Annotated in this window: 61 protein-coding genes, 4 pseudogenes and 1 riboswitch; of the genes and pseudogenes, 40 read left to right on the top strand and 25 right to left on the bottom strand. The window is 72.1% G+C overall.

Annotated elements, in window-relative coordinates; translation table 11 throughout:
- Window positions 1-278: 278 nt before the first annotated feature.
- The gene (locus ACFSL4_RS17965) at window positions 279-554 is read right to left on the bottom strand and encodes a type II toxin-antitoxin system Phd/YefM family antitoxin (protein ID WP_381083736.1); all 276 of its coding nucleotides are present in this window, start codon (window positions 552-554) and stop codon (window positions 279-281) included.
- A 161-nt stretch (window positions 555-715) separates the two neighbouring features.
- On the opposite strand from ACFSL4_RS17965, the gene ACFSL4_RS17960 reads away from it, so the two are divergent.
- The 4 genes from ACFSL4_RS17960 (at window position 716) to ACFSL4_RS17945 (ending at window position 3,357) form a co-directional block, all read left to right on the top strand.
- On the top strand, window positions 716-1,351 hold the full coding sequence (locus ACFSL4_RS17960) for an ATP-dependent Clp protease proteolytic subunit (protein ID WP_381083734.1): 636 nt from the start codon (window positions 716-718) through the stop codon (window positions 1,349-1,351).
- Window positions 1,352-1,358: 7 nt separating this feature from the next.
- Complete coding sequence (locus tag ACFSL4_RS17955) at window positions 1,359-1,664, top strand: hypothetical protein (RefSeq protein ID WP_381083732.1); 306 nt, start codon at window positions 1,359-1,361, stop codon at window positions 1,662-1,664.
- Between the two features lie 404 nt (window positions 1,665-2,068).
- Window positions 2,069-2,264, top strand: a riboswitch (cyclic di-AMP (ydaO/yuaA leader).
- Between the two features lie 3 nt (window positions 2,265-2,267).
- Window positions 2,268-2,741 carry a C40 family peptidase gene (locus ACFSL4_RS17950; RefSeq protein ID WP_381083730.1) on the top strand — a complete coding sequence of 158 codons (474 nt, stop codon included), beginning with the start codon at window positions 2,268-2,270 and terminating at the stop codon, window positions 2,739-2,741.
- Between the two features lie 79 nt (window positions 2,742-2,820).
- Window positions 2,821-3,357: a DUF6328 family protein gene (locus tag ACFSL4_RS17945; RefSeq protein WP_381083728.1), complete on the top strand. Its 537-nt coding sequence runs from the start codon at window positions 2,821-2,823 to the stop codon at window positions 3,355-3,357.
- Between the two features lie 191 nt (window positions 3,358-3,548).
- Here ACFSL4_RS17945 and ACFSL4_RS17940 read toward each other — a convergent pair whose 3' ends face one another.
- On the bottom strand, window positions 3,549-4,007 hold the full coding sequence (locus ACFSL4_RS17940; protein WP_381083726.1) for an ATP-binding protein: 459 nt from the start codon (window positions 4,005-4,007) through the stop codon (window positions 3,549-3,551).
- A gap of 249 nt (window positions 4,008-4,256) precedes the next feature.
- Here ACFSL4_RS17940 and ACFSL4_RS17935 point away from each other — a divergent pair, with 249 nt between their 5' ends.
- Both ACFSL4_RS17935 and ACFSL4_RS17930 read left to right on the top strand, forming a co-directional pair.
- Complete coding sequence (locus ACFSL4_RS17935) at window positions 4,257-5,117, top strand: helix-turn-helix domain-containing protein (protein ID WP_381083724.1); 861 nt, start codon at window positions 4,257-4,259, stop codon at window positions 5,115-5,117.
- A 9-nt stretch (window positions 5,118-5,126) separates the two neighbouring features.
- Window positions 5,127-5,351, top strand: coding sequence for a DUF397 domain-containing protein (locus ACFSL4_RS17930; RefSeq protein ID WP_381083722.1), 225 nt, complete (start codon window positions 5,127-5,129; stop codon window positions 5,349-5,351).
- 144 nt (window positions 5,352-5,495) lie between these two features.
- Here ACFSL4_RS17930 and ACFSL4_RS17925 read toward each other — a convergent pair whose 3' ends face one another.
- Entirely contained in the window at window positions 5,496-6,623 is a 1,128-nt protein-coding gene (locus ACFSL4_RS17925; protein WP_381083720.1) for an 8-amino-7-oxononanoate synthase, read from the bottom strand.
- Window positions 6,624-6,769: 146 nt separating this feature from the next.
- Here ACFSL4_RS17925 and bioB point away from each other — a divergent pair, with 146 nt between their 5' ends.
- From bioB to ACFSL4_RS17905, 4 genes are all read left to right on the top strand, one after another.
- Window positions 6,770-8,014: a biotin synthase BioB gene (bioB, locus tag ACFSL4_RS17920; protein WP_381083718.1), complete on the top strand. Its 1,245-nt coding sequence runs from the start codon at window positions 6,770-6,772 to the stop codon at window positions 8,012-8,014.
- Window positions 8,007-9,287, top strand: coding sequence for an adenosylmethionine--8-amino-7-oxononanoate transaminase (locus ACFSL4_RS17915; protein WP_381083717.1), 1,281 nt, complete (start codon window positions 8,007-8,009; stop codon window positions 9,285-9,287). The genes bioB and ACFSL4_RS17915 overlap by 8 nt, the downstream gene beginning before the upstream one ends.
- A 1-nt stretch (window position 9,288) precedes the next feature.
- Window positions 9,289-10,005: a dethiobiotin synthase gene (gene bioD, locus ACFSL4_RS17910; RefSeq protein ID WP_381083715.1), complete on the top strand. Its 717-nt coding sequence runs from the start codon at window positions 9,289-9,291 to the stop codon at window positions 10,003-10,005.
- 138 nt (window positions 10,006-10,143) lie between these two features.
- Window positions 10,144-10,830: a class I SAM-dependent methyltransferase gene (locus ACFSL4_RS17905; RefSeq protein ID WP_381083713.1), complete on the top strand. Its 687-nt coding sequence runs from the start codon at window positions 10,144-10,146 to the stop codon at window positions 10,828-10,830.
- A gap of 56 nt (window positions 10,831-10,886) precedes the next feature.
- On the opposite strand, the gene ACFSL4_RS17900 is transcribed toward ACFSL4_RS17905, so the two are convergent.
- Both ACFSL4_RS17900 and ACFSL4_RS17895 read right to left on the bottom strand, forming a co-directional pair.
- A complete protein-coding gene (locus ACFSL4_RS17900; RefSeq protein ID WP_381083711.1) occupies window positions 10,887-11,261 on the bottom strand; it encodes a fic family toxin-antitoxin system, toxin component in 375 nt (124 codons plus the stop codon).
- A 4-nt stretch (window positions 11,262-11,265) separates the two neighbouring features.
- Entirely contained in the window at window positions 11,266-11,514 is a 249-nt protein-coding gene (locus tag ACFSL4_RS17895) for a toxin-antitoxin system HicB family antitoxin (RefSeq protein WP_381083709.1), read from the bottom strand.
- A 241-nt stretch (window positions 11,515-11,755) separates the two neighbouring features.
- Here ACFSL4_RS17895 and ACFSL4_RS17890 point away from each other — a divergent pair, with 241 nt between their 5' ends.
- The 3 genes and pseudogenes from ACFSL4_RS17890 to ACFSL4_RS17880 all read left to right on the top strand — a co-directional run.
- A complete protein-coding gene (locus ACFSL4_RS17890) occupies window positions 11,756-12,565 on the top strand; it encodes an ABC transporter ATP-binding protein (RefSeq protein ID WP_381083707.1) in 810 nt (269 codons plus the stop codon).
- A gap of 7 nt (window positions 12,566-12,572) precedes the next feature.
- Window positions 12,573-15,140 carry an ABC transporter permease gene (locus ACFSL4_RS17885; RefSeq protein ID WP_381083705.1) on the top strand — a complete coding sequence of 856 codons (2,568 nt, stop codon included), beginning with the start codon at window positions 12,573-12,575 and terminating at the stop codon, window positions 15,138-15,140.
- 182 nt (window positions 15,141-15,322) lie between these two features.
- Window positions 15,323-16,203: pseudogene (locus ACFSL4_RS17880) on the top strand (ABC transporter ATP-binding protein); the annotation flags it as partial.
- 142 nt (window positions 16,204-16,345) lie between these two features.
- On the opposite strand, the gene ACFSL4_RS17875 reads toward ACFSL4_RS17880, so the two are convergent.
- Complete coding sequence (locus ACFSL4_RS17875) at window positions 16,346-18,481, bottom strand: SpoIIE family protein phosphatase (protein WP_381083704.1); 2,136 nt, start codon at window positions 18,479-18,481, stop codon at window positions 16,346-16,348.
- A 396-nt stretch (window positions 18,482-18,877) separates the two neighbouring features.
- Here ACFSL4_RS17875 and ACFSL4_RS17870 point away from each other — a divergent pair.
- From ACFSL4_RS17870 to ACFSL4_RS17855, 4 genes and pseudogenes are all read left to right on the top strand, one after another.
- A pseudogene (locus ACFSL4_RS17870) lies at window positions 18,878-19,134 on the top strand (GNAT family N-acetyltransferase); the annotation flags it as partial.
- Window positions 19,135-19,227: 93 nt separating this feature from the next.
- Window positions 19,228-20,562 carry a hemolysin family protein gene (locus tag ACFSL4_RS17865; protein ID WP_381083702.1) on the top strand — a complete coding sequence of 445 codons (1,335 nt, stop codon included), beginning with the start codon at window positions 19,228-19,230 and terminating at the stop codon, window positions 20,560-20,562.
- Entirely contained in the window at window positions 20,559-21,572 is a 1,014-nt protein-coding gene (locus tag ACFSL4_RS17860) for a hemolysin family protein (protein WP_381083700.1), read from the top strand. Before ACFSL4_RS17865 ends, ACFSL4_RS17860 begins: the two co-directional genes overlap by 4 nt.
- Window positions 21,573-21,782: 210 nt before the next feature.
- Window positions 21,783-22,598: an SGNH/GDSL hydrolase family protein gene (locus tag ACFSL4_RS17855; protein ID WP_381083698.1), complete on the top strand. Its 816-nt coding sequence runs from the start codon at window positions 21,783-21,785 to the stop codon at window positions 22,596-22,598.
- Window positions 22,599-22,867: 269 nt separating this feature from the next.
- Here ACFSL4_RS17855 and ACFSL4_RS17850 read toward each other — a convergent pair whose 3' ends face one another.
- Window positions 22,868-24,055 carry a site-specific integrase gene (locus ACFSL4_RS17850; RefSeq protein WP_381083696.1) on the bottom strand — a complete coding sequence of 396 codons (1,188 nt, stop codon included), beginning with the start codon at window positions 24,053-24,055 and terminating at the stop codon, window positions 22,868-22,870.
- A 17-nt stretch (window positions 24,056-24,072) separates the two neighbouring features.
- Window positions 24,073-24,564 carry a helix-turn-helix transcriptional regulator gene (locus tag ACFSL4_RS17845; protein WP_381083695.1) on the bottom strand — a complete coding sequence of 164 codons (492 nt, stop codon included), beginning with the start codon at window positions 24,562-24,564 and terminating at the stop codon, window positions 24,073-24,075.
- Between the two features lie 118 nt (window positions 24,565-24,682).
- Here ACFSL4_RS17845 and ACFSL4_RS17840 point away from each other — a divergent pair, with 118 nt between their 5' ends.
- The 12 genes from ACFSL4_RS17840 (at window position 24,683) to ACFSL4_RS17785 (ending at window position 32,919) form a co-directional block, all read left to right on the top strand.
- On the top strand, window positions 24,683-24,901 hold the full coding sequence (locus ACFSL4_RS17840; RefSeq protein ID WP_381083693.1) for a DNA-binding protein: 219 nt from the start codon (window positions 24,683-24,685) through the stop codon (window positions 24,899-24,901).
- A 113-nt stretch (window positions 24,902-25,014) separates the two neighbouring features.
- Window positions 25,015-25,806, top strand: a complete 792-nt coding sequence (locus tag ACFSL4_RS17835) for a DUF6907 domain-containing protein (RefSeq protein WP_381083691.1) — start codon at window positions 25,015-25,017, stop codon at window positions 25,804-25,806.
- The gene (locus ACFSL4_RS17830; protein ID WP_381083689.1) at window positions 25,806-26,231 is read left to right on the top strand and encodes a hypothetical protein; all 426 of its coding nucleotides are present in this window, start codon (window positions 25,806-25,808) and stop codon (window positions 26,229-26,231) included. The genes ACFSL4_RS17835 and ACFSL4_RS17830 overlap by 1 nt, the downstream gene beginning before the upstream one ends.
- Window positions 26,231-27,523: an AAA family ATPase gene (locus ACFSL4_RS17825; RefSeq protein WP_381083687.1), complete on the top strand. Its 1,293-nt coding sequence runs from the start codon at window positions 26,231-26,233 to the stop codon at window positions 27,521-27,523. The genes ACFSL4_RS17830 and ACFSL4_RS17825 overlap by 1 nt, the downstream gene beginning before the upstream one ends.
- A 221-nt stretch (window positions 27,524-27,744) precedes the next feature.
- The gene (locus tag ACFSL4_RS17820; protein WP_381083686.1) at window positions 27,745-27,984 is read left to right on the top strand and encodes a hypothetical protein; all 240 of its coding nucleotides are present in this window, start codon (window positions 27,745-27,747) and stop codon (window positions 27,982-27,984) included.
- On the top strand, window positions 27,981-28,178 hold the full coding sequence (locus ACFSL4_RS17815; protein ID WP_381083684.1) for a hypothetical protein: 198 nt from the start codon (window positions 27,981-27,983) through the stop codon (window positions 28,176-28,178). The genes ACFSL4_RS17820 and ACFSL4_RS17815 overlap by 4 nt, the downstream gene beginning before the upstream one ends.
- A 70-nt stretch (window positions 28,179-28,248) precedes the next feature.
- A complete protein-coding gene (locus tag ACFSL4_RS17810; RefSeq protein WP_381083682.1) occupies window positions 28,249-28,620 on the top strand; it encodes a hypothetical protein in 372 nt (123 codons plus the stop codon).
- Window positions 28,621-28,633: 13 nt separating this feature from the next.
- Window positions 28,634-28,861 (top strand): hypothetical protein, encoded by a 228-nt coding sequence (locus tag ACFSL4_RS17805; RefSeq protein WP_381083680.1) that lies wholly within the window; start codon window positions 28,634-28,636, stop codon window positions 28,859-28,861.
- Between the two features lie 52 nt (window positions 28,862-28,913).
- Window positions 28,914-29,261: a hypothetical protein gene (locus ACFSL4_RS17800; RefSeq protein ID WP_381083678.1), complete on the top strand. Its 348-nt coding sequence runs from the start codon at window positions 28,914-28,916 to the stop codon at window positions 29,259-29,261.
- Window positions 29,261-29,947: a hypothetical protein gene (locus tag ACFSL4_RS17795; protein ID WP_381083676.1), complete on the top strand. Its 687-nt coding sequence runs from the start codon at window positions 29,261-29,263 to the stop codon at window positions 29,945-29,947. The genes ACFSL4_RS17800 and ACFSL4_RS17795 overlap by 1 nt, the downstream gene beginning before the upstream one ends.
- Window positions 29,948-29,950: 3 nt before the next feature.
- Complete coding sequence (locus ACFSL4_RS17790) at window positions 29,951-32,524, top strand: phage tail protein (protein ID WP_381083674.1); 2,574 nt, start codon at window positions 29,951-29,953, stop codon at window positions 32,522-32,524.
- Window positions 32,521-32,919, top strand: coding sequence for a hypothetical protein (locus ACFSL4_RS17785; protein WP_381083672.1), 399 nt, complete (start codon window positions 32,521-32,523; stop codon window positions 32,917-32,919). Before ACFSL4_RS17790 ends, ACFSL4_RS17785 begins: the two co-directional genes overlap by 4 nt.
- A gap of 31 nt (window positions 32,920-32,950) precedes the next feature.
- Here the strand turns inward: ACFSL4_RS17785 and ACFSL4_RS17780 are convergent, their stop codons facing one another.
- The gene (locus ACFSL4_RS17780; protein ID WP_381083670.1) at window positions 32,951-33,181 is read right to left on the bottom strand and encodes a GntR family transcriptional regulator; all 231 of its coding nucleotides are present in this window, start codon (window positions 33,179-33,181) and stop codon (window positions 32,951-32,953) included.
- A gap of 151 nt (window positions 33,182-33,332) precedes the next feature.
- Between ACFSL4_RS17780 and ACFSL4_RS17775 the strand changes: the two genes are divergently transcribed.
- Window positions 33,333-33,530: a hypothetical protein gene (locus tag ACFSL4_RS17775; RefSeq protein ID WP_381083668.1), complete on the top strand. Its 198-nt coding sequence runs from the start codon at window positions 33,333-33,335 to the stop codon at window positions 33,528-33,530.
- An 8-nt stretch (window positions 33,531-33,538) separates the two neighbouring features.
- Window positions 33,539-33,727 carry a hypothetical protein gene (locus ACFSL4_RS17770; protein ID WP_381083666.1) on the top strand — a complete coding sequence of 63 codons (189 nt, stop codon included), beginning with the start codon at window positions 33,539-33,541 and terminating at the stop codon, window positions 33,725-33,727.
- An 85-nt stretch (window positions 33,728-33,812) separates the two neighbouring features.
- Here the strand turns inward: ACFSL4_RS17770 and ACFSL4_RS17765 are convergent, their stop codons facing one another.
- The 8 genes from ACFSL4_RS17765 to ACFSL4_RS17730 are packed head-to-tail and all read right to left on the bottom strand — an operon-like array spanning window position 33,813 to window position 36,566.
- A complete protein-coding gene (locus ACFSL4_RS17765; protein ID WP_381083664.1) occupies window positions 33,813-34,379 on the bottom strand; it encodes a hypothetical protein in 567 nt (188 codons plus the stop codon).
- Window positions 34,376-34,873, bottom strand: coding sequence for a hypothetical protein (locus tag ACFSL4_RS17760; protein ID WP_381083662.1), 498 nt, complete (start codon window positions 34,871-34,873; stop codon window positions 34,376-34,378). The genes ACFSL4_RS17765 and ACFSL4_RS17760 overlap by 4 nt, the downstream gene beginning before the upstream one ends.
- 18 nt (window positions 34,874-34,891) lie before the next feature.
- Window positions 34,892-35,035: a hypothetical protein gene (locus ACFSL4_RS17755; RefSeq protein ID WP_381083660.1), complete on the bottom strand. Its 144-nt coding sequence runs from the start codon at window positions 35,033-35,035 to the stop codon at window positions 34,892-34,894.
- 2 nt (window positions 35,036-35,037) lie between these two features.
- The gene (locus tag ACFSL4_RS17750; RefSeq protein WP_381083658.1) at window positions 35,038-35,379 is read right to left on the bottom strand and encodes a helix-turn-helix domain-containing protein; all 342 of its coding nucleotides are present in this window, start codon (window positions 35,377-35,379) and stop codon (window positions 35,038-35,040) included.
- Window positions 35,379-35,564 (bottom strand): hypothetical protein, encoded by a 186-nt coding sequence (locus ACFSL4_RS17745; RefSeq protein WP_381083656.1) that lies wholly within the window; start codon window positions 35,562-35,564, stop codon window positions 35,379-35,381. The genes ACFSL4_RS17750 and ACFSL4_RS17745 overlap by 1 nt, the downstream gene beginning before the upstream one ends.
- Entirely contained in the window at window positions 35,561-35,749 is a 189-nt protein-coding gene (locus ACFSL4_RS17740; RefSeq protein ID WP_381083654.1) for a hypothetical protein, read from the bottom strand. The genes ACFSL4_RS17745 and ACFSL4_RS17740 overlap by 4 nt, the downstream gene beginning before the upstream one ends.
- Complete coding sequence (locus ACFSL4_RS17735; RefSeq protein ID WP_381083652.1) at window positions 35,749-36,129, bottom strand: DUF6907 domain-containing protein; 381 nt, start codon at window positions 36,127-36,129, stop codon at window positions 35,749-35,751. The genes ACFSL4_RS17740 and ACFSL4_RS17735 overlap by 1 nt, the downstream gene beginning before the upstream one ends.
- Window positions 36,126-36,566: a hypothetical protein gene (locus ACFSL4_RS17730; protein WP_381083650.1), complete on the bottom strand. Its 441-nt coding sequence runs from the start codon at window positions 36,564-36,566 to the stop codon at window positions 36,126-36,128. The genes ACFSL4_RS17735 and ACFSL4_RS17730 overlap by 4 nt, the downstream gene beginning before the upstream one ends.
- Before the next feature lie 197 nt (window positions 36,567-36,763).
- On the opposite strand from ACFSL4_RS17730, the gene purB reads away from it, so the two are divergent.
- Entirely contained in the window at window positions 36,764-38,206 is a 1,443-nt protein-coding gene (gene purB / locus ACFSL4_RS17725; protein WP_381083648.1) for an adenylosuccinate lyase, read from the top strand.
- Window positions 38,203-38,748: a G/U mismatch-specific DNA glycosylase gene (gene mug, locus ACFSL4_RS17720; RefSeq protein ID WP_381083831.1), complete on the top strand. Its 546-nt coding sequence runs from the start codon at window positions 38,203-38,205 to the stop codon at window positions 38,746-38,748. Before purB ends, mug begins: the two co-directional genes overlap by 4 nt.
- Before the next feature lie 3 nt (window positions 38,749-38,751).
- On the opposite strand, the gene ACFSL4_RS17715 is transcribed toward mug, so the two are convergent.
- On the bottom strand, window positions 38,752-39,195 hold the full coding sequence (locus ACFSL4_RS17715) for a hypothetical protein (RefSeq protein ID WP_381083646.1): 444 nt from the start codon (window positions 39,193-39,195) through the stop codon (window positions 38,752-38,754).
- A gap of 396 nt (window positions 39,196-39,591) precedes the next feature.
- On the opposite strand from ACFSL4_RS17715, the gene ACFSL4_RS17710 reads away from it, so the two are divergent.
- Window positions 39,592-40,749, top strand: coding sequence for an ROK family protein (locus ACFSL4_RS17710; RefSeq protein WP_381083644.1), 1,158 nt, complete (start codon window positions 39,592-39,594; stop codon window positions 40,747-40,749).
- Window positions 40,750-40,868: 119 nt separating this feature from the next.
- On the opposite strand, the gene ACFSL4_RS17705 is transcribed toward ACFSL4_RS17710, so the two are convergent.
- Complete coding sequence (locus ACFSL4_RS17705) at window positions 40,869-41,630, bottom strand: GntR family transcriptional regulator (RefSeq protein ID WP_381083642.1); 762 nt, start codon at window positions 41,628-41,630, stop codon at window positions 40,869-40,871.
- Between the two features lie 183 nt (window positions 41,631-41,813).
- Window positions 41,814-41,906, bottom strand: a pseudogene (locus tag ACFSL4_RS17700) (RNA polymerase subunit sigma-24); the annotation flags it as partial.
- Between the two features lie 136 nt (window positions 41,907-42,042).
- Between ACFSL4_RS17700 and ACFSL4_RS17695 the strand changes: the two are divergent.
- Window positions 42,043-42,873 carry an alpha/beta fold hydrolase gene (locus ACFSL4_RS17695; protein ID WP_381083640.1) on the top strand — a complete coding sequence of 277 codons (831 nt, stop codon included), beginning with the start codon at window positions 42,043-42,045 and terminating at the stop codon, window positions 42,871-42,873.
- Window positions 42,874-42,882: 9 nt separating this feature from the next.
- Here ACFSL4_RS17695 and ACFSL4_RS17690 read toward each other — a convergent pair.
- A pseudogene (locus ACFSL4_RS17690) lies at window positions 42,883-43,451 on the bottom strand (EamA family transporter); the annotation flags it as partial.
- 329 nt (window positions 43,452-43,780) lie between these two features.
- Between ACFSL4_RS17690 and ACFSL4_RS17685 the strand changes: the two are divergent.
- Both ACFSL4_RS17685 and ACFSL4_RS17680 read left to right on the top strand, forming a co-directional pair.
- On the top strand, window positions 43,781-45,367 hold the full coding sequence (locus ACFSL4_RS17685; protein WP_381083638.1) for an alkaline phosphatase D family protein: 1,587 nt from the start codon (window positions 43,781-43,783) through the stop codon (window positions 45,365-45,367).
- Between the two features lie 280 nt (window positions 45,368-45,647).
- Window positions 45,648-47,081, top strand: a complete 1,434-nt coding sequence (locus ACFSL4_RS17680; protein ID WP_381083636.1) for a GNAT family N-acetyltransferase — start codon at window positions 45,648-45,650, stop codon at window positions 47,079-47,081.
- Between the two features lie 160 nt (window positions 47,082-47,241).
- On the opposite strand, the gene ACFSL4_RS17675 is transcribed toward ACFSL4_RS17680, so the two are convergent.
- Complete coding sequence (locus tag ACFSL4_RS17675; RefSeq protein ID WP_381083635.1) at window positions 47,242-48,468, bottom strand: trans-sulfuration enzyme family protein; 1,227 nt, start codon at window positions 48,466-48,468, stop codon at window positions 47,242-47,244.
- 60 nt (window positions 48,469-48,528) lie between these two features.
- Between ACFSL4_RS17675 and ACFSL4_RS17670 the strand changes: the two genes are divergently transcribed.
- Window positions 48,529-49,008, top strand: coding sequence for an Lrp/AsnC family transcriptional regulator (locus ACFSL4_RS17670; protein ID WP_381083633.1), 480 nt, complete (start codon window positions 48,529-48,531; stop codon window positions 49,006-49,008).
- A 76-nt stretch (window positions 49,009-49,084) separates the two neighbouring features.
- On the top strand, window positions 49,085-50,779 hold the full coding sequence (locus tag ACFSL4_RS17665; RefSeq protein ID WP_381083631.1) for a DUF885 domain-containing protein: 1,695 nt from the start codon (window positions 49,085-49,087) through the stop codon (window positions 50,777-50,779).
- A gap of 127 nt (window positions 50,780-50,906) precedes the next feature.
- Here the strand turns inward: ACFSL4_RS17665 and ACFSL4_RS17660 are convergent, their stop codons facing one another.
- Window positions 50,907-51,422, bottom strand: coding sequence for an immunity 21 family protein (locus ACFSL4_RS17660; RefSeq protein ID WP_381083629.1), 516 nt, complete (start codon window positions 51,420-51,422; stop codon window positions 50,907-50,909).
- Between the two features lie 50 nt (window positions 51,423-51,472).
- Window positions 51,473-51,970: a rhodanese-like domain-containing protein gene (locus tag ACFSL4_RS17655; RefSeq protein WP_381083627.1), complete on the bottom strand. Its 498-nt coding sequence runs from the start codon at window positions 51,968-51,970 to the stop codon at window positions 51,473-51,475.
- A gap of 161 nt (window positions 51,971-52,131) precedes the next feature.
- Between ACFSL4_RS17655 and ACFSL4_RS17650 the strand changes: the two genes are divergently transcribed.
- Window positions 52,132-52,578, top strand: a complete 447-nt coding sequence (locus tag ACFSL4_RS17650; protein ID WP_381083625.1) for an Lrp/AsnC family transcriptional regulator — start codon at window positions 52,132-52,134, stop codon at window positions 52,576-52,578.
- Between the two features lie 7 nt (window positions 52,579-52,585).
- On the opposite strand, the gene ACFSL4_RS17645 is transcribed toward ACFSL4_RS17650, so the two are convergent.
- Window positions 52,586-53,218, bottom strand: a 633-nt coding sequence (locus ACFSL4_RS17645) for an SbcC/MukB-like Walker B domain-containing protein (RefSeq protein ID WP_381083623.1), incomplete at its 5' end; no start/stop codon positions are given.

The raw sequence follows: 53,218 nt of genomic DNA, 5'->3' as shown, positions 1-53,218 counted from the left end.
AGGCGGCCGGCCCCAGACGGACGCAGCGGTGACCTGGACCGGGCGCCGGGCACGCCCGGAGCCCGCCGTCGCCGAGCCCATCGAGAACGCCGCGCGTTGTACCAGGCTTCATCGTCCTGCGCACCGGGGTCGCCGTGGCGCCGACCCTGTTCGGGCTGGACAAGTTCGCCACAGGGCTGAGGGCCACGCCGGGCACGAACAGCGAGGGGGCGGGTGAGCAGCGGGGCCCACCCGCCCCCTCGTCCGCGCGCGACGACGTACCCGGCAGGCGACGGCCGTCAGGACCTGCCGGACCCCCGGTGCTCGGCGGCGATACCGAAGCGCTGCCGCTCACGCGGGGCGGAGGCGACCTCACGCACGGTGGAGACGGAGCTGACCACCTGCTCCTCCGCCGCGTCGAGTTCGGCGAGCCGCTCGAGGTCGGCGGCGGAGACCAGGGCGACGAGAGGCTTTCCGTGCCGCGTCACGACGACGCGTTCGCCGCCGTACACCACGCGGTTGATCAGATCGGCGAGCTCAGCCCTGGCTTGCGTCACCGGAATCTCGTAGGCCATGTGGTCCAGCTTAGACCGCGGCCTTGACACGTCTCTTCGAGCGGAAGATCCCGCTCTGGCCCCTGACACGGCACCCCCGTTCGCTCTCAGCATTCCCGCACTCCGACAGAACGTACGTCCTGTACATTTTTTACAGAATCGATTCCGAGGAGGCGCAAGCCATGACCCGACCGTCCGCCCGCCATGTCCTGCCCGAGTTCACCGAAGGCACCGGCTACGGACGGCGGACCCTTGACCCGTACGCGAAGCTCCTGGACGAGCGGATCGTGTTCCTGGGAACGCCGATCGACGACACGTCGGCGAACGACGTGATGGCGCAGTTCATGCATCTGGAGTACCTGGACCCGGACCGCGACATCTCGCTGTACATCAACTCCCCCGGCGGCTCGTTCACTGCCATGACCGCGGTCTACGACACGATGCAGTACGCCAGTTGCGACGTGGAGACGGTCTGCCTCGGCCAGGCGGCGTCGGCCGCGGCGGTGCTGCTCGCCGGAGGCGCGCCGGGCAAGCGGCTCGCGCTCCCCGGTGCGCGCGTGCTGATCCACCAGCCGTCCCTGCCGGAGCCCGTGCGGGGACAGGCCGCCGATCTGGCCGTCCAGGCGGAGGAGTTGACGCGCACCCGCAGGTGCCTGGAGGAGATGCTGGCACGGCACACGGGGCACACCCCGCAACGCATCGCCGCCGACATCGAGCGGGACACCGTCCTCGACTCCCGCGCCGCGGTGGCGTACGGGCTGGTCGACCGCGTCGTTCCCAGCCGCAAGACCTCGCGCACCACGCCCGGCGCGAGGTGAGCCACCGATGCTGCCGCCCGAACTCCCCCCGCTGCCGGCGCTGACCCACGCGGAGGCCGAGTTGATCGACCGTTACCTCGATGTCGTCGACCTGCTCGGCCGTGTCAACCCCGCGCACTCCGGTGACACCTACCGGGGACTGCGCGCAGCCCAGGCCCTGGTGGGCAAGGCGACGGCCCTGCGCGACGCGCTGACGCTGATGCACCTGCGCGGGGAGCACGAACTGCACGGCCCCACCCTCGCCCGCGCCCTGCGCGTCCTCGACGGCGAACGCCGCACGGGCCGCGTCGCTCTGCCGCCCGGAGCGGACTGAGCCGATTCCCCCGGCGCCTCCGGGGGAATCGGCGGACAACGGCCTCGCGCCCCGGGCCGGAAGGGTGAGCCGGACGGACCGCTCCGCAGGCATGCCGGACGGACGGCCGTCCGTCCGGCGCGGCTCAAACGGGCCAAATGGCTTACCCCAGACCGGAGTAGACACGGCTCCGGCCTCAGGCCCGCAGGAGTCGCGCAACACGGCTGCCCGCAGGGCGCGAGGCAGGACTCCGATGCAGGTCGGGGCCTGGTTCACGTCCTCAACTTCCGCCGAAAAGAGACCTGTCCACCCGAACGAGTGAGTGGTGAGTAACGCCACAAATCACCGATTCCATTGTGATTTTCGGACCCCGGTAGGTGAAGATCCCTTCCTGACGACAAGCCCCCGCCACCGCGGCGGGGCGGTTTGGGCGGACGCCGAGTCCTGCCGCCGCCCGGACGACCGGTCGACAGGAGTGGATCGGCAGGAGTGGAGGACCCGGTAAGGCGGGCCACCGGAGAGATCCGGACGGTCCTTGGGGTGAAGCCGCGCGAGCGGCCGGGCTACTTCGCCAGTCCGAATCCGACAGGTCATCCTTCACAGGCGGCTGACGAAGGGTTGCGCATGACTGCGTTCAATCGTGTCCCGTCGCTGCTGACCCGGGCCGGCACCGCCTCGGCCCTCACCCTCGCCGCCGTCGGCGGCGGCATCGCCGTCCCCGGCGTCGCCACCGACGCGGCCGCCGTGACACCGGCCACGAAGGCCCTCCGGGCCGCGGCGTCGAAGAAGGGGGCCCCGTACAAGTGGGGTGCCACCGGACCTCGCCGCTTCGACTGCTCCGGGCTCACGCTCTACGCCTACAAGAAGGCAGGCAAGAAACTGCCCCGCACGGCCGCGGCGCAGTACAACAAGACGCACCACGTCTCGTCCTCGCACCGCAGGGCCGGAGACCTGGTGTTCTTCCACTCCGGCCGGAACATCTACCACGTCGGCATCTACGCCGGGAAGGGAAAGATCTGGCACTCGCCGAGGACCGGGGACGTGGTCAGGCTCCAGAAGATCTGGACGAAGAGCGTCTGGTACGGACGGGTGAGCTGATGCGGCCGGCGGGGCGACGGCCCGCTGCGCCGTCGCCCCGCCGTGGCGTGACCAGGGCCGCAACGGGAACTCGTGCACCATGGCCGACCGAGCTCCCTACCAGGCGCGGCACGAGACTCCCCTGGAACGCGCCGACCGCAACTTCGCCGAACTGCTGCAGGAACTGCGCGTCACCCAGACCGGGGTCCAGATCCTGTTCGCGTTCCTGCTGACCCTGGCCTTCACCCCGCGTTTCCCGTCCCTGGACACGGTCCAGCGCGTCATCTACGTCACGACGCTGCTCGTCTCCGCGCTGGCCGCGGCCCTGTTCACGGCGCCCGCCGCGCTGCACCGCTCGCTCTTCCAGCAGAACGCCAAGCCCGCCATCGTGCGGGTCTCCTCCCGTCTCGCCACGATCGGGATGGGCGTACTGATGCTGGCGCTCACCGGCTCGGTGCTCCTGGTGGTGGATGTGTCGCTCGGCCGGGCCGCCGGCATCGCCGCGGGCGCGGGGACGTTCCTCGTCTGCGTGGGCCTGTGGCGCGTCCTGCCCTGGCTGCTGCGGCGCGGGCTCCTCACGGCACCACGGAATCACGGAGCGGGAGCGGACCGGGACGGGCCGGAGCGCTCCCGGTGACCGCCGCGCGGGCCGCGGGCGGTGCGGAGGAGGTGCCGCCGGGGCCCGGGCGCCCTGCGCGGCGTCCCGGTCGCCCACCACACCGGCGAGGCTGCCCGCGCCCGACGCCTTCCGCGTGCCGCCGCGCGGGGCCTTCGGACGGGTGGCGGAGCCCACCTGTGTCTGAGGGCGCGGACCGGGCCGCCGCGCCGTCACGGCTCCTGCTGCCCTCCCGCCGCGACGGACTGGACCCGCGTGGTCCACGGAAGTTCGATCGCGACCGTCTTGCCGCCCTCCCGGGTGGGCCGCACACTCACCTTGCCGCCGTACTCCGCGGTCAGCCAGCGGATGATCACCATGCCGCGGCCGTTGTCCTGCTGCACGGCGGCGGGCAGCCGTTTCGGGAAGCGGGGATGGCTGTCGGTGACGCCGATGCGGAGTAACTCGTCGCGGTCGAGCGCGAGGTCGACCGTGAACGTGGGCGACTGCCCGAAGGTGTGCTGCACGGCGTTGGTGGTCAGTTCGGAGACGATGAGGCGTACGGTATCGGCGACCTCGGAGTTCCTCGGCAGGCCCCATTCGGCGAGGATGTCGGCGACATATGTTCGAGCCACGGAGACCGAGGCGGGATCGCTCGGCAGAGTGACGGATGCTTCCTGATGATCTGCCATGGCGACGTCGTCCCTTTCCCACGGGACCGGAGTCCGACACGGAGCGGTTGGTTTCCGGTGCGGTCCCGGACTTGGTGCTGCGCGCCAGACTGCCATCACCAGGGCTCTCCCGGGTGCGTTCCCCCGGGATATGCATATATCTGTCGCCCGAAGCGGTGAACTCTCCGACGACCGAGCGTATTTGGGCCGGGCCCCGGCCCATCCTCTACCGTCGCCGTGAAACCGCGCGCCGTGCGGAGGGAGCCGCCCATGCAATACGGACCAGCGGTGCGCCGCCGCAAGCTCGGCGCCGAACTGCGCGCCCTGCGTGCCCGGTCGGGTCTCACAAGCGGCGCGGCGGCCGCGCTCGTCGGCTGGCACCAGTCGAAGGTGAGCCGGATCGAGACGGGCGCCAGCGGCGTCAAGCCGGCCGACGTACGGCTGCTGTTGGACGCGTACGCCGTCGAGGACCCCGAACTGCGCGAACTGCTGCTGGTGTTGGCGGGCTCGGAGGACGGCGGCGGCCGGCAGAACTGGTGGCACGCGTATCGCGGGGTGCTGCCGCCGGCCTACCGCGACTTCATCAGCCTGGAGTCGCAGGCCTGCGCGATGCGGACACTGGAGACCTCGGTGGTGCCGGGGCTGCTGCAGACGCCCGAGTATGCGCGGGCGGTGACGCGCGCCGCCGTCGGCACGCTGGAGGAGGCCAAGCTGGACACGCTGGTGGAGGTGCGGCTGGCCCGGCAGGAAGTGCTGCGTTCGGATCCTCCGCTGCGGCTGAGCGCCGTCCTGGACGAGGCGGTGCTGCACCGGGAGGTCGGCGGACCTGAGGTCATGACCCGCCAGCTGAGGCGGCTCCTGGACGCCGCCGCGCTGCCTCACGTGCGGCTCCAGGTCCTGCCGTTCGCCGCCGGGGCGCACATCGGCATCACCGGACCTTTCGTTATCTTCTCATTTCCGAGCAGATCTGATCTGGACGTGGTTGTTCTAGACCACTTGACGAGTAGCCTCTATCTCGAACGGGAAGAAGACCTTCAGGCCTACAGCGAGGCCTTCAACTCGCTTCGGATCCACGCACTTTCACCCGAGGAATCGTTGGAGTGCATCGCCGCGTTGGCCGGCGCTGCGTAAGGAGGCATCATGTCAGCACCGCCTCGGCATATCCCTTCGAGTGCGTCCCTGCACGGCGTGCGGTGGCTGCGCAGCAGTCGCAGTACGGGAATGAACAACTGTGTCGAGACCGCCCGTCCGGGCCCGGGGCCCTGGGCCGGGCTGGTGGCCGTGCGCGACTCCAAGAACGTGGCCGGGCCGGCCCTGTTCTTCACCCCCGGCACCTGGAAGGAGTTCCTGGACGGACTGGACTGATCGATTTCCGGGGCGGGGTCGGTCGCACGCCGTTCCGCGGCCGCGGTCGATGTCAATTCCCGGATGAATATTCCCCGCACCGCTGCGGACGAGTCATATCCGTTCACAGCCGTATGACGCTCGGTGCACGGCCGTTCCGCCGACTCACGGCCGCGTCTCGCCGATCACGCGTACGGCGTGCTCTGTCTGCCCGTCCGTGAGATCCGCACGGGCGGTCAGTCGCAGCCGTGAGACACCGTCGGGCACCGACGGCGGCCGGAAACAGCCGACGGCGACTCCCGCCGCCCGGCAGTCGGCCGCCCACCGCACGGCCTGCTCGGGGGAGGGCGCGCGCACGGAGACGACGGCGGCATCCGGCCGTACCGCCTCATGACCCTCGGCCGTGAGGCGGGCGTGCAGGGCCGTCGCCACCGCGCGCGCCCGCTCGGCACGCTCCGGCTCACGGCGCAGCAGGCGCAGGGCCGCGAGCGCGGCACCCGCCGCCGCCGGGGCCAGCCCGGTGTCGAAGATGAACGTCCTGGCCGCGTTGACCAGATGGTCGATCACACGCGCCGGGCCCAGCACCGCGCCACCCTGGCTGCCCAGCGACTTCGACAGCGTCACCGTCACCACCACGTCCGGCGCGCCCGCGAGCCCCGCCGCGTGCGGGGCGCCCCGGCCCCCGGCCCCGAGGACGCCGAGCCCGTGCGCGTCGTCGACGAGCAGGCCGGCGTCGGACTTCCGGCAGACGGCGGCCAGTTCGGCCAGCGGGGCGGCATCGCCGTCCACCGAGAAGACGGTGTCCGAGACGACGACGGCGGGTCCCGGCCGGGTCCCGAGGACCTTGCGCACGGCCTCGGGGTCGGCGTGCGCGACCACCTGGGTGGTGCCGCGGGCGAGCCGGCAGCCGTCGATCAGCGAGGCGTGGTTGCCCGCGTCGGAGACGATCAGGGAACCGTGCGGCGCGAGCGCGGTGACCGCGGCGAGGTTGGCCGCGTACCCGGAGGAGAAGACGAGGGCCGCCTCGAAGCCGCAGAAGCCGGCCAGCTCGCGCTCCAACTCGGTGTGCAGCTCGGTGGTGCCGGTGACCAGGCGGGAGCCGGTCGCGCCGCCGCCCCACGCCCGGGCCGCCCGCGCGGCGCCCTCGGTGATCTCCGGGTGGCGGGCCAGGCCCAGGTAGTCGTTGCTCGCGAGATCGAGGAGCGGGGAGTCGGCGGAACGCGGGCGCAGGGTGCGCACGAGCCCCGCCCGGCGGCGCGCGCCCGCCTGCTCGTCGATCCAGCCGAACACCATCGGTCCTCCAGGCTTTTGTAGGCAGTGCACAGACCCTAGCGGGAGGGCCTGCCACCCAGGGTGTGGCAATACCCACACGTCGAACCGTGTCCGTTGTGTGGTCCCTCCTTGGCCCGGGGCGGCCGAGTAGGACAGGATCGGCTCTCATGGACCTGCTGAACACCCTGGTGGACAAGGGGCTACGGCGCGAACCGCCGACCCGCGAGGAAGCTCTGGCCGTCCTCGACACTTCCGACGACGACCTGCTCGATGTCGTGGCCGCGGCCGGCAAGGTACGCCGCCACTGGTTCGGCCGACGGGTGAAACTCAACTATCTCGTCAACCTGAAGTCCGGCCTGTGCCCCGAGGACTGTTCCTACTGTTCCCAGCGGCTCGGCTCGAAGGCCGACATCCTGAAGTACACCTGGCTCAAGCCGGACGAGGCGTCGAAGGCCGCCGCGGCGGGCGTCGCGGGCGGCGCCAAGCGCGTCTGCCTGGTGGCGAGCGGCCGCGGGCCCACGGACCGGGACGTGGACCGGGTCTCCGACACCATCAAGACGATCAAGGACCAGAACGAGGGCGTCGAGGTGTGCGCCTGCCTCGGCCTGCTCTCCGACGGCCAGGCCGAGCGGCTGCGCGCGGCGGGCGCGGACGCCTACAACCACAACCTGAACACGTCCGAGGCGACCTACGGGGACATCACCAGCACCCACACCTACGCCGACCGGGTCGACACGGTGCACAAGGCGCACGACGCCGGCCTGTCGGCCTGCTCCGGCCTGATCGCGGGCATGGGTGAGAGCGACGAGGACCTGGTCGACGTCGTCTTCTCACTGCGGGCGCTGGACCCCGACTCGGTCCCGGTCAACTTCCTGATCCCCTTCGAGGGCACCCCGCTCGCCAAGGAGTGGAACCTCACCCCGCAGCGGTGTCTGCGGATCCTGGCGATGGTGCGGTTCGTGTGCCCGGACGTCGAGGTACGCCTCGCGGGCGGCCGGGAGGTCCACCTCCGTACGATGCAGCCGCTGGCCCTGCACCTGGCCAACTCGATCTTCCTGGGCGACTATCTGACGAGTGAGGGCCAGGCGGGCCGGGCGGACCTGGAGATGATCGCGGACGCCGGATTCGAGGTGGAGGGCGCGGACCGGGTCACGCTCCCGGAGCACCGCGCGGCGTCCGGCGGGTGCGGGTCGCACGAGGACGCCGGCTGCGGATCGCACGAGGACGGCGCCGGGTGCGGATCACACGAGGGCGTCGGGTGCGGGTCGCACCGGGACGACGCCGGGTGCGGGTCCCACGAGGGCGCCGGGTTGTGCGATTCCGCGGCCGTGCCGCCCGTGAGCGAGCCCCGTACGGACCTTGTCGCCGTGCGCCGCCGGGGCGCGGGAACGGACCTCGCGCCCAATGCGTGATCCGTCCGTGGACGAACTGCTGGCGCTCGACCGGCAGCACGTCTGGCACCCGTACGGCCCCATGCCCGGCCGCCAGGAGCCGCTCGTCGTGGAGTCGGCGAGCGGGGTGAGGCTGCGTCTGGCCGACGGTTCGGACGAGTTGGTGGACGGCATGTCGTCCTGGTGGTCGGCGATCCACGGCTACAACCACCCGGTGCTCAACGAGGCCGCGCAGGAGCAGCTGGGGCGGATGAGCCATGTGATGTTCGGCGGGCTCACCCACGAGCCCGCCGTCCGGCTGGCGAAGCTCCTCGTCGACATCTCGCCCGCCGGTCTGGAGCACGTCTTCCTCGCGGACTCGGGCTCGGTGGCCGTCGAGGTCGCGGTCAAGATGTGCCTGCAGTACTGGCGCTCGCTGGGCCGGCCCGCCAAGCACCGGCTGCTGACCTGGCGCGGCGGCTACCACGGCGACACCTGGCAGCCGATGTCCGTGTGCGACCCCGAGGGCGGCATGCACGAGCTGTGGCGGGGCGTCCTGCCCCGGCAGCTGTTCGCCGAGGCGCCCCCGGCCGGCTACGACGAGGCGTACGCCGACCGTCTGCGCGACATGGTCGAACGCCACGCGGACGAACTGGCCGCGGTGATCGTCGAGCCGGTTGTGCAGGGGGCCGGCGGGATGCGGTTCCACTCCCCCGCCTATCTGCGGGTGCTGCGCGAGGCGTGCGACGCGCATGACGTGCTGCTCGTCTTCGACGAGATCGCGACCGGGTTCGGGCGCACGGGCGCGCTGTTCGCCGCGGACCACGCGGCGGTGACACCGGACGTGATGTGTGTGGGCAAGGCGCTGACCGGCGGCTACCTGACCATGGCGGCGACGCTGTGCACACCGCGGGTGGCCGACGGGATCTCCCGGGGCGAGGTGCCGGTGCTCGCCCACGGTCCCACCTTCATGGGCAACCCGCTGGCGGCCGCCGTGGCCTGCGCCTCGGTGGGGCTGCTGCTCGGCCAGGACTGGCAGGCGGAGGTCAAGCGGATCGAGGCGGGCCTCAAGGCGGGGCTCGCGGAGGCGGCGGACCTGCCCGGGGTGCGCGAGGTGCGGGTCCTCGGCGCCATCGGTGTCGTCCAGCTGGACCACGAGGTGGACATGGCGGCGGCGACGAGGGCCGCGGTGCGCGAGGGCGTGTGGCTGCGGCCGTTCCGCGACCTCGTCTACACGATGCCGCCGTACGTGACCGGCGACGCGGATGTGGCACGGATCGCCCGCGCGGTGTGCGCGGCGGCGCGGGAGGGCTGACATGCCGGTTCTGGTGATCACGGGGACCGGCACGGAGGTCGGCAAGACGGTCACGACCGCCGCCGTCGCGGCGGTCGCCGTCGCCGCGGGACGGTCGGTGGCCGTGCTCAAGCCCGCGCAGACGGAGGTGGGACCCGGCGAACGCGGTGACGCCGGGGAGGTGGCCCGGCTCTCGGGCGCCGTGACGACGTGTGAACTGGCCCGGTACCCGGATCCGCTGGCACCCGCGACGGCGGGGCGGCGCGCCGGGCTGCCGCCGGTGCGGCCGCGCGAGATGGCGGAGGCCGCCGCCAAGCTGGCCGTCGAGCACGACCTCGTCCTCGTCGAGGGCGCCGGCGGACTGCTCGTACGGTTCGACGAGGAGGGCGGCACCCTGGCGGACGCGGCGCGGCTGCTGCGGGCGCCGGTGCTCGTGGTCGCGTCGGCGGGCCTCGGCACCCTGAACACGACCGAGCTGACGGCGCGGGAACTGCGGCACCGGGGGCTGCACCCGGCCGGTGTCGTCATCGGCAGCTGGCCCGCCGCGGCCGATCTCGCGTCGCGGTGCAACCTTGCCGACCTTCCGCTGGTGGCCGGGGCACCACTGCTCGGCGCGCTGCCCGCGGGAGCCGGGGCCCACGAACCCGCCGGCTTCCGGGCCGCCGCGCCTTCCTGGCTGGCGCCCCGGCTGGGCGGGACATGGGACGCACAGGAGTTCGCGTCGGCGTACGCGCCGTAGGGACGGCAGCGCTCGCCCCGCCCGGACGGCCGGGGCGGGATGGCCCCGCGCGTCCCCGCCCCGGCGAGCGGGGGACGGATGCGCGGGGCCTTCTTGGGGGAGACTCCGGGCAAGGTCCGTCCAGCCCGGGAGGCGCCCATGCCGCTTCGGTCCGCCCGCCCCCGCTCCATGTCGCGGGGCTGCGTGCACCATCCCTTCTTCGCCCGCTGCTACGCCCGGGTCAGCGTCGCGGCCGAGTCACGCGCCGGCATGGGCGCCGTACGGGAGCGGCTGCTCGCCGGACTCTCCGGCCGGGTGATCGAGATCGGCGCGGGCAACGGCCTGAACTTCGCCCACTACCCGCGCACCGTCTCGGAGGTCGTCGCGATCGAACCCGAGCGGCTGCTGCGGCAGATGGCCGTCGAGGCGGCCCTGCGCGCGGACGTTCCGGTGGATGTGGTGCCGGGGGCGGCGGAGGCGCTGCCGGTCAAGAGCGAGGCGTTCGACGCGGCGGTCCTCTCGCTGGTGCTGTGCAGCGTCCGGGACGTTCCGCGGGCCCTCGGCGAGCTGCAACGCGTGCTGCGGCCCGGCGGCGAGCTGCGGTACTTCGAGCACGGGGCCGGCGGCGGCGTGCTCATGCGCTCCGCGCAGCGCGTCCTGGACCGCACGGTGTGGCCCCCGCTCAGCGGCGGCTGCCACCTCTCCCGCGAGCCGGTCGCGGCCCTGCGCGACGCCGGGTTCGAGCTGGGCTCCCATCGCCGGCTGCTGATGCCGGAGAAGGGACCGCGACTGCCGACGTCGTACTGCGTGCTGGGCACCGCCTGGCGGCCCGGCTCCCAGGAGTAGTCACGAGCGGCCGGGGAACGGCCGCGCAGCCGTCCCCGTGCGGCGCGGGGCGGGGGTCACAGACACCACTGCCGCAGCTCCCGGGCGATCTCGTGCACCGATGCCTCACCGCTCTTGACCAGCCGGGCGAGGTCACGCACCCGCTCGGGCGAGATGGCCACCTTGAGACCGCTGGCGACCAGGTAGGCGTAGGCGACCGCGGACGCGAACAGCGCGTTGGAGCGCTCCAGCGCCGGCACGTGGAGCAGAAGCTGGAGCAGGGCGGCGGCGCGGATGTGCGGGGTGTCGTAGACGGGGACGCCGAATATCTCCGCCTCGTGCCGGCTGACCGCGGCGACGAGCGCGCCCCAGTCGGTGACCTGGGGATCTCCGGGCGTCTTCTGTTCGGCGACCATCAGCAGCCAGGCGAGGTCGATCCTGAGATCGCTCAACGGATCAGCGACGCCCCTCGGCGCAGGGCTCGCCGGAGCCCTCGCGGGCACCGAACTCCTCGGCGAAGACGGACTCGTACTGCTTCATGAAGTCGGCGGCGGCCTCGACGAACGTGTGGCCGGCCTCCCCGGTGTCCTGCCGGACCAGTTCCTCGATGTAACGGTTGACGCTCATGCCGCGCTCCAGAGCTCGCTCGCGGGCGGCGCGGGCGGTGTCCTCGTCCACCCTCACGTTCAGCTGGGTCTTCGCCATCCATTGACGCTAGCGCGGACACGCTAGCACAGGCAAGGGGGGCGAAGGCCACCGCCGGGGCCCCGGCGCACACCTCCACCGCAGGGTGGAGAATGCCCCCTACACCGGTATCGCAGGCCCGACCTGTGAGGGAGACGCGCCTGGACCTGTGGTGGATACCTGCCGCGCCGGGCGCCCCATTAGGCTCGGCCGGACACGAGAAGACAAGGGCGTGGGGACGTCCACGACGGAGGAGGCGGTCTTGTCCACTGCTGCTGCCGAGCAAGCCCCTGGCCGCGCGGAAGCGGACGGGTTCGCCGCCCGCGCCCGGGGCCTGACGAAGGCGTACGGCTCGGGCGAGACGACGGTGCTCGCCCTTGACGGGGTGGACGTGGACATCGCGCGCGGCCGCTTCACCGCGGTCATGGGCCCCTCGGGCTCGGGGAAGTCCACGCTCATGCACTGCCTGGCGGGACTGGACACCGTTTCGTCCGGTCAGGTGTGGCTCGGCGACACCGAGATCACGGGTCTGAAGGACCGCGAGCTGACCCGGCTGCGCCGGGACCGCATCGGCTTCATGTTCCAGTCCTTCAACCTGATCCCGACGCTCAACGCGGCCGAGAACATCACGCTCCCCATGGACATCGCGGGTCAGAAACCCGACCAGGAGTGGCTGGACCAGGTGATCGACGCGCTCGGGCTGCGGCAGCGGCTCAAGCACCGGCCCTCGCAGTTGTCCGGCGGTCAGCAGCAGCGCGTGGCCTGCGCCCGGGCGCTCGCCTCGCGTCCCGAGCTGATCTTCGCCGACGAGCCGACGGGCAACCTCGACTCCCGGGCGGGGCTCGAGGTGCTGGGCTTTCTGCGCAGGGCCGTCGACGAGCTGGGGCAGACCGTCGTCATGGTCACCCACGACCCGGGTGCGGCGGCCCGCTCCGACCTGGTGTTGTTCCTTGCGGACGGACGGATCGTGGACCGGATGGAGCAGCCGACGGCCGAGGCCGTGCTGGAACGCATGAAGCGCTTCGACACCGTGCGGGCGGCCGCCGGCGACACGGCCCGGGCCGAGGACTGAGGCAACCGTGCTGAAGGCGACGCTGCGCAGCTTCCTCGCGCACAAGGGACGGCTGATGCTCTCGGCCCTGGCCGTCCTGCTGTCCGTGGCGTTCGTCGCGGGCAGCCTGATCTTCTCCGACACGGTCACCCGGACCTTCGACCGGCTGTTCGCCTCCACGGCGGCCGACGTCACCATCAGCCCCAAGGAGGACCTCGCCTCACGGGTCCCGTCCGGGGCGACCGACACCCTCCCGGCGGCGCTGGCCGCCCGGGTGGCCAGGGTCGACGGCGTCGCGGCCACCCACGTGGACACCGTCGTCCAGAACATCACGGTCGTCGACCGCGACAACGATCCCGTGAGCCCGACCACCGGCGCACCCACCATCGCCAGGAACTGGTACGTCACCGACCGCAGCCCGGTGAAGCTCACGTCCGGGCACGCACCGCGGGGCGCGGGCGAGGTGCTGCTGGACGCGGACACCGCACGGCACAAGCACGTACGGATCGGCGACACGCTGACGGTGCTCGCCCGGCCCGGCTCGTTCCGGGTGCGGGTCGTCGGGATCGCCACCTTCACGACCACCAATCCGGGCGCGGCCCTGGTCTACCTGGACACCCCGACCGCCCAGACCAGGCTGCTGGGCGACGCCGGTCTGGCCACCGCCATCTCCGTCGACGCGGCGCCCGGTGTCGACGACGCCCGGCTCAAGCAGCGGATCGCCGCGGAACTCGGCTCCCCTGCCTACGACCTGAAGACCGCGAGCGAACAGGCCAAGTCCGACACCGACCGGCTCGGCGCGTTCCTCGACGTGATCAAGTACGTGATGCTGGGCTTCGCCGGGATCGCCGTACTCGTGGGCGTGTTCCTCATCGTCAACACGTTCTCCATGCTCATCGCCCAGCGCACCCGTGAACTGGGCCTGCTGCGCGCTCTGGGCGCCGACCGGCGCCAGGTGCGCCGCTCCGTGCTGACGGAGGCGCTGCTGCTCGGCCTGGTCGGCTCGACGCTCGGCCTCGCCGCCGGGATCGGGCTCGCGGCCGGGCTCATCCGCCTGATGAGCGTCTTCGGTATGAACATCAAGTCCACCGAGATGGTGATCGGCTGGGCGACGCCCGTCGCGGCGTACGTCGTCGGGGTCGGCGTCACCTTCGTCGCGGCCTACCTCCCGGCCCGGCGCGCGGCCGCCGTCTCCCCCATGGCGGCCCTGACGGACGCCGAAGTGGCCGGGGCGGGACGCCCGCTGAAGGTGCGCGCGGTGGCGGGCGCCGTCGTGGGCGCGCTGGGCGTGGCCGCGCTGGCCGGCTGCGCGCAGGCGACCAAGACCGCGTCGGCCGCCTCCCTGCTCGGGCTCGGTGTGGTCCTCACGCTCGTGGCGACCGTCATCGCGGGCCCCCTGCTGGTGCGGCCGGTGATCCGGGTGCTGGGCGGCGCCTTCCCCGCCCTGTTCGGCTCGATCGGGCGCATGAGCCAGCGCAACGCCCTGCGCAACCCGCGCCGCACCGGCGCCACCGCCTCGGCCCTGATGGTCGGGCTGGCCCTGGTGGGCGGGATGTCGGTGGCGAGCGCGTCCATGTCGGCATCCTTCGACCAGCAGATCGACAAGACGCTGGGCGCCGACTTCGTGGTGCAGAACGGCAACTTCCAGCCCTTCCCGCAGGAGGTCACCGGGAAGATCCGGGCCACGGACGGCGTCGGCCTCGTCGTGCGCCAGCGGTTCACCCCCGTCGCGGTACGGCTGCCGGACGGCGAGCGCGTCGAGACGACCGCCGCGGGCTACGATCCGCGGCTCGACGACGTCGCCCACATCACCTATGCGCAGGGGAACACCGCCGCCGCGCTCTCGGACGGCGCCCTCGCCATGGACGTGAAGTTCGCGAAGGAGCACGGCGTCCGCGTCGGCAGCACCCTCCCCGTGCAGTTCCCGGCCGGACGCCACACCGAGCTGAGGGTGGCCGCGCTCACCGACCAGGGCGGCTCGGGCGGCTACGGCATGCGGGGCGGGCTCTTCTTCGGAATGGCGACGCTGCAGAAGTCCGTACCGGCCGGGCAGGACTCCGCGCTGTACGTGAACGCCGCGCCCGGTACGCCGAAGGACCGGCTGCGGTCCCGGCTGACGGCCGCCCTGGACCCGTATCCCCAGGTTCAGGTCCGCGACCAGGCCGACTACAAGAAGCTGGTGCACGACCAGATCGCGGTGCTGCTGTACCTGGTGTACGCGCTGCTCGGTCTGGCGATCGTCATCGCGGTCCTCGGCGTGGTCAACACCCTGGCGCTGTCGGTCGTCGAGCGCACCCGGGAGATCGGGCTGCTGCGCGCGATCGGGCTCGCCCGACGGCAGCTTCGCCGGATGATCCGGCTGGAGTCGGTGGTGATCGCCGTTTTCGGGGCCGTCCTCGGACTGGGACTGGGGCTCGTGTGGGGCGTGTGCACCCAGCAGGTGCTGGCCCTGCAGGGGATGAAGGCGCTGGCGATCCCGTGGGGGACCGTGGCCGCCGTCGTGGTGGGGTCGGCGGTCGTGGGTGTGGCGGCGGCCCTGCTGCCGGCGCTGCGCGCGTCGCGCATGAATGTGCTGGCGGCCATCGCACACGAGTGACGGAATCACGGCACGTGCTCAAGTCGCCTGTCCTTGGAGTGAGTTCCTGTCGCGTCCGTTCCGTTTCGGCGTCAATCTGCTCAGCGCCGCACCGGCCGGGCAGTGGCGGGCCAGGTGGCACACGGTCGAGGAGCTGGACCGGCTGCCCGGTTCCCCTGAGTTCCAGCCGCGGCCGGTGCAGCAACCAGATCTACCGCCGTCTGGAGAGCTCGATGACGGAGGCCGCGCAGTTCACCGAACTGCTGCTGACGCCGCCGACCGTGGTCGCCCCCCGTCGCCGGAGCCGCTGCTGTCCCTGGCCGCCGACGTCCGCTTCGAGCGGGTGACCTTCGCCCACGGGGGCGCGGAGCCGCTCTTCGAGGACCTCAACCTGGATGTGCCCAGCGGGACGAAGATCGGCCTCGTCGGTCGGTCCGGCGGCGGCAAGACCACGCTCACCCGGCTGCTGCTGCGGATGACGGACATCGACGCCGGCCGGATCCTGATCGGCGGTCAGGACATCAGCATGCTGCGCCAGGCCGACCTGCGCAGCCTGATCGCCTATGTGCCGCAGGACCCGGCGATGTTCCACCGCACGCTGCGGGACAACATCGCTTTCGCCCGGCCGAACGCCACCGACGTCGAGATCCGCCGCGCGGCCGAGGCGGCGCACGTCACGGAGTTCGCCGATGCGCTTCCGGACGGCTTCGACACCATGGTGGGCGAGCGTGGTGTGAAGCTGTCCGGTGGTCAGCGCCAGCGGGTGGCCATCGCCAGGGCCATCCTGCGCGACGCGCCGATCCTGCTGCTCGACGAGGCGACCAGCGCCCTGGACTCCGAGAGCGAGATCCTCGTCCAGCAGGCGCTGTGGCGGCTCATGGAGGGGCGGACGGCGCTCGTGGTGGCGCACCGGCTGAGCACGGTCACCGGCATGGACCAGCTCGTCGTCCTCGACCGCGGGCGGATCGTCGAGCAGGGCACGCACCAGGAACTGCTCGCCTCGGACGGCGCCTACGCGAAGCTGTGGCAGCACCAGTCAGGCGGCTTCCTCGACGGCACCCCCACGCGGGTGGACCTGCTCTGAACACGGCTCGGAAACACCGGGTGTGGCCAACGGCCGGCCTGTGGCTTGGCCGCTGGGCACGTCCGGAGCGACCCACCCCAGCCGGTTGCAGGCCGCGCCGGCCGCTCCCGCTTTTCCTGCGGGACTTCGTGTTCGAGATCCGTCACGCTGCGTGGTGCGGGATGTCTTGTTCGGTCCAGATGCATTTGCCGTCGCGGTGGTAGCGGGCGCCCCAGCGTCTGGAGAGGGCAGCGACGAGCTGCAGGCCCCGACCGCCCTCGTCGGTGTAGGCGGCGTGGCGGATGCGGGGGGTGCTGAGGCTGCCGTCGTAGACCTCGCAGGTCAAGGAGTGGCTGCGCAGGAGGCGCAGGTGGATGGGGCCCTTTGCGTGCCGGATCACGTTGCCGACCAGCTCGCTGGCCAAGAGCTCGGTGGTGATCGCTAGATGGTCCAGTCCCCAGGTGGCCAGTTGGTCGCGGACGTGTTCGCGTGCCTGTCCGGCCGCGCGGGGGTCCTCCGGGAGGGTCCAGGAGGCGACATCATCGGCGTCGATGGCCCGCATGTGGGCGATCAGCAGCGCCGCGTCGTCGTTCGTCCGGCCGTGGTCGGGCAGCAGGGCCGACACCACCGTGTCACACAGGTCGTTCAGGCGCCGGACGTCGTCGTCCTCGTCCGGCGCCGCGAAGGCGGGCACCGCGTGCTGGGCGAGGACCTGTTGCAGTCGTGTCAGCCCTTGGTCGACGAACTGGGTGGCGGACTCGACGAGTCCGTCGGTGCACAGGACCAGCAGGCAATCCTCGGGCAGGACCATCTGGTGCGTCTCGAACGGTGGCTCAGCGGCCCCCAGCGGCGGGTCGGCGGTCAGGTCGGGCCTGTGGACGGTGCCATCGCGATGGACGACGACTGGTGGGGGATGACCGGCCAGGGAGAACGAACACATCCGGGTAATCGGGTCGAAGACCGCGTACAGGCAGGTGGCGTAGCAGTCCTCACCCAAGTCGCCGGCCAGGTCGTTGAGACGGCTGAGCAGCTCGTCAGGGGGTATGTCGAGGTCGGCGAGGGTGCGCACGGCGGTGCGCAGCTGGCCCATGGTGGCCGCTTCGGGGATGCCGTGCCCCATGACGTCGCCGATCACCATGGCGACCCTGTCGGCGGACAGCGGGATCACGTCGTACCAGTCGCCACCGACTTGCTCGCCCCTGCCCGCGGGCAGGTAGCGTGCGGCAGCACAGGCGGCAGGCAAACGGGGCAGCGTCCGGGGCAGCAAGGAACGCTGCAACTCCTGCGCTCGAGCATGCTCCACGTCGTACAAGCGGGCCCGCTCCAGCGACTGGCCGACCAGACCGCTCAAGGCGGTCAGCAGCGTGCGCTCCTCGTCGGTGAAGGAGCGCGGCCGAGTGAAAGACACCAGACACATGCCGATCGCGTTCCCGGAGGCGATCAGGGGCAGGAACGCCCATGCGTTCTTCTGGGCCGCCGCCGGTATGTGTTTCAGCGTTGGATAGCGTTGGCAGTACTCTGCGGCCGATTCGATGAACCGGGGGGCGCAAGTCCCGAACACGTCTGCGGCCACGGGGTAGTCGGTGACCGCGAGCCCGTCGAGCAGGCTGAGGAATTCCTGTGTGTATCCGCCGGAGTCGACCACGTGCTGTCGGCCGTTTTCGAACGCCCAGACTATGAGTCCGTCGGCGCCGAATGGGGGCAGGACGTGCTCCGCGACGGCCCGCACGACCTCCCGGGAGGTGACGGCCTCGGCAAGCGCCGCGGTCAGCTTGCCCATCCGGACCGTCCGCTCAGAGCCGGCCACCGAGCGACGGACGGGCGGCGTGCCGGGCAAGCCCTCCAAGCATGCAGCGGCCCATCCCGCCACCGAACGCAGAAAGGACCGCTGCACCTCTTCCGGCTCGCCGGACCCTGCTGTCATCACGGACAGCACACCAATCGGCCCATCGGCACCCAGGAGGGGAACCGCTGACGTGCCGGCTGCCCCGATGCCCGTGCTGTCACCGCTCACCCAGGCATAGTCACCGCGCCGCAGGGCGCGTACCGGCGCCACGTCCTGCTCATCGGACAGATCCGCCCACACCTCGGCGCCCTCCACAGCCAACCCGCTGGCCACGACCAGGCGCAGTCGGCGAGCAGCAGGATCCCACCAGTGCAGGAACGTGCCCAGGCCATCCAGGCATTCGGTGGCTTTGAGGGCCAGCGTCAGCGTTTCCGCGCCCTGCAGCACTTCATAGGGAGCGGTCGAAAAGCTCAGCCCTGGCTGCTGAGGGTGGCTCTCGGCTTCGGCTGCCACAGATGCCAACTCATCTCCCGCTTACTTCTAGCTCACGGACCTGAACATGCAGTGACGGATGACTCCGTAAATCAGGCAAACACTCATATACTCTACCCCGCAATCCATTACCCCAGATTCGAATAGATCGACGAAGCTGGGCTGATGATCAGTGGGGGGCTCGCTGTTCCCGGCAGGATGGCAGGCACGCACCGCCGGGTGCATGAGTTCACGGGTTGTCCGGACGCCCGGGGGACTACCGGCAGATCCGATCGAGAGGCTTCCCAAGCCCGCATTCGAGGCCGCCGAGAGGCGCTGTGCGCGGTCATCGCGCCCAGCGGCTCTCACGAGTGAAACGCCGGCGGTGCCCGCCGTGGACCTGGCTCAAGCACCGCCAGCCCCGGCCCGTGGGGCACCCACCCGGAGCGCCGCCGCCAGGGGCATCGCCTCGGTGCTGCCGGCCGCCGCGGAGGAGCGGTTCGTACGGGCTCGGGGGGCGCCGCGGGGACGCGATGGCGCTGCGGCACAACGACACCGCGCACCACGCCTGGGGAGCGGCGGGATACGCACGGCAGGAGCAGTGGCGGCGCCGGGTGAGGCCGCGCACGAACCGAATCACTTTGCCGGTCCTTTACCATGAGGGGGCCGAGCCGTCCCACCATGGAAAGGTGTGAGCGTCCTGAGCGCCCGCCGGCGGGCGAACGTCCCCGTGGCCGACATCGCGCGGTCCTCGCGTCCCTGTCCGACGATGGGACGGAGGTGACCCGATGACCGAAGTGCTCCTCCTGCTGGTCGCGGTCCTGCTCTCGCTCGCCTGCGGTGGCTTCGTCGCGGCGGAGTTCTCCCTCACCACGGTCGAGCGAAACGAGCTGGAACGGGCCGCGGAGCGCGGTGAGCGCGGGGCGGCGGGCGCCCTCAAGGCCGTACGGAGTCTGACGTTCCAGCTCTCCGGCGCCCAGCTCGGGATCACGGTGACCAACCTGGTGGTCGGCATGCTCGCCGAGCCGTCGATCGCCAAGCTGATCGCCGACCCGCTGGAGGCGCTGGGCCTGCCGTCCTCGGCGTCCGCATCCGTGGCCCTCGTCATCGGCACGGGCCTGTCGACCGTGTTCCTGATGGTGGTCGGCGAGCTGGTCCCGAAGAACTGGGCGATCTCCTCGCCGCTGGCCCTGGCCAAGCGGGTGGGCACGCCGCAGCGCCTGTTCAGCGCCGCGTTCCGCCCGTTCATCACGCACCTGAACAACACGGCCAACCGCGTCGTCCGCCGCTTCGGCCTCGAACCGGCCGAGGAACTCGCCTCGGCCCGCGGCCCCCAGGAACTGGTGGCGCTCGCCCGGCACTCCGCGAAGGAGGGCGCCCTGGAGGCGGACACCGCAGAGCTGTTCGTGCGCACGCTCAACCTCGCCGGCCTGACCGCGGAGAACGTGATGACCCCGCGCGTCCAGGTCGTGGCCCTCGACGTCCTGGCGACCTGTGAGGACGTGGCGAACGCGACACGCGCGACGGGGCTGTCCCGCTTCCCCGTCTACCGCAGCAGTCTGGACTCGGTCGTGGGCGTCGCGCACATCAAGGACGTGGTGTCCGTGCCCGCCGAGGAGCGGCCCCAGCGTTCGGTCACGCACGTGCTGCGCGAACCGCTGTTCGTGCCGGAGTCCCTCACCGTCGACCGGCTGCTGGACCGGCTCTCGGGCAGGAACACCATGGCCGTCGTCATCGACGAGTACGGCGGCACCGCCGGGGTGGCCACGCTGGAGGACATCGTCGAGGAGGTCGTCGGCGAGGTGCGCGACGAGCACGACCCGCACGAGACCCCCGACCTGACCCCCGCCGGCACGGACGCCGCCGGCCGGACGCTGTACTCGGCCGACGGCTCCGCCCGTGTCGACCAGCTCGCACGCGTCGGGCTGCGGGTGCCCGAGGGGCCGTACGAGACGCTGGCGGGCGTCGTCGCCAGGGAACTCGGCCGCATCCCCACCGAGCGGGACACGGTCGAGGTCGCCGGCTGGCGCCTCGACGTGGTGGACGTGTCCGGGCACCGGGCAGCACGCGTCCTCATGCACGCGCCGCCGGCCGGGCAGGAAGGGGAGGAAGGACACCGGTGACCGTCGTCCAGCTGCTGATCGCCCTGCTGACGCTCGTCGCGAACGCCTTCTTCGTGGGCGCCGAGTTCGCGTTGATCTCGGTCCGCCGCAGCCAGATAGAGCCGCACGCCGAGGCGGGCGACCGACGTGCGCGCAGGGTGCTGTGGGGCCTGGAGCACCTCTCGGCGCTGATGGCGGCGGCGCAGCTGGGCATCACCCTGTGCACCCTGGTCCTCGGTGTGGTCGCCGAGCCCGCGATCGAGCACCTGCTGGAGCCGGTGTTCCACGCGGTGGGGGTCCCGGCGGACGCGGGACGCGTGGTGTCGTTCGTGATCGCGCTGACCATGGCGACCTATCTGCACATGCTGCTCGGGGAGATGGTGCCGAAGAACGTGGCGCTCGCGGAGCCGGTGCGTCTGGCCCTGCTGCTGGGCCCGCCGCTGGTCGGCCTGTCCCGTGCGCTGCGGCCGGTGATCTTCACTGTGAACGCCTTCGCGAACGGGCTGCTCGCGCTGGTGCGCGTACAGACGAAGAACGCGGTCACGGCCACCTTCTCGGACGACGAACTGGCGCGCCTGGTCAAGGACTCCCTGGAGGCGGGCCTGATCGACCATCGCGCCCGGGAGCGGCTGCACGACGCCCTGGAGCTGGGACGGCGGCCCGTGCGCGACGTAGTGGTGCCGCTGGAAAGCGTGGTCTCCGCGCACGTGGGCACCACTCCGGAGCAGTTGGAGCGGCTGTCGGCCGAGTCCGGGTTCTCGCGCTTCCCCGTCGTGGACGAGGGCCGGCGGATCATCGGCTACCTGCATGTCAAGGACGCGCTGGACGCCTCCCCGCGGGACGTGCCGTTCCGCCTGCGGGACATGCGGCCCATCGCGCGGGTCCGGGAGACCACCCCGCTGGACGACGTGCTCACGGCGATGCGCGGCAGCCGTACCCATCTGGCGGCGGTCCTGGGCGCGGACGGCAGGCTGGCGGGGCTGGTGACCATGGAGGACGTCCTCCGCGAACTGTTCGGCCGGCCGTCCTGACCGGGAACGGCCGGGCCTGCCGGCCGTGCACACGGGCAGCGCCGGCGGCCGCACGCGGGCAGCGCCAGGGGAAGACCGGCGGCGCGACCACACCCCCCAAAACGACCCCCGCCCCGCCGGCCACCCGCGCGAAGCCGACAGCGGGCCGGCACCTCACAGGACGGGCGACCGACCGATGGGTATGCCCCACGGGATACCATCGACGACGCCATGCAGACAAACCCCACCCACACCAGCCTGGTCGCGGTCGGCGACTCCTTCACCGAGGGCATGTCGGACCTGCTGCCCGACGGCTCCTACCGCGGCTGGGCCGATGTCCTCGCGGGCCGGCTGGCCGCACGGACGCCCGGATTCCGGTACGCCAACCTCGCCGTGCGGGGCAAGCTGATCGGGCAGATCGTCGACGAGCAGGTGGGCCCCGCCGCCGCGATGGGGGCCGACGTGATCACGCTGGTCGGCGGGCTCAACGACACCCTGCGGCCCAAGTGCGACATGGGGCGCGTGCGGGGGCTGCTGACCGAGGCCGTGGAGCGTCTGGCCCCCTCGTGCAAGCAGCTCGTCCTGATGCGCAGCCCCGGACGTCAGGGCCCGGTCCTCGAACGCTTCCGGCCCCGCATGGAGGAGCTGTTCGCCTGCGTCGACGGACTGGCCGCGCGGCACGGCGCCCTCGTGGTCGACCTGTACGGGGCGCCGTCGCTGGCCGACCCGCGGCTGTGGGACGTCGACCGGCTGCATCTGACGGCCGACGGACACCGCCGGGTGGCGGAGGCCGTGTGGCAGACGCTCGGCTACGAGGCGGAGGACACGGAGTGGCGGACGCCGCCGCCGCCCGCCGCGCCACCGGGCTGGCTCGCCCGCCGGGCCGCGGACGCCCGCTTCACCCACCGGCATCTGCTGCCCTGGATAGGGCGGCGGCTGACCGGCCGCTCGTCGGGGGACGGCCGCCCGGCCAAGCGGCCCGAGCTGCTGCCGTACGAGGGACCCGGCGCGCAGGAGCGGGAACGCCCCGGAGGGCCCGCCGCGTGACCGCCACCGCGATCAGCCTCAAGGGCCGGCTCCACCGTGGGGCGCGCACCAGAGGCGAGCCGCTTGCCGCACACGCCGGGAACCGGGCCGTGGCCCCGCCCCCGGACCGGCCTTCGTGACGCGGGTCTCGTAGCTTCCGCCGAACCGCCCCATGGCGCTGGCCTGCACGATCCGCCAGTAGAATCCGTACACTGTTCTACGCATTCACGGATTCTTGCTGGTCAGAGGCCACGTGAGAGATCTCCGAGGAGATCATTTCTCACAATTTCTCACACAGGGGCTTTCTGATCACCCCCGTGGAAGCTGTCCCACGCGGTCGCCGCGGTCCGAAGGTCCTCAACGTCCACGTGCACGTACTTCCTCTTGGTGAAGGTCGCGTTCGTGTGGCCGGCCCACGCCGCGAGGACGACGTCCGGCACCCCGGACACCGCGAGGTACGTCAGACACGAGTGCCTGGCGTCGTACAGCCGCACCCGCCGCATCTCCAGCTCGCGCATGAGCCGGTAGGCGTGTTCCCGCAGATGCCGCGTGTTCCTCGGGATACCGAGCTGGTCGACGACGACGTAACCGGAGTCCGTGTAGCCCTCGCCCGCCGCGAGCTTCTCCCGGGCCTGGACGGCCCGGAACTTCTTCAACGCGTCCAGCACCGCACCAGGCAGCGGCAAGACGCGCTCGCCTGCCTCGGTCTTGGTGTCCTTCTCCAGCACCCGCGAGTTGCCGACCATCGTGCGGGTGTTGGACGTCTCCAGCGTGGCCAACTTCAGGTCGAGGTCGGTCCAGCGCAGGCCGACCACTTCCGCCGGCCGCAGGCCCATCAGGGACAACAGCAGCGGCGCGTGGAGGCGGTCCCGCTCGATGCCCTTGATGAACCGCTGCACCTCGGCGACGGTCCACGGCTTGGCCTTGGGCCGCTCGCGCCGGTCGGTCTTCTTGTCCGCGAGGCTCACGCGCACGGCCTGCGCCGGGCTCTCCGGGATCAGCTTCCGTACGACCGCCCGCTTCAGGGCCTCGCGCAGCCGCGTGAGAACGCCCTCCGCGGTCGACACTGCGAGACGGCTCCCGGCCGCGCCTCCCTTGCGGCGGCCCTTGCTGACGATGTCGTCGATGCAGTCACGCACCTGGTCCTCGGTCAGCTCCTGGAGGCGTATGCGCCCGAGGCGGTCGTAGACGTGGACCAGGGCGAGCCGGTACGTGCGGATCGTGGTCGCCTCGACGTCGCGCCGCTTGAACTCCAGCCACTGATCAAGCCACTCCCCAACCGTGATCTTGCTGGGGAGGATGAGCGTCCCGGCCGCCCGCTGGTGCCGGATGCGGTCGCGCTCGTTCTTGACCTCGGTCTTGGTGTCGCGGGTGATGGTGACCTGGATCCGCTTGCCGTTCTCGTCGTGGCCGGCGTCGACCACGGTGCGGTAGCGGACCTTGCCGCTCGCGAGCGTGACCTTCCGGATCTCCGCCACAACTCCCCCTCCCCAGTTCAGGCCTGCGACTCGGAGTCTTGCCCCTCGACCGTGTCAAGGACGTTGTCGAGGTGAGTGATCGAGCTGCCGACAGCCGAAAGGGCATCGATGAGCTGCGAGGTATCGGTCATCACTTGCTCGTGGGCGTCCCGAAGCCTCCGAGCGCTGGAGCGAGTGAGTAGGTCGGCACCCGCCTTGATGTCGCTGCGGTGGAAGACACGCTTCATGTAGGCGTCCGCCAGCACTACCGTCCCCGGCAACTCGACGTCGTCACGGTTCCAGTCTCTGAGCAGGAAGAAGGAAGGGATCGTCACGTCAAGAACCAGCGCGAGCGCGAGCAAGTCAGCCGCGCTGAAAGCGCGACGTCCCTTCTCTGCTGCGGACACGGCCTGACGGCTCCACGGCTTCCCGAGATGTCTGGCTACGGCCTCCCCGAGCTGAGCTTGGGTCATGCCCTGATCCTCACGGATCCATTGGAGGTTGGCCCCAATGACCTCTTCGATCTTCACCGGCACCCCTTCCTGGTGTCAGGAAGAGCATTACACGGCATAGACGGGTTGACAAGCATGGCGACCCGGATGGAAGGTAGAGACAGACGGTCACTCCACACCTGACACGGAGGTTGTGATGACCACTGCCATCCCGGCAGTTGCCACACCCACGCTCGATGAGATCCGCGCCTGGCCGGCCACGGTCGACGTGACCAGCGCTGCCCGCGCCATGGGAATCAGCAGAGCCCAGCTCTACCGGCTGATCGCGGAGGGCAACGCGCCCGTGCGTGTCCTCGACTTCGGCGCCAAGCGCGTCGTCACCGCGTCGCTCGTGCGACTCCTGGAGGCCGCCTGACGGCGTTCCCGCGCCGCCAGACGACCCCTCACCCATCCCACACAAGGCCGAAGCCCCGAGGCCCCCGCTTGGACACGGACCCCGAGGCTTCAACACGAGACGGAGCCACCAGCATGGCACACACCGCCGACAGGCTGCGAGAGGCGCTCGCCCCGACCCGGCACCCGCACCCGCTCCTCACCGCCTCCGCGGTCGCGCAGACCGTGCAGGCCGCCGAGGCCACCCGCGAGCGCGCCGACCAGCTCGACGCCGGCGCCCGCGAGCACACCGAGCACACCACCCTGACCGCCGACCTCGAAGAACACGCCGACCTCGAGGCCCCCGTCATCCACAAGCTGTTCGGCAACCGGATCCGCGCGGCCTTCAACCCCCTGCTCATCACCCGGGCCGAGGTCGAGCAGCAGCTCACCGCCGCCTACCCCGGGTACCGCGGCCCGAGCCCGCTCACCGCGGCCCAGCGCGGCCCGGCCTGGCGCGCCAAGTACGGGTGCACCCCGTGGTGCGTCATGGACCACGCGGGCGCCGACGGCGTGCCCGGCTGGTGCTCCGGCACCACCGCCCAGGTCGCCGCTCCCACCACGCCCGCCGACCACATCTCCGGCCGCGAGCCTCTCCCTGTCCTGGCCGCCCGCGTCGTCCAGTGCAACGACAGCCCCGAGGAGTTCGGCATCAAGACGCGGATCTGGTTCGAGGCCGACCTCGAGCTGTACGAGCTGGACGTTCCGCAGGCCCGCACCACGGTCGCCCGGCTGAAGGCGTTCGTGCCGCAGCTGGAGGCGATGTGCGAGCAGTTGGAGCGGGCCGCCGTCGACGACCGGCCCGGTGACCCGGAGGCGCAGGCCCGGTACATGGCGGCGCTGGACGCCCGCATCAAGGCCGCCGACGCCACCGAGGACCGCGGCTGATGACCGGCCGCCGCCCCAACCGCCCCCGCCTGGTCACCACGACCGGGCGGGGGCCCGCCCCTGTCCGCACCGTCGGCGTCGTCATCATCGACCTCACGCCCTACATCGAGCGCGGCTTCCTCCACACCGTCAGGCCGGAAATGGTCGTGCCGTCCTGCGGATTCGCACCCGGCACGAACCTCGAGATCCACATTGGCCACGCCCGCAACGTCGGCACAAACGATCCGACCCTCTACGAGATCGTTCGCGCCGCCCACGGCTGCACGGTCGTCGTGAAGGGCTACGACTACGACGGCGTACGCGCCGTACAGCGCGCCCTCGACCGCATGCGCGGCTTCGCCCCCGCCCCCGAACGGCACGGCTGCGACGCAGGCGGCTGCGAGTTGCTCTACGGCTCCCCAGACCTTGGACGGAACGACATCTGATGATCGACCCCACTCGGTTCTGCGTGCACCCGGTCAACGGCCGCGCGTGCGACAACACGGAGCCGACCCACAGCGGCGGGCAGCTCGGGCACGACTTCCGGCCGCCCGCCGCTCAGGGGGAGCCGCAGCGGCCCCAGCTCGCCGTGGTACCGGACGACCCGAACCAGGAACCACCCCGGCGCGGGCTCATCCTGCGCCCAGCCTCAATGATCCGGATCCGCCCGGTGCGGTGGCTGTGGGACACCACTCCGGAGGGTGCCCCGCCCACCTCGCACGGCCGTATCCCGCTGTACTCCCTCGCCATCGCGGCCGGCGGGCCCGGCCTCGGCAAGTCCCAGTTCGCCATATGGATGACCGCCCGCATCACCCGCGGTGAACTCCCCGGGGAGCTGTACGGCAAGCCCCACGCCGTCATCTACGCCGCCGCCGAGGACTCCTGGACGTACACCATCGCCCCGCGGCTCGTCGCTGCGGGCGCGGACATGGATCTCGTCTTCCACGTGGCCGTGCGCGACGACGAGCATCCCTACGCTCGCCTCACCCTTCCGATCGACACGTCACTGCTCGCGCAGGAAGCCGAGCGCTACAGCGTGGCTCTGCTGGTCATGGACCCGCTGCTCTCGTACATCGACAAGGGCATCAACGACTACCGGGCCGCCGAGGTCCGGGCCGCCCTCGAGCCCCTCGTGGCCGCCGCCGACCGGCACCACTTCACGATCCTTGGGCTCGCCCACTTCACGAAGGCCGGCGCCGCCAACCCGCTCAACCGCCTGGCGGGCTCGGGTGCGTTCGGCCAGCTCCTCCGCTCCCTCATCGCCTTCGCCAAGGAAGAGGACGAGGAGGGCGATGAGCGGTTCGTGATGTCGCTGGAGAAGAACAACCTCGGCCGCCTCGGACTCCCCTCGCACGAGTACAAGATCGCCCCGGTGACGATCGAGACGGAGGAAGGCCCCTCATACGTCTCCCGGTTCGTCCTCGGCCCCGAGACCACCATCTCGGTCCGGCAGGTGATGCGCGATGAGACGGCCGTCGGTGGGGTCGACAAATCCGAGCGGACCGAAGCCATGGAGTGGCTAGAGGACTACATGACCGCCCGGGACCGTGCGGGCATCGCCGAACCCAAGGAGGTCTATTCCGCGGCCAGGGTCGCCCGGATCACTGACAACGCCCTTCGCGAGGCGAAGCGCCGACTGCGGATCAAGAGCGTGAAGCAGAAGGGAGTTCGTGACGGCGGCTGGTTCTGGCAGATGCCCGGATTCGCCGCTCCTGACGATCAGCAACCCGAGATGTAGCCCTTCCCCATATACGCACTCCACATCTTCAACATCTTCTCTCTGACCTGCATAAACATAACCCCCATCTTCCCCCCACCTTCGCCCCACCTTCGGAAAGATCCCCACCTTCCCTCGGAGAAGGTGAGGCGAAGGCGGGGCGAAGGCGGGTGCGAGAAACCGCAGGTCAACCGGAAGATGCGGAAGGCGTCGAAGGTGACGACAGGTACAGGAGACACGCAGTGACCGACCTCATCCCCGCAGCACCCGGCTGGTACGTCGACGCCGACGGAGAGCTAGAACCCGTCATCGCCTGGACCACCGCCACCAACTCCGAGGGAGACAACACCGTCCTCCCGCTCGTCCCCGACAACCGCGGCCTCACCCCTTGGCTCGTAAACGAGAACTTCATCAAGGAGTTCAACTGCAAGATCGTCTACCTCCCGAACTACGACCCCGCAGAAGAAGCGGAGCCCCAGTGACCGAGTCCCACGTCGAACAGCAGGTGCAGCAGCGCATCGCCGCCGCCCGCATCCGCGTACAAGCCGCCGCCAAGCGCCGCGAGGACTTCGCCGCCGCACGACACCACGGCCTCGCACGACGCCACGCCACCAAACTCCGCAACCTCGCCGACACCGACAGACGAACGCCGGAACAACCACCAGACCCGACCTGACGACCGCCGCGCATCCGGTTCCGGAGCCCCCGCGCGCATCGCCCGCGGACATGTACGAGAAGAGAGCCCCATGCCCGACACCCCCACCCGCAAGCCCAACTACCCCGGCCGCGAGCAACTCGACGCCGCGAACGCCCGCTTCCGCCGGGCTGTGTCCCGCCTCCACCGCGAGGCCGGCCGCCACGACCCCAAGCTCATGCCCGCCGTGGAGCGCATCGTCCTTGAGGCCGCCGAGACGCTCGGCAGGCTCGCCCAGGATGCGGAGGCCGCGGAGAACACCAGCGCCCGCCATCAGGCCGTCCTGAAGGCGCAGGAGGACAAGATCCGGGCCCAGCTGCGGCCCGCCGCACGGCGCGGTGACCAGCGGGCCGTCAGCATCCTCTCCCGGCTCGACCAGCGGGCGGCCCGCCGCCCCGGACCAGCGCCCGACGATGCCGCCTGACAAGGAGGTCGCCATGCCGCCGGTTCCGTCCGATGCACTCACCACTGCCCGCGACAGGGCGTTCGTTGCGGCACACAGGCTCCGCACTGCCGAGGAGATCGACCAGGCCGAACCTGGCCTCATCACCCCGGCCCGCCTCGCCCAGCTCCGCAACGACGCCGAGCAGGCAGCGCACGCCTTGGTCGACGCCGAGCTGCTGCGCCGCGCCCTCCCCGACGGGCCACCCGACGATGCCGCGTGACAAGCCGCGTCAGGGACCGTCTCCAGCCGTACGAGGCGACCGTGGCGCGTGGGTGCCCGCTGCGGTCGCCTTCCCCCTCTGGCAGGCCCTGAGGGCCGAGGCGCAGCGTGCCCGACGCAACGGCCATGACGTCCGTCCCGACGTCCTCGCCGCGATCGAGCAGCTGCGGGCGGCCGCCCTCGCCCACATGTCCGCTTCCCCGCACGGCAACCGGACATTGCCCCACGATCGGCCCAGTGACCGCCTGGTCACCACCGGGGAGCTTGCCGGCCGCCTCGGGGTGACCGGGCGCCACGTCCTCCGGCTGGCCGCCGCCGAGGGCGTCACGCGCGTCGCGTGGGGCCTGTGGGCAGCCGAGGACGCCGACCACCTCGTCCGTACGCACAGGAAGGCCCCCTGATGGCCGTACCGCCGCCGCTGCCGCACCCCAACAGCGACCCCGACCACCTCGCCGCCCGCACTTCCAAGGAGACGTTCACCAACGCCGCCCGCGCGGTCCGCGAGAACCCGAACATCTCCAACCGCCTCAAGGCGCAGCAGATCACCGCCCTGTACGACACGCACGTCAAGGAGACCGCAGACGCCTACCAGCGGCTGACCGACCGCCGCCGCGCCCGCCTGGAGTACCTCGAGGGCCTCGTGCCCATCGGCCCCGGCATCCCCGAGGGCACCAGCCCGGCCGACAAGGCCGTCCTCATGGAGGCGTTCCGCAGCGCGTGGGACAAGGTGAAGGAGACCAGCCGCCAGGGCCGCGCCGAGCTGCTCGCCGAGGCCGAGCGGTTCGACGACGACGCGATGCGCCGCGCAGTGCTCACCTACGCCCTCGACCATGCCGAGTTGTGGACCATCCGCGACTGGACGGCGATGCACCTCGACAAACAGGACTACCTCAACGAGGTCGCCGAGCTGCGCGACGCGCTCGCCGGCCGCGGCACCAACCGTGCGTGGGACCGGCAGGACTTCACACCGCTGCCCAAGCCTCAGGAGGCGTACGACTGGCCGCTCATCGAGGGCGACCCCAACGCGCAGCCCTGGGACAGCGGGCGCACGGTGCGGCCGGGCGTCATCGAGTACCGCCGGAGCTGACCCATGGCCCTGCGTATCGGTGAACTGGTCGGGCTGATCCGCGCGGATGACTCGGGTATGCGCCGCGGCATCACGGACGCCGAGCTGCGGATGCGCGGCCTCCAGCGCGACATGGACGGTCGCCTGCGTGACCTGCGCGGCCGGTTCACCTCCGAGTCGCGGCTGTTGGGCCGTGTGCTCGGCGATGGCGTCGGCCGCGGCGGGGACCGGGCGAGGCTTTCCCTCGGCCGCATCGCAGGTATGGCCCGCGGGCTGGGTGGGGTCGCGGCGGCGGTGGGCGGTATCGCGGCCAAGCTGGGGTCTGCGGTGCCGGTGGCGGCCGGGCTGGCGGCGATGCTGGTGGACATCGCCCCGGCGGCCGGAGTAGCGGCCACCGGTGTGCTGGCGGCAGTGTCGGCGACGGCCGCACTGAAGATCGGCATGGCCGGAGTCGGTGACGCGGTCAAGGAGGCGTTCACCGGGGACGACCCGAAGAAGCTCGCGGAGGCGCTGGAGAAGCTGTCGCCGAACGCGCGCGCCTTCGTCAAGGCCATGCAAGGGCTGAAGCCGCAACTGGATGCGCTGAAGAAGAGCGTCCAGGACAAGTTGTTCGCCGGCCTGGACGACCAACTGAAGCGCACTGCCAGGACAACGCTGCCTCTGTTCCGGTCCCAGCTGGAGCGGTCCGCTGGCGCCATGAACCTGATGGGCCGTGGTGTCGCGGACGCGGTGCGGGACCTGGCCGACTCCGGTGCGCTGGGCAAGGCTCTGACGTCGGCGAACAAGGGGCTCGTGAACCTGTCGGGTGCTCCGGCGCTCGTGGTGCAGGCCCTAGGGCAGATCGGGGCCGCTGCCGGTCCGGCATTCGCCCGGTTGACGGCCGGTGTCGGCGACGCGCTCGACAAGGTCGCAGGGAAGCTCAACACCGCGTTCAAGTCCGGTGCGCTGCAGGACGCCATCGAGACCGCGATCGGGCTGATAGGCGACCTCGCCGACGTTGCGGGTAACGTGGGCCGGATCATCGGCTCGGTGTTCTCGGCGGCGCAGGTCTCCGGGGGAGGGTTCGTCGGAACGCTGAAGACGATCACTGGAGCGCTGGCCGACGCGTTTGCCTCGCCGGAGATCCAAGGCGGGCTGAAGGCCCTGTTCACTACGATGTCGACGGTCGCGCAGACGGCGGCGCCGCTGCTGGTGCAGGCCCTCGGTGTGATCGCCCCGGTCTTCGCAGCGCTGGGGCCGCCGGTTCAGACTCTGATCAAGGCCCTCGGGGATGCACTGTCCCCGATCATCGACGCTCTCGGCCCGGTGCTCGCCACCGCGGCGAGCGCATTCGGCACCCTGATTGAAGCTGTCGCACCGATCCTGCCCGTTGTGGGCCAGCTGGTTGCCTCGCTGCTGCCCGCACTGACGCCGTTGCTGGCCGCCGTGCAACGCATGTTCGCGCAGGCCGCACCCGTAGTGATGCTGCTCGTACAGGCCCTCGCGCAGGCCCTGGCGCCGATCCTCGCTCAGCTGCCCACCATCGTGACGCCGATCGCCACCGTGTTCGCGCAACTGGCCGAACAGCTCCTGCCGATCCTCACTCAGCTGATCATCGCCCTGGCCCCAAGTATCGCCAGCCTCGGGCAGACCTTCGCCACGCTCATGGTCGCCGTGGCCCCGCTGATCCAGGCCGTTGGTGACCTCGTGGTCCGGCTCCTGCAAGGGTTGATGCCGGTCATTCAGCCTCTGATCGGGCTCATCGGCACTCTCGCCAGCATCCTTGCTGCGGGCTTGGCCGCGGTCGTGACGAACGTCGTCGTCCCCGTCATCCAGGGCATCGTGTCCCTGCTGAGCGGTGACTTCTCCGGCGCCTGGCAGCACGCGAAGGACGCCGTCAATGGGGCGAAGGACCTGATCGGGAAGGCTGCGGGGAAGCTCGCCGAACTCGTCGGCAAGGCAGTCGGTGCGGCGGTTGACTGGCTGGCCGGCCTGCCGGGGAGAGCGTTCTCCGCGCTGGCCTCCCTCACGGGCTACCTGAAGTCCCGGGCGAGCGACGCGGGCGGAAAGCTGGTGTCCACGATCCGGGAGAAGATGGACGATGCGATCGACTGGGTCAAGGGCCTTCCCGGGCGGGCGGTATCGGCTCTCGGTGACCTCGGCAGCAAGCTTGCCAGCGCGGGAAAGGCGCTGATTCAGGGCTTCATCGACGGCATCAAGTCCAAGCTCAGCGCGGTAGGCGATGCGGTCAGCTCCGTGGTGTCCAAGGCAGCGGACTTCTTCCCGCATTCCCCCGCGAAGAAGGGACCTTTCTCCGGGCGCGGCTACACGTCGTACTCCGGCCAGGCTTTGATCAGGGGGTTCCAGGAGGGTATCGCCCGGCAGGCCCCGGCACTCCAGCGCCAGCTCGACGGGCTGACGTCAGGCCTGCACGGCACCCTGAATCCGGCGATGGCGCCGGCCATGGCGGGCGCAGGTGCGGGGGCGGGCGCGGGGATGAGCCGGAACGTGACGAACAACTACACGTACAACCTCTCGCACCGGGGGATCACCATGCAGCAACTTGAGGCACTCCAGCGCCGCCAGGAAGCCATCGCGCGAGTCGGGCGGCCCCGGTGACCCGGCAGGGCTCCGATGGAGCCGCGTACGGGCAGCGGGGGGCCACGGAGTACGACCGCGGGTTCCTCGCCGAGGTCGACCGGCACCAGCCGCAGCTTGTACGGGCGGAACGCTACGCCGAGACGTGGCGGCGCGGCCCCCTGGAGGTGACGCTGAACCCCCTGTGCGACTGGTACCCGCCACCGGTCAAGGCCGCGTTGCAGACCTACCGGCAAGCAGTGCTCGATGGGCACTGCCCAGCGTGCGGGGCCTACAGCCGCATGACGGAAGGGTTCTGGGATCTCGAGCATGGGGAGACGTGCACGTCCAGTCCGGAGGCGCTGGCGTTGATGGCCGGCGCGGCCGTGCTGGAGATGTTTCCGGCTGGCGATCCGGACGCCCCGCCGGAGGTGTAGCGGCGCCCGGCCCTCGGGGAGGTGCCGGGCGCTACTGCTGCGCGACGAACGACCCGAGCCCCGGCTCCGTGTAGATCAGCCCTTCCTCGCGTAGCGCCCGGTGCACCTTCTGGCCCGTGGCCGTGGCGATGCCGAACTCGGCTTGGAGCTGGACGACCGACAGCACCCGGGTGCGGGGTGGATAGGTGCCGTCGGAGATCCGCTGTCGGATCACGTCGGCAACCTGTCGCCACCTGGGCACATCGGGTGCGAAATCGATCATGCGCCCAAGCTGACACGGGATCGCGTGCCACGCGAGCGGTCGCATGCCTAGCACGCCATAGCACGGTGCCTCTACGCTGCACGGATACGACAATGCCCCCGCACCGTGCAACCGGCCGGGGGCGTGGACGACGCTTCGAGGGAGCACCGCCATGCCAGAGAATCGCACACCCGCGCCCGCGCAGCACACCCCGACGGCGTACGGCTGGTGCTCTTGGCACCAGGGCTACAGCGGGGGTGTACGGCTGATCCAGGTGGTCGAGCAGGGTTCCGGGCCGGGCGGGCACGTGTTCGCCTGCGCGTCGTGCCGCGAGCTGCACGGCCTGGTCCCGTTCGCCGACCAGCCGTGACCCGACGCGTGCCTCCGCCTGTCAGCGCGCTGACCCGCGAGCAGTACGCCGGCCGGGCCTGCTGCTGGTGTGGCACACGGCTGTGGCGCGGCGCGGTGAGCGCGGGTATCGCCCGCGGCCGCCAGGGCGCCCACGTCCTCGACGCCGAGGTGTGGGCCTGCCCGGCCTGCGCGGAGGCGCGGCCGTGCCCGGTGTGACCGGTCGACGCGCGCGGAACGGCCCCCGGTGTCTGGAAGCCGGGGGCCGTTCTCGCGGTGCGCGGGCACTACAAGCGTAGTCGAGTCACCCGCCGACCTCATGGTGCCGGCCAGCCTCACGGCCGTCCTTCACGACCACCCCCGCCATCCCCAGCGACTCGACGACCACACGCTGTTGGTTGGTTGGTTGTCCCTGGTCAACACCCACAACAGGGCCCTCCCCGTCAACGCGGGGGAGGGGCGGAAGATCCTCCTTGTGGACGCCGACGCCCGTACGGTCGCCGTTGCGTACCGCGCGCCGCACGGGCACGCCGAGCGCCTCGAGGACCTCCCGCGCATCCTCCTTCGGCAGGCCGCGCGCCTCGGCGAAGTCGGCGAGGAACACGTGCGGCCCAGCGAGCCGGTGCAGCGTCTCGGGAACGGTCTCCCGCGCCTCCCCGGCCGGTGTCTGCTCCCCGTCCTCCCCGCGGCGGCGGCCGGTCCAGGCGCGTACCTTCTGCCAGCCAAGGCAGGCCAGGATCCCGGTCACGAAGTACGCGGTCTCCGGCCAGACGACGACGACCCCCCACAAGGCGAGCAGGGCGACGACAGCGAGCACCAGGCGGGCCGTACGGTCGGCGCGCTCCTCGCGCTCCTGCTCGGTGCCGGTCACGCGAACGCCTGCGTGAACAGTGCGCCCGCCAGGTTCACCGACGAGCCGAGCGGCACCGCGGCGACACCGGCGACGTTCCCGGACAGGGCGACCGCCACGCCGCTGAAGGCGCCCGCGAGCAGCTTCCAGTTCGACACCTTCGGCGCCCACTTCCACAGGGCGATCAGCACGGCGGTGAGCAGGAACACGATCACGTACCCGCCGGGGGTGAGCGCCAGCTGGTGGGCGCGGGTGACGTCGGGGGCGGTACCGCCGACACCCCAGACGAGGCCGGTGTATCCGGCGACGTTCGCGGCCCACAGGGCGATCCAGGTTCCGGCGCCGAGCGCGGACCAGGTGCCGAGGGCCGCGAGGGCGGCGAGCATGCCGTAGAGGTGGGCGAGGACGAACGGGACGAGCGCGGCCGGGCGGCGCTTCTCCTTCAGGATCCAGCGCAGCAGGGAGACGAGGACGATGGCGACGCCGAGGGCGACGCCGCCGAGGTTGACGGCCATGTACGGCACGGTGGGGTCCTATCGGAGGACGGCCGCGGCGAGCGCGGCGAGAGTGAGGATGAACGCGCACGTGGCACTGACGGGCAGCACGGCGCGGGGTGCCACGCCCGCCAGCCCGAGGAGGCCGGCGAGCGCGGCGAGGACGAAGAACGCGGCCAGCACGGCTACGTCCGGGCGTACGGGCGCTCGCGGATGGTGTCGGCCGTCGCATGGATCGCGGCGCGTGCTGCGGCCACGTGCTGAGCCACCGTGTCCGGCCCGTTGCACACCGCGCGGAGGACGGCGAGCGACTCGCGCAGTGGCTCATCAAGCCGCAACACGAGGTCCTCGGCGTCCGCCACATCCGACCCTGCTGCGGCGGGTGCCGGCGGGGGCGGATTGTGCAGGTCTCTGCGCACGGTTTCGCGGGAAACCCCCAGCTCGGAGGCGATCTTCGCGGGATCCATGCCGCGTTCGGTGAGGTGCGCGACGACGATGCGGCGCACCTCGCGGGACATCGCAGCCATCACGCACCACCCCGCCGGGTGATGGCGTGGGCGAAGAGGCGGATGCCCTCCCGGTCGCGCACCGCGTAGGCCGCCAGGAGCGCGGCGAACAGCACCGGCACCGGGGCCGGTTCGGCGGGCCGTCGGGCGGCGCGTGCGAGCGCGGCCGTCTCGGTCGGGCGCGGGATGTGGCCGCGGCGGGTCACCGGGCACCCCCGAACCAGCGGCGGCGGCCGGCCGCGTCGCCGTCGCGGAGGACGCGCGCCCGGTGCCCGGCACGCCGGGCCGCGGCGGCACGTTCCTCGCGGGCCTGGCGGCGCGCGGCGCGCTCCTGCTCGCGGGTGGAGGCGTAGAGGCCGGGGGTGGTGGGGCGCTTGCCGAGTCCGAACATCAGCGGCCACCTCCGCGGATCCGGTCGGCCTCGTCGGCGAGCCGCTCGAGGACCTCGAGGTGCGCGCGGGTCAGCGCGGCGAACGCACGCACCTGGCCGGGGGTGAGCGATGCGGCCTCGCCGCCGATCTCGACCGCCACCAGGGGCAGGGGCTCGGGCTGCTGCGCGTACGGGCGTTGCGTGATCCACGCGTGCAGGTACCGGATGGGCCCGTGCGGGCCGTCGAAGGTGGCGGAGACTTCCGGCCCGTTGTGGGCGATGTCGGGCTTGAACTGGGCGCGGTCGGCGCGGTGGCCGACGCACCAGTCGGGCTCGTCGACTTCCAGAGACCTGGTGGTGAGGACGTTCACGTTCACCGTGCGGGGCAGGTGCTCGGTCATCGGCCCTCACCGCCGCGGCGGGTCGGGTCGCAGATCGGGCAGGCGTGGAAGGCGTCGGTGGACTCGTGGCAGGAGTCGACGCACCGCCGGCACCACGGAGTCTCGCCGTGCCGGGCGCGGCCGTCGAACCGGGTGTCTGCGGGGTCGAACGGCTTGCGGCACTTGCCGCAGGACGGCGGGGGCGGGGTGCCGTGGTGGCGGTATCCGGTGGGCGGGTGCTCGGCGAGCCGCTCGCGCAGGTAGGCGGTGGTCCAGGCCGGGTCGTCGCCGCGCTCGAGTACGCCCACGAGGGCGATCCGGGCGTGCATGACGCGCTCGTTCAGCACGCGGTCGTGCTGCTCGGTGTCGCCGATGGTGGCGGGGTGGGGGATGTTGAGGGCTTCGAGGACGGACGCGAGCAGCTCGCGCACGGGCCCGTCCGGGGTACGGTCCTGCATGGGTCTGACTCCTTGATCGGAAGGGGTTCGGATCAAGGCCCCGTCCGGAGCTTGCCTCTCCGGTTCGGGGCCGCCCCGTCTCACACGCGTCTCACACACGACGCGACGCGGGGTGGACTGACAGCGACTGACCGTGGAATCCGTGGACGGCATGGAAGCGTCGGAAGCGCCATATACAGCGGGTATGCTCCGTACACGTGACTGCTGCGCCCGCAAAGCCCCGTATCCCGAACGTCCTCGCCGGACGCTACGCCTCCGCCGAGCTCGCCACGCTCTGGTCCCCGGAGCAGAAGGTGAGGCTGGAGCGCCGGCTCTGGCTCGCCGTGCTGCGGGCCCAGAAGGACCTGGGGATCGACGTCCCGGACGCGGCGATCGCCGACTACGAACGCGTCCTCGACCAGGTCGACCTCGCCTCCGTCGCCGAGCGCGAGAAGGTCACCCGGCACGATGTGAAAGCACGGATCGAGGAGTTCAACGACCTCGCCGGGCACGAGCACGTCCACAAGGGCATGACGTCCCGCGATCTGACCGAGAACGTCGAACAGCTGCAGATCCGGCTCTCGCTGCAGCTGATGCGCGACCGCGCCGTGGCCGTGCTGGCGCGCCTCGGCAAGCTCGCGGGCGAGTACGGCGAGCTGGTCATGGCCGGCCGCTCCCACAACGTGGCCGCGCAGGCCACCACCCTCGGCAAGCGTTTCGCGACCGCCGCCGACGAGCTGCTCGTCGCCCTCGCACGGGTCGAGGAGCTGCTGGGCCGCTATCCGCTGCGCGGCATCAAGGGCCCGGTGGGTACGGCGCAGGACATGCTCGACCTGCTGGGCGGGGACGCCGGCAAGCTCGCGGAGCTCGAGCGGCGGATCGCCGGGCACCTGGGCTTCTCGCACGCCTTCACCTCGGTCGGCCAGGTCTACCCGCGCTCGCTCGACTACGAGGTCGTCACCACGCTGGTGCAGCTGGCGGCCGCGCCGTCGTCGCTGGCGAAGACGATCCGGCTGATGGCCGGGCACGAGCTGGTCACCGAGGGCTTCAAGCCCGGGCAGGTCGGGTCCTCGGCAATGCCGCACAAGATGAACACCCGCTCCTGCGAGCGCGTGAACGGCCTGATGGTGATCCTCCGCGGCTACGCCTCGATGACCGGCGAGCTGGCGGGCGACCAATGGAACGAGGGCGATGTGTCCTGCTCGGTGGTGCGCCGGGTCGCGCTGCCGGACGCGTTCTTCGCGCTGGACGGTCTGCTGGAGACGTTCCTGACCGTGCTCGACGAGTTCGGCGCCTTCCCCGCCGTGGTCGCCCGTGAGCTCGACCGCTATCTTCCGTTCCTCGCCACGACCAAGGTGCTGATGGCCTCGGTGCGCGCGGGCGTCGGCCGCGAGGTGGCCCACGAGGCGATCAAGGAGAACGCGGTCGCCTGCGCCCTCGCGATGCGCGAGCAGGGCGCCGAGCGCAACGAACTGCTGGACAGGCTGGCCGCCGACGAGCGTATCCCGCTCGACCGCGCGGGGCTGGACGCGCTCATGGCCGACAAGCTGTCCTTCACCGGCGCCGCGGCCGACCAGGTGGCATCGGTCGTCGGCCGTGTCGAGGACGTCGTGAAGCGGCACCCGGAGGCCGCCGGCTACACGCCGGGGGCGATCCTCTGACCCGGTTCACCCCGGCGGAGCTCGAGGCCGCCCGCGACCGTCTGGTGCCGGACGTGGTCGCGGACGGCCTCACCGTCCTCTTCTGCGGCATCAATCCGGGACTCATGACCGCGGCGACGGGCCATCACTTCGCCCGCCCCGGCAACCGGTTCTGGCCGGTGCTGCATCAATCCGGCTTCACCCCCCGGCTGTTGAAACCCTCGGAGCAGGACGAACTGCTCGGCTACGGACTCGGGATCACGAACGTGGTGGCCAGGGCGACCGCCCGGGCCGACGAACTCACCTCCCTGGAGTACCGGGAGGGCGGACGGATTCTCAGCGCCAAAGTGGCGCGGCTGCGGCCCACATGGCTGGCCGTGGTCGGGGTGACCGCGTACCGGACGGCCTTCGACGACCGTACGGCCCGGGTCGGCCCGCAGGAGCGGACGATCGGCGGCAGCCGGGTGTGGGTGCTGCCCAACCCCAGTGGGCTGAACGCACATTGGACGGCCGCGACGATGGCCGAGGAGTTCGGGCGGCTGAGGGAGGCCGCGGCGGCGTAGCGGTCAGGGCGGGTCCTGGTCCGTGACGGCCGCGAGGAGACGTATCTCGTCCGTCAAGTCGCGCTCGGCCACGCCGAGGGCCACCCACCGTCCGGCGCCGTCCACCTGCCACAGGCGCAGCTCGTGCACCAGGGCGCCGAGCGTCGCCCAGGGCTCCGGTATCTCCTCGCCACGGGCCATGCGCACACCGGCGGTCAGCGGCCCCCAGAACCGCCCCTGTCCCCACCGGCCGTCCAGCCTCCGGGCGATCGCCTCCTTCCAGGCGTCGAAGTCCTCCGCCGTCCGCTCCCGCTCCGCACCGTCCCCCGTCCGGAGACCGACGCTCGTCCGTAACACGACCACGTGGAACCCGGGTCCCCCGAAGCCCACGTCCGAACTGCCGCGCCGCGCGGGGAACTCCCGCGCGCACAGCAGGTCGATCGTGGCCAGGTGCCGGTCGATGGTCATGACTCCAGTAGACCAGCGCCCACTGACATCTGGCGGGGCCTCAGCGGCCTCCCGCATCAGGGGTCCCGGCGCTCCGGATCCCATGCTGCCGCGACCAGCGCCGCGCCCGCCCACACCGCCGTGACGGCGCGCCCCGTCCACGGGCCCGGCATTTCAGGTCCGTCCGCTCGCCCGGGCACCGGGGACGGCCCTGCCCACCGGGAGGCTCACGCCCCGGTGACCGGACCGGCGGCGAGGACGGGGCCCCGGATCGCCACCGCCTCGGCCGTGAACCAGCGGTCGCGTCGCGGCACCGCGCCCGGCGCCGGTCCGCGGGCCGCAGAGCCCGGCTCTCGCGGGGGTGCGCCGAGCCGAGTACGATCCGCCCAACACGCGCACGAGCTGGGAGGACGGACGTTGGGGCGGCTGACCGGCGGGGATCCCTCTCTGCTGCGGCGGATCAACTCCGCGGTGGTGCTGCACGCGCTGCGCGCCACGAACTGCGCGACGCTCACCGAGATCACCGGGGTGACCGGGCTGTCCCGGCCGACCGTCGAGGGCGTGGTCGAGGACCTGATCGAGGCCGGGCTCGTGGTCGAGAAGGCGGCAGAGGAGGGCGCCGCCCGACGGCAGGGGCGCCCGGCGCGCAGATTCCGGTTCCGGGCGGAGGCGGGCCATCTGCTGGGCCTGGACGTGGGCGCCCACCGGGTGACGGCGCTCCTTGCCGACCTCGACGGCCGGGAACTGGGCACGCTGTCCAAGGAGGTGGCCGAGACGGCGTCGGCGGACCAGCGCCTGGAGCGGCTGCGGGGCGCGGTCGCCGAGTTGCTGCGCCGGGCGGGGGTGGCCCGCGGCTCGCTGCGCGCGGTCGGCGTGGCCAGCCCGGGGATCGTGGAGGCGGACGGCACCGTGCGCCTGGGCACCGCCCTGCCGGAGTGGACCGGTCTGAAGCTGGGTGAACGCCTCAGCCGGTCCTTCAGATGCCCGGTGCTGGTCGAGAACGACGCCAACGCGGCGGCGGTCGCCGAGCACTGGAAGGGTGCCGCCACCGAGTCCGACGACGTGGTGTTCGTACTGGCCGGGCTGAGCCCGGGCGCGGGGGCGCTGATCGGGGGGCGGCTGCACCGCGGCTACGGCGGGGCGGCCGGGGAGATCGGGGCGCTGCACCTGCTGGGCCGCGGGGCGAGCCCGGAGACGCTGCTGTCGACGACGGACGAGCCGCTGCAACCGCTGGACGAGCAGCAGGTCGCCGACGTGTTCGCGCTCGCCCGCGACGGCGACCAACGGGCCCGCGCCGCGGTGGAGCGCTTCATCCAGCGGCTCGTGCACGACGTGGCGGCGCTCGTCCTCGCCCTCGACCCCGAACTGGTCGTCATCGGCGGCTGGGCGGCGGGCCTGGACGGCGTACTGGAGCCGCTGCGCCAGGAGCTGGCCCGCTACTGTCTGCGCCCGCCGAGGGTGGCGCTGTCCCGGCTGGGCGAGGCCGCGGTGGCGACGGGAGCGCTGCGGCTGGCGCTGGACCACGTGGAGGAGCAGCTGCTCACGGTGGAGGGCACGGTGACGGGACGGCGCTGATCTCGGTGCGTCGCGGGATCCGGGCGCGTGCACACGGCGGCGCCGCACCCCGGTGTCCCGGAGCGCGGCGGTCACCGGAGCGGCGGTCAGGAGGCGCAGCGGTCACCGGAGCGCGGCGGTCAGGAGGCGCGGCGCTCCGGGTCGTGGTGGATCTCGACGTCCCCGGCGTCGCCGAAGGTGAGGCGGCACGTGTCGGCGCGGTAGGTCGCGACGGAGACGGCCGCCGTACGGTCCTCGGCGTAGTAGCGGGTGGTGACGACGAGGACGGGCGCGCCGGGGAGCCGGTCGAGTTCCTTGGCGTCCTCGGCACTGGCCGACCCCAGCTCGACGGCCTGGTCCTGGCCCTCCAGTTCCAGACGCTGCAGCTCGCGCAGCACGGCCCGCGCGCGTGCGGCGCCGGAGGCCGCGTCGATGGCGGACAGGTCGGGCACCGAGGCGTCCGGGACGTAGAGCAGATCGGCGGCGACGGGCCGGCCGTGCGTCACCCGGGACCGGCGCACCGTGTGCACCCGCTCGTCCCTGCCGGTCTCCAGGAGGTCGGCCACCGCCCCGGGCGGGAGCGCGACCGTGCAGTCCACGGGCCGCCAGGCATCGCCGGGCGCGCCCGGCCAGGCGTGCGGGTCGGTGCCGACCGCCACCCCGACGCGCGGCGGGGCGACGGTCGTGCCGACGCCGCGGCGGCGCTGCAGCCGGCCTTCGAGTTCGAGCTGTTCGAGGGCCTGGCGGAGCGTGGCACGGGCGACGCCGAAACGGGCCGCGAGGTCCCTTTCGTTCGGCAGGATCTCACCTACGGAGAACTCGGAGTCGAGTGCTTCGGTGAGCACGGTCTTGAGGTGCCAGTACTTGGGCTCCGGCACCGATTCCAGCTGCGTGGTCCCCACCCTGTCCTCCGCAATCGCCGTGACCCGGCGGCGTTTTAGCGCCCTTGTTTATTAAAGGTTGTTGCACTTCTCTGCGACCATAGGGCGGCACCCACCCTTGGTCAAGACCAATCCTCGATCACCTGCCGACCGCGCAGGCGCGCTGCCGCAGGGCCTCCGCGGGCCCCTGGCCGGCTTCCAGCGGCGCGCCTTCACCTCGCGCAGCCGGTCGACGGCCGGCCGGGTGGCGGTCCGCACCGGGCAGGCTCGCGGCTCGCGCACGGCGCCCCGCTCGGCTCCGTACCGGCGCGGCCGGTCGCCGACGGCCGGCGGCGCCGTGCCGCGGGTTACCAGCCCGGGACTACCCGCCAGTAGTAGTTGCTGACAAGCTGTCTACGTAAGTTCGCCAGTGTGTCCCCAGACGAGGAGCAGCATGGCCGCCACGGTCTCCTTCAGCGTTCCCTCCCCGCACGGCCCGCGGACCGTGACCGTCTCCTACGCGCGCGTGGGCGCCGGGGAGCCCCTCCTCCTGCTGCACGGCATCGGCCATCACCGGCAGGCATGGGACCCGGTGGTGGACATCCTGGCGACCGAGCGGGACGTGATCGCGGTCGACCTTCCGGGCTTCGGCGCGTCCCCCGCCCTTCCGGACGGACTCGCCTACGACGTGCCGACCGTGGTACCCGCCCTCGGCTCGCTGTGCCGGGCGCTGGAGATCGACCGCCCGCATGTCGCGGGCAACTCCCTGGGCGGCCTGCTGGCCCTGGAACTGGGCCGTGAGAAGCTCGTACGGTCCGTCACCGCGCTCTCCCCCGCCGGATTCTGGACCCCGGCCGAGCGGCGGTACGCGTTCGCGGTGCTCCTCGCGATGCGGCACGCCGCGCGCAGGATGCCCCTGCCGGTGGTGGAACGGCTCTCCCGCACCGCAGCGGGGCGCACGGTGCTCACAAGCACCATCTACGCCCGCCCGCACCGCCGTTCACCCGAGGCCGTCGTCGCCGAGACGCTCGCGCTGGCCCGCGCCGAGGGGTTCGCCGAGACCCTCCGGGCGGGCACGTCCGTTCGGTTCACGGAGGACGTGCCCGGGCTGCCCGTCACCGTGGCCTGGGGCACCAGGGACCGGCTCCTGGTGCGCCGTCAGGGTGTCCGCGCCAAGCAGATCGTCCCCAGGGCCCGGCTGGTGCGGCTGCCGGGTTGCGGGCACGTTCCGATGAACGACGACCCCGCACTGGTCGCGAGGGTGATCCTGGACGGCAGCCGCTGAGCGTCCGAGGCGCAACGCGCCCGAGCCCAGGGCCACCCCGGCGCCCGCCAGCCCGCTGCCGACGGCCTGCGGCACCCCGTACGCGCCGGTGCCGACCACCGGCGCGGTGCAGGCGGCGGCGACCGGGATGAGGCCGGAGCAGAGCATGGCCCGCTCCGCTTTGATGCGCTGCATGGCCATGTACCAGCACACGAAGCCGACGACGGTGACGACCGCCGCCTGCACAGCAGCGCGTCGGCCTCCGTGCGGTCCGGCAGGCGCAACCGTCCGGGGCCGTCCACGAGGAGCCCGACGAGCGCCGACTCGGCCGCGGCGATGCCACTGACCGTGGCCGACAGCAGCCTCGGCACCAGAGGGCGCAGCACCGGCACGGCGAGCACCGCGAACCCGACCTCACCGACGAGTGCGCACGCGGAGTAGACGATTCCGGAGCCGTCGGTGCGGCCCCACCCCTGGACCGTGAAGGCGCCGGCGGCCACCAGCGACGCCCCGTGCAGCACGCGCCGCTGGGGCCGTCGCCCCTCCAGGAGCGGCACGACGACAACGACGACCACCGGGGCGCACCCGAGGAAGACCCCACCGCCCGGGACGCCATCGGGCTCTCGGCCGGTGCGGCGAGTGGGGGTGCCCCTGCTCGAAGAGCCCGGGGGAGCGTGCCGGGCGTCGCGACGGGGCGAACGTCGCCTGCCGGGGCACTGGCGGTGCGCGCACACCGGGGCGCCGGAAAAGGGGGCGGACGGCCCGGCAGCGTGCGGGAGGCGCGGCCCTCGCCGGACGCCGGGGCCGGCGCGGCGAGGTTCCCGGATGCGCGGGGTGAGTTGTTCACTTGCGGTTTCCGTGTGCGCTGCGGCGCACCAGTAGTTGTGACAGTGCCCATTGGCCGGAACACGTCCCTGGAGGCGCATCCATGTCACACCGTCCCTTCCCCGGCCGCCGCAGCGTCCTGCGCGGCTCGCTGGCCGCGTCGGCGGCCCTGACCCTGCCCGCCGCGCTCGGCGCGGCACCGGCGTTCGCCCTGTCGGGACGGCCGAAGGCCGGATGGGGCGCCCAGGCCGGAGACGTGAGCGCCCACTCCGGTCTCGTGTGGGTGCGCTCCGACCGTCCGGCCCGCATGATCGTCGAGACCGCCGCGACGGAGTCGTTCCGCAGTCCCCGCCGCTGGCAGGGCCCGCTGATCGGCGCGGACACGGACTTCACGGGCACCACACGGCTGCACGGACTCCCTGCAGGCGAGCAGATCCACTACCGGGTGCTCCTGGCCGACCCGGACGACCCGCGGCGCACCGGTGAGCCCGTGACGGGCACCTTCCGCACGGCGCCGCCCGGGCGGCGCCGCGGGGTGCGATTCCTGTGGTCCGGCGACCTGGCGGGCCAGGGCTGGGGCATCAACCCGGATCTCGGCGGCTACCGGATCTACAACACGATGGCGGGACTCGACCCGGACTTCTTCCTCCACAGCGGCGACAACATCTACGCCGACGGGCCGATCTCCCCCACCCAGGCCCTGCCCGACGGCGGCACCTGGCGGAACATCACCACCGAGGAGAAGTCCAAGGTCGCCGAGACCCTGGCCGAGTACCGCGGCAACTTCCGCTACAACCTGCTGGACGACAACCTCAGGCGGTTCAACGCCCAGGTGCCGTCGATCATCCAGTGGGACGACCACGAGGTGCGCAACAACTGGTACCCCGGCGAGGTCATCGCCTCCTCCGACAGCCGCTACACCGAGAAGAGCATCGACGTGCTCGCCGCCCGCGCCCGGCGCGCGTTCAGCGAGTACTTCCCCATCCCGACGCTGCGGCCGGGCGACGGCAACGGCCGGGTGTACCGGGTCGTGCGGCACGGTCCGCTGCTGGACGTCTTCGTCCTCGACATGCGCACCTACCGCAACGCCAACTCGCCCGACGACCAGACCGCCGATCCGCAGGGCATCCTGGGCGCCGAGCAGTTGGCGTGGCTCAAGCGGGAACTGCTGCGCTCGCGTGCGGTGTGGAAGGTGATCGCCGCCGACATGCCGCTCGGACTGATCGTGCCGGACACCACGGAGGGCAAGCCGAACATCGAGGCGGTGGCGCAGGGCGATCCGGGCGCGCCGCTCGGGCGGGAGCTGCAGATCGCGGAACTGCTCCGGTTCATCAAGCACCGGAGGATCACGGGCACGGTGTGGCTGACGGCCGACGTGCACTACACCTCGGCGCAGCACTACCAGCCCTCCCGCGCCGCCTTCACCGACTTCGAGCCGTTCTGGGAGTTCGTCTCGGGGCCGCTCAACGCCGGCGCGTTCCCGGCGAACACGCTCGACGGCACCTTCGGCCCGGAGCGTGTCTTCGTGAAGGCGCCGTCCGTGCCGAACGTCTCGCCCGCCGGCGGCTACCAGTTCTTCGGCCAGGTCGACATCGACGGGGACAGCGGGGAGCTGACGGTCCGGCTGCGCGAGCAGGACGGGACCGTGCTGTTCACACAGGTGCTGCAGCCGGGCCGCGTGGGCCAGTGACACGCCCGGGAAGGCCCTGACCCGAGGACGCGCCCGGCGGGACCGCCGAGGCCCGCCGGGACCGCGCCGACCGCCCCGTCGGCCACCGGCTCGCGTACCCTCGGACACCACGCCGCGCACCGGAGTCATCCCCCGGTGCGCGGCGTTCCGCCTGCCGCCCTCCCCTCGGAAGGCCGCCCCGGCGCTCATCAAGAGAACAACAAATAGGACAGAACGACACTTAACCGATCAGACACAAAGCGTTCGTGATCACGCAACACCCTTCCTTCACGGTGATTGCATGACTCCAGACGTATCCGATGTGACGCGGGCGCGGCACGGTCGCCCGGTGCACCACTGGCGACGGGACGTGGTCGAACTCGCCGCGCTCTTCACGGCGGTCGCGGTGGCGGACGTGACGGCCAACCTGATCGGGCACGGCCCCGACGGTCCCGCGCTGCTGGTGCTGTCCGCGGCGGTGCTGACCGCGACGGCCGGTTTCCACACCTGGTGGGCGCGCCGCCACGGTCATGCGCCGCCCCCGAGCGATACCGGCGCCCGGGCGCTCGCCGACGGGCAGCAGGCCGGGCCGTCCGACACCGACGCGGCCGCCGGGGCGACCGCGCTGTGGCGGATGCGGACGACGGTCAGGGACGAGCCGGGCTCGCTGGCCGCGCTGTGCACGGCGCTGGCCGGGCTGCGGGTGGACATCCTGACCCTGCAGACGCATCCACTGGCGCAGGGCACCGTGGACGAGTTCCTGCTGCGCGCACCGGCGGACCGGGACGCGGCCGGCATCACACGGGCCGTCTCTCTGGCCGGCGGTGCCGGGACCTGGATCGAGCGGGCCGACGCGCACGACCTGGTGGATGCGCCGACCCGAGTGCTCGGCCTCGCCATGCGCACCGCGCTGGACCCGGCCGAACTTCCGCTAGCATTGCGGCAGTTGCTTGGCCGGTGCACCATTCGCTCACTCCCCGCCGCCACCCTCGGCTCCGGCCCGGCACAGGACGGCGCTCCCTTCGAGGGGGCCTTGGAGGACACGGTGATGCGGCTGCGGGCACCGGAGGGCGGGGTGATCACGGTGGAGCGGCCGTATCTGCCGTTCACGCCCACCGAGTTCGCGCGGGCGCGGGCGCTCACGGAACTGGACGCGCGGCTCGGTCCGCGCATCCCGCGCGGACAGGACGTGCTGAGGCTTCCGGAGGGCGACGCGATCACCGTGCGGCGGGCCGACACCTCGGACCTCGACGCGGCCAAGGAGATGCACGCCCGCTGCTCGTCCCGCACACTGAGCATGCGCTACCACGGCCCGGTCAGGGACGCGGACCGCTACCTCAACCACCTCCTCAGCCCGCGCTTCGGCCGGACGCTGGCGGTGCAGACGGCGTCGGGCCGCATCGTCGGCCTCGGGCACCTCCTGTGGGACGGGGAGGAGACGGAGGTCGCGCTGCTCGTCGAGGACGGCTGGCAGCGACGCGGGATCGGCGGCGAACTTCTCGGGCGTCTGGTCGCGATGGCGGTCGAGGCCGGCTGCGAGAGCGTCTACGCGGTCACCCAGTCGTCCAACACGGGCATGATCGCCGCGATGCGCGGCCTCGGACTGCCCCTCGACTACCAGATCGAGGAGGGCACGCTCGTCATCACGGCTCGGCTGGACGCCACCCCGGTGGCCTCGCGCCCGCCGTACGGCCAGGCGCGCGAACAGCACAGCACGCCCGGCGCACGGGACTGACGGCACGCGCCGCGCGCACACGACGGACGCGACGGCCCGGCGGGCTCCGCCGGGCCGTTCGGCGTGCGGACGGGGCGGGGTGCCGGGCGCCGCCCCGCATCTCCGGTCCCACCGCCCCGCGGCCAAAGACGCGTGGCCTCCTTCCGCCGCACCTCCGCTCCTACCGCCCCGCGGTCTCCTTCCGTCGCACCCCGCCCCCGGCCCGCTCGGTACCCAGCGCGCCCTCCAGATCGGCCCACAGGTCCTCGACGTCCTCCAGTCCCACCGAGAGGCGCAGCAGCCGGTCACCGACCCCGGCGTCCCGGCGGTCGGTCGCGTCCACGATGCGGTGGCTGATGGACGCGGGGTGCTGGATGAGCGTGTCGACGCTGCCGAGGCTCACCGCCGGAGTGATCAGCCGCACCCCGGCGATGACCGCGTGGGGATCGCCGTGCACCTCGAAGGCGATCATCGCGCCGCCGATCCGGGGATAGTGGACACGGGCGACACGCGGGTCGGCGGCGAGCCGCCGGGCGAGTTCCGCGGCGGTGGCGGACGCGGCCCTGACCCGTACCGGCAGCGTGGACAGGCCGCGCAGCAGCAGATAGCCGGCCAGCGGGTGGAGCACCCCGCCCGTCGCGAACCGCACCTGGCGCAGCCGTCGCGCCAGTTCCTCGTCGCAGGCCACCACCCCGCCCATCACGTCGCCGTGCCCGCCGAGGTACTTCGTGGCACTGTGCAGCACCAGTCGTGCCCCCTGCCCGGCGGGACGCTGCAGCACGGGTGTGGCGAAGGTGTTGTCGACGAGCAGCGGCACCGAACCGCAGGCGTGGGCGACCGCGCGCAGGTCGATCTCCGCGAGCGTCGGATTGGCCGGGGACTCGACCAGCACGAGACCGGTGTCGGGACGCAGCGCGTCCGCGACGCCCTCCGGGTCGACCCAGGTCACCTCCGAGCCGAGCAGTCCGGCGGTGAGCAGATGGTCGCTGCAGCCGTACAGCGGTCGTACGGCGACGACATGGCGCAGCCCGAGCGCGTTCCGGGCGAGCAGGACGGCGCTCAGCGCGGCCATGCCGCTCGCGAAGGCGACCGCGCTCTCGGTGCCCTCCAGCCGGGCGAGCGCGGTCTCGAAGCGGGCGACGGTGGGATTGCCGAGCCGCGCGTAGACGGGCGTGCCCGTCAGCTCCGCGCCGTCGGCAGCGAAGGCGTCGAGCCGGGCGGCCTCGCCACGGCTGTCGTAGGAGGGGTAGGTCGTGGAGAGGTCCAGCGGCGCGGCGTGCAGGCCCTGGGCCGCGAGGTCCTCGCGGCCGGCGTGCACGGCCTCGGTGGCGAAGGCCCGGCGGGCGGGGTGGCCCGCGGCGACGCATCCGTCCTGCGCGTCGTACGCGTCATGAGTACGGGAATCCATGGGCGGCAGCCTGAACACCGAACGGGGTCTCGGCGCCGAAACCCGTGTTACGTTCGGAGTATGGCCGAATCAGTCGTACTGGACCCGGTGGATCTCCATCTGCTGCGGCTGTTGCAGAACGACGCCCGGACGACGTACCGCGACCTCGCCGCACAGGTCGGGGTCGCGCCCTCGACCTGTCTCGACCGGGTGGCCCGGCTGCGGCGCTCGGGAGTGATTCTCGGCCATCAGCTGCGGCTCGACCCTGCGAAGCTGGGCCGCGGCCTTGAGGCGTTGCTGTTGGTGCAGGTCAGACCGCATCGGCGGGAGCTGGTGGGGCCGTTCGTGGAGCGGATCCGTGCCCTGCCCGAGTCCCGTACCGTCTTCCATCTCACCGGACCCGACGACTACCTCGTGCATGTGGCGGTCGCGGACATGACGGATCTGCAGCGGCTGGTACTGGACGAGTTCACCGCCCGGCGCGAAGTGGCACGGGTGGAGACACGGTTGATCTTCCAGCAGTGGGACTGCGGCCCGCTGCTGCCGCCCGGCCACGCCTGAGGCCCTTCTGAACAGGCGTGAACCCAGCGAGGAATCCCCGTGACGTGGACCACGACGCCGTATGAGTATGGTCCGCATGTCAGACACCACCAAGAGCCTCCTTCCCCGGGAGGTCGCCGACGCCTACGTCGACGCCCTCGTCGCCCTCGACCCGATCACCGGCACGTACCTCGGCGTGAAGGAGAGTTCGAGCAGACTTCCCGACACCTCGCCCGCGGGCCAGGAGGCGCTCGCCGAGCTGGCGCGGGAGACCCTCGCGCGGCTCGACGAGGCGGAGCGCCGCCCAGGCGCGGACAGTGACATCGAGCGCCGGTGCGCGCGCCTGCTGCGCGAGCGGCTCACGGCCGAACTCGCCGTGCACGAGGCCGACGAGGGCCTGCGGACAGTGGGCAACATGCACACCGCGGTGCACAGCGTGCGCGAGGTCTTCACGCTGACCCCGGTCGCGACGGAGGAGGACTGGGCGGCGGTCGCCGAGCGGCTGCGCGCCGTGCCGGCCGCCGTGCGCGGCTACCGCGACTCCCTCGCCCTGGGCCTGGAGCGCAAGCTGTACGCCGGCCCGCGGCCGACGGCCACCTTCGTCGAGCAGCTCTCCGAGTGGTCCGACACGGACGGGCAGGGCCGCGGCTGGTTCGAGGACTTCGCGTCCCAGGGCCCCGAGTCCCTGCGTACGGAGCTGGACGAGGCCGCCCGTGCGGCGACCGCGGCCGTCGTCGGACTGAGGGACTGGATGCGTGACGTGTACGCGCCGACGATCGAGGGCGCGCCGAACACGGTGGGCCGCGAGCGCTACGCCCGCTGGGCGCGCTACTTCAACGGCACGGACCTGGACCTCGACGAGGCGTACGCGTACGGCTGGTCCGAGTACCACCGCCTCCTCGGCGAGATGAAGAAGGAGGCCGAGAAGGTCCTCCCCGGCGCCGCGACCCCGTGGGCGGCGCTCGCCCACCTCGACGAGCACGGCACCCACATCGAGGGCGTCGAGGAGGTGCGGGTGTGGCTGCAGGGACTCATGGACCAGGCGATCGAGGCGCTCGACGGCACCCACTTCGAACTCGCCGAACGGGTGCGGAAGGTGGAGGCGTGCATCGCGCCGCCGGGCAGCGCGGCCGCGCCGTACTACACGGCTCCGTCCGCCGACTTCTCCCGCCCGGGCCGGACCTGGCTGCCGACCATGGGGCAGACCCGGTTCCCGGTCTACGACCTCGTCTCGACCTGGTACCACGAGGGCGTCCCCGGCCACCACCTCCAGCTGGCCCAGTGGGTGCACGTGGCCGACGACCTCTCCCGGTACCAGGCGACGGTGGGCGGCGTCAGCGCCAACGCGGAGGGCTGGGCCCTGTACGCGGAGCGCCTCATGGACGAGCTGGGCTTCCTCACGGATCCGGAGCAGCGGCTCGGCTACCTGGACGCACAGATGATGCGGGCGGTCCGGGTCATCATCGACATCGGCATGCACCTGGAGCTGGAGATCCCGGCGGACTCGCCGTTCCACCCGGGCGAGCGCTGGACGCCGGAGCTGGCGCACGAGTTCTTCGGCTCCCACAGCAGCCGTCCCGCGGACTTCGTCGAGAGCGAGCTGATCCGGTACCTGTCGATGCCGGGCCAGGCAATCGGTTACAAGCTGGGCGAGCGGGCCTGGCTGCTGGGCCGGGAGAACGCCAGGAAGCGCCACGGCGACGCGTTCGACGCGAAGGCGTGGCACATGGCGGCGCTCTCGCAGGGTTCACTGGGCCTGGACGACCTGGTGGACGAACTGTCCCGGCTCTGACCGCGCGTCCGGTGGCCGGGCCGTGCCCTCGGCGCGGGCCCGGCCACCGGCGCCGGATGCCGCCCTGCGGGCCGATGAGCCCGCGGTCCGCCCCTGACCGCCGGCCCGCGCACCGCCGGTCCCGGGCTCAGGCCCCCGTCCGCCACATCTGCACGAGGCCCACCCATACCTCGGGACCGGGCTCCACGTACGCCGCCCGTACCGTGTACCGTCCCGGCTCCAGCGATACGCGCAGATGGTCGGTGCGCACGGACTCGTTCCCCGGCCAGGCGGCGTCGAAGAGCACCACCGGGCCCGGCACGTCCCACTGCACCTCCGGCTCCCACTCCGCGGCCTCGAGCGCCTGGGGGACCCGGGCGAGCAGCGCGGCCTCGGAGTCCGCGGCGCACCAGCGTACGAACGTGCCGTGCTCCGGCAGGAAGGCGGTGGAGGCGGGATCGTCGCCCAGCACCAGGGCGCGGGTGTCGCCGACCGGCAGCAGCCCGATCTGCCCGTCGACCTCGCAGGCCCGGTCGTAGTCGGAGGACAGTTCGTCGCCGTCGGCGCCCGCCCAGAACGGCAGCACCACCTCGGGTATCGCGATCAGTGGCCCGCCGCCCGACTCCACCCACTCGACCGCACCTGGATCCGCATATCTGACCATGCCCAGAAGCTACACGCAGGGACGGTGGCGGAGTCATGGGTTCCGTTCGGTCAGCATCCGCAATCCGCCGCCTCGTCGGGGGCCGTGAGCAAGTCCGCCGCGCGGCGTTCGCGGCCCCCGCGGTTCTCGTACTCGAACCCCTCGCGCACCCAGTACTCGAAGCCGCCGAGCATCTCCTTGACCTGGAAGCCGAGTTCGGCGAGGGCCAGGGCCGCCCGGGTCGCGCCGTTGCAGCCCGGCCCCCAGCAGTACGTGACCACCGGGACGGCCCTGTCGAGCAGTTGCCCGGCCTGCTCGGGGATGAGCGCGGTGGGCAGGTGCACCGCACCGGGGATGTGGCCCTGGTCCCAGGACGCCGTGGAACGCGAGTCGAGGACGACGAAGCCGGGGTCGCCGTCGGCCGAGAGCGCGGCGGCTACATCGGACACGTCCGCGTGGAAGGCGAGGCTCGCCCGGAAGTGGGCGGCGGCGGTGGCCGGGGCGGCCGGGGGCACCCCCGGCACGGGGTTCACGGTGGTCGTGGTGGTCGCGTCGGTCGTCGTGGTCATGGTTCCGTGGTCCTTCCCCGTCCCGCGGCTCCGGCGCGCCGTCCGCTCCGGCCACCTCGGGTCCGATGGCTGAAAATCTATGGCCGCCGCTCCCTGGGCTGAAGAAGAGATCCATGGTCCTCCTCTTGATCGGCCGGTGATTCCCCTGCTATTCATCGGCAATGACCGCGTATTCCCCGGACGCCACCGACTGGCGCATCCTCGACGTCCTCCAGCGGGAGGGCCGCGCCAGCTTCGCGGAGCTGGCCCGTGCCGTCTCCATGTCGGCGAGCGCGGTCACCGACCGGGTGCGCCGGCTGGAGGAGGCCGGTGTCATCCAGGGGTACGCGGCGGTCGTCGACCCGGAGCGGCTGGGCCTGCCGATCCTGGCGTTCGTGCGGCTGCGCTACCCCAACGGCAACTACAAGCCGTTCCACGACCTCGTCGCCGCCACGCCCGAGATCCTGGAGGCGCACCACGTCACCGGTGACGACTGCTTCGTCATCAAGGTCGCGGCACGTTCGATGAGGCACCTGGAGGAGGTGTCCGGCAGGATCGGCACGCTGGGTTCGGTGACGACGAGCGTCGTCTACTCGTCGCCCCTGCCCCGCCGCCCCCTCGGCCGCTGAGCCGGTCTCAGCCCGCTCCTCGCTGCCGCACCACCGAGCCCGTCCGGCCCTTCACAACCTCCAGCTGCGCATGGATACGCCGCCGCAGGTCCGCCACATGGCTGACGATGCCGACGCTGCGGTCCCGCTCCCGCAGGGAGTCGAGCACGTCGAGGACCTCGTCGAGGGTCTGGTCGTCGAGGCTGCCGAACCCCTCGTCGATGAAGAGGGTGTCCAGACGGACCCCGCCGGCCTCGTCGGTGACGACGTCCGCGAGACCGAGGGCGAGCGCGAGCGAGGCGAAGAACGTCTCGCCTCCGGAGAGGGTCGCCGTGTCGCGCTCCCGCCCGGTCCACGCGTCGACGACGTGCAGTCCGAGGCCGCTGCGGCCCCGTCCTGAGCGGTCGTCGGAGTGGACGAGGGTGTAGCGGCCGGAGGACATGCGCTGCAGCCGCACGGTCGCGGCGGCCGCCACCTGTTCGAGGCGGGCGGCGAGCACATAGGACTCCAGGCGCATTCTGCGTCCGTTGTCCGCGGAGGTGCCGGCCACCAGGGATGCCAGCCTGGCCACCCGGTCGTACTCCCCGCGCAGCGGCGCCAGCCGCCGCACGGAGGCGGTCGCGCGCGCGGACAGCCGGTCCAGTTCGGCGCAGCGGCGGGC

This window comes from Streptomyces caeni (genome assembly GCF_042678285.1).
GTDB lineage: Bacteria > Actinomycetota > Actinomycetes > Streptomycetales > Streptomycetaceae > Streptomyces > Streptomyces caeni.
Note: the sequence above shows the minus strand (reverse complement) of the source record. Positions and strands in the feature narration are given on the sequence as shown.

Coding starts and splice junctions, on each gene's coding strand:
- ACFSL4_RS17735 (WP_381083652.1), bottom strand. CDS start 36,129: ATGACCGAGCACCTGCCCCGCACGGTGAACGTGAACGTCCTCACCACC.
- ACFSL4_RS17825 (WP_381083687.1), top strand. CDS start 26,231: ATGATCGACCCCACTCGGTTCTGCGTGCACCCGGTCAACGGCCGCGCG.
- ACFSL4_RS17680 (WP_381083636.1), top strand. CDS start 45,648: ATGACTCCAGACGTATCCGATGTGACGCGGGCGCGGCACGGTCGCCCG.
- ACFSL4_RS17865 (WP_381083702.1), top strand. CDS start 19,228: ATGACCGAAGTGCTCCTCCTGCTGGTCGCGGTCCTGCTCTCGCTCGCC.
- ACFSL4_RS17670 (WP_381083633.1), top strand. CDS start 48,529: ATGGCCGAATCAGTCGTACTGGACCCGGTGGATCTCCATCTGCTGCGG.
- ACFSL4_RS17790 (WP_381083674.1), top strand. CDS start 29,951: ATGGCCCTGCGTATCGGTGAACTGGTCGGGCTGATCCGCGCGGATGAC.
- ACFSL4_RS17730 (WP_381083650.1), bottom strand. CDS start 36,566: ATGCAGGACCGTACCCCGGACGGGCCCGTGCGCGAGCTGCTCGCGTCC.
- bioB (WP_381083718.1), top strand. CDS start 6,770: ATGGACCTGCTGAACACCCTGGTGGACAAGGGGCTACGGCGCGAACCG.
- ACFSL4_RS17795 (WP_381083676.1), top strand. CDS start 29,261: ATGGCCGTACCGCCGCCGCTGCCGCACCCCAACAGCGACCCCGACCAC.
- ACFSL4_RS17685 (WP_381083638.1), top strand. CDS start 43,781: ATGTCACACCGTCCCTTCCCCGGCCGCCGCAGCGTCCTGCGCGGCTCG.
- ACFSL4_RS17655 (WP_381083627.1), bottom strand. CDS start 51,970: ATGACCACGACGACCGACGCGACCACCACGACCACCGTGAACCCCGTG.
- ACFSL4_RS17895 (WP_381083709.1), bottom strand. CDS start 11,514: ATGGCGAAGACCCAGCTGAACGTGAGGGTGGACGAGGACACCGCCCGC.
- ACFSL4_RS17780 (WP_381083670.1), bottom strand. CDS start 33,181: ATGATCGATTTCGCACCCGATGTGCCCAGGTGGCGACAGGTTGCCGAC.
- ACFSL4_RS17775 (WP_381083668.1), top strand. CDS start 33,333: ATGCCAGAGAATCGCACACCCGCGCCCGCGCAGCACACCCCGACGGCG.
- ACFSL4_RS17715 (WP_381083646.1), bottom strand. CDS start 39,195: ATGACCATCGACCGGCACCTGGCCACGATCGACCTGCTGTGCGCGCGG.
- ACFSL4_RS17760 (WP_381083662.1), bottom strand. CDS start 34,873: ATGGCCGTCAACCTCGGCGGCGTCGCCCTCGGCGTCGCCATCGTCCTC.
- ACFSL4_RS17830 (WP_381083689.1), top strand. CDS start 25,806: ATGACCGGCCGCCGCCCCAACCGCCCCCGCCTGGTCACCACGACCGGG.
- ACFSL4_RS17855 (WP_381083698.1), top strand. CDS start 21,783: ATGCAGACAAACCCCACCCACACCAGCCTGGTCGCGGTCGGCGACTCC.
- ACFSL4_RS17930 (WP_381083722.1), top strand. CDS start 5,127: ATGTCAGCACCGCCTCGGCATATCCCTTCGAGTGCGTCCCTGCACGGC.
- ACFSL4_RS17905 (WP_381083713.1), top strand. CDS start 10,144: ATGCCGCTTCGGTCCGCCCGCCCCCGCTCCATGTCGCGGGGCTGCGTG.
- ACFSL4_RS17925 (WP_381083720.1), bottom strand. CDS start 6,623: ATGGTGTTCGGCTGGATCGACGAGCAGGCGGGCGCGCGCCGCCGGGCG.
- ACFSL4_RS17915 (WP_381083717.1), top strand. CDS start 8,007: ATGCGTGATCCGTCCGTGGACGAACTGCTGGCGCTCGACCGGCAGCAC.
- ACFSL4_RS17650 (WP_381083625.1), top strand. CDS start 52,132: ATGACCGCGTATTCCCCGGACGCCACCGACTGGCGCATCCTCGACGTC.
- ACFSL4_RS17960 (WP_381083734.1), top strand. CDS start 716: ATGACCCGACCGTCCGCCCGCCATGTCCTGCCCGAGTTCACCGAAGGC.
- ACFSL4_RS17935 (WP_381083724.1), top strand. CDS start 4,257: ATGCAATACGGACCAGCGGTGCGCCGCCGCAAGCTCGGCGCCGAACTG.
- ACFSL4_RS17695 (WP_381083640.1), top strand. CDS start 42,043: ATGGCCGCCACGGTCTCCTTCAGCGTTCCCTCCCCGCACGGCCCGCGG.
- bioD (WP_381083715.1), top strand. CDS start 9,289: ATGCCGGTTCTGGTGATCACGGGGACCGGCACGGAGGTCGGCAAGACG.
- ACFSL4_RS17945 (WP_381083728.1), top strand. CDS start 2,821: ATGGCCGACCGAGCTCCCTACCAGGCGCGGCACGAGACTCCCCTGGAA.
- ACFSL4_RS17965 (WP_381083736.1), bottom strand. CDS start 554: ATGGCCTACGAGATTCCGGTGACGCAAGCCAGGGCTGAGCTCGCCGAT.
- ACFSL4_RS17805 (WP_381083680.1), top strand. CDS start 28,634: ATGCCGCCGGTTCCGTCCGATGCACTCACCACTGCCCGCGACAGGGCG.
- ACFSL4_RS17840 (WP_381083693.1), top strand. CDS start 24,683: ATGACCACTGCCATCCCGGCAGTTGCCACACCCACGCTCGATGAGATC.
- ACFSL4_RS17835 (WP_381083691.1), top strand. CDS start 25,015: ATGGCACACACCGCCGACAGGCTGCGAGAGGCGCTCGCCCCGACCCGG.
- ACFSL4_RS17660 (WP_381083629.1), bottom strand. CDS start 51,422: ATGGTCAGATATGCGGATCCAGGTGCGGTCGAGTGGGTGGAGTCGGGC.
- ACFSL4_RS17955 (WP_381083732.1), top strand. CDS start 1,359: ATGCTGCCGCCCGAACTCCCCCCGCTGCCGGCGCTGACCCACGCGGAG.
- ACFSL4_RS17940 (WP_381083726.1), bottom strand. CDS start 4,007: ATGGCAGATCATCAGGAAGCATCCGTCACTCTGCCGAGCGATCCCGCC.
- ACFSL4_RS17750 (WP_381083658.1), bottom strand. CDS start 35,379: ATGGCTGCGATGTCCCGCGAGGTGCGCCGCATCGTCGTCGCGCACCTC.
- ACFSL4_RS17665 (WP_381083631.1), top strand. CDS start 49,085: ATGTCAGACACCACCAAGAGCCTCCTTCCCCGGGAGGTCGCCGACGCC.
- ACFSL4_RS17675 (WP_381083635.1), bottom strand. CDS start 48,468: ATGGATTCCCGTACTCATGACGCGTACGACGCGCAGGACGGATGCGTC.
- ACFSL4_RS17740 (WP_381083654.1), bottom strand. CDS start 35,749: ATGTTCGGACTCGGCAAGCGCCCCACCACCCCCGGCCTCTACGCCTCC.
- ACFSL4_RS17810 (WP_381083682.1), top strand. CDS start 28,249: ATGCCCGACACCCCCACCCGCAAGCCCAACTACCCCGGCCGCGAGCAA.
- ACFSL4_RS17950 (WP_381083730.1), top strand. CDS start 2,268: ATGACTGCGTTCAATCGTGTCCCGTCGCTGCTGACCCGGGCCGGCACC.